Here is a 56,419-nt window from a genome sequence, read left to right as displayed (position 1 = left end):
ACCATTCAACGGAGGACCCACGTGAAATCCAGATTTATGGCCACTGCCGCAGCAGGCCTTGCGGCTGTTCTTGCACTTGCCGGATGCGGCGGCGGCCAAAATGCTGCCGATGGCAAGGTCACCCTGAAAATGGTGGAAAGCCTCACCAACCCCACCAGGACTGAGACCCTGAAGAAGCTGATCTCCGGGTTCGAGCAGGAGAACCCGGACATCAAGGTGGAGCTGATTTCGCCGCCCACGGATCAAGCCGACCAGAAGATCCAGCAGATGCTGCAGTCCGGCAAGGGGATCGACGTCGTGGAGGCCCGCGATATCACGGTGGGGTCCTTTGGAGCCAACAATTGGCTGTACGACATGACCAAGGACCTGGACGGCTGGGATGGCTGGAATAACCTGACAGAGAACGCCGTCACCTACTCCAAGCAAAACGGCAAGACCTACTACATTCCCTATGGTTTCTACGGCCTCTCCCTGTTCTACCGGTCGGATCTGGTCAAGGACGCCGGCTTTGACGGCCCGCCCAGCAGCTGGCCGGAGATGGCGAAGCAGGCCGAGGCCCTGAACAAGCCGTCAGAGAACAAGTTCGGCTACGCGTTCCGGGGTGGTACCAACGCCAACTCCAACGCCGTCGCCATCATCGAGGCCTATGTGGCCGATGAGATCGACCGGGAGAACGCCTTCAAGCTGACCAGCGGCAAGACGATCTTCTCCTCCCCCAAGGCCCAGGAAGCCATGGACCTCTACATCGACCTCTTCAAGAAGGGATCGCCGCCGTCGTCCGTGGCCTGGGGCTACCCGGAGATGGTCCAGGGCTTCAGCAATGGTTCCACGGCCTTCCTGCTGCAGGACCCCGAGGTCATCGCCACCGTCAAGGAGTCACAGGCCATCAAGCAGGACCAGTGGAATGTTGCGCCGTTGCTCGTAGGACCGGGCGGCAAGGCGATACAGCCAGTGGCTTCGGCCGGCTGGGGCATCGCACAGTCCTCCAACGCCAAACCGGAGGCAGTCAAGCTCATCAAGTACCTCGCCCAAGGTGACGCCGCCACCACATTCAGCAAGGACAACAGCCTTGTCCCCACGCTGAAGTCCGCCGCGCAGGACCCCTTCTACAGCACCGGCCCCTGGGCTGCCTACGTGAAAATGACGGAGAACCCCGACACCTACATCTCGGCCATCCAGCCACGCAGTGTTTCCTGGTGGACCGAGTGGATCAAGAAGTCCGACGGCGAACTTCAGCGGGTGCTCACCGGCCAGATGAGCACCGCCGACCTGCTGTCCAGCTGGGACACCTACTGGACAGAAAAGATGAAGGGCTAGCCGTTCATGAGCCTCGACGTCAAGCGGTCCACGTCGCCTCCCTCGGGGCGCAGGGACGTGCAGCGGGACCAGGGCAGTGGCGGCTCCAAGAGGCGGTTCAGCGGCCGGACAGCGCTGACCCTGCTGGCCTTCCTGGCACCGGCCGCCATATTCGTGGGGATCTTCACCTACTACCCCATGCTCGCCGGCAGCCAGATGGCCTTCCGGAACTGGAACCTGAACGACCTGTCCGATACGTCATGGGTTGGTTTCGGGAACTTCCAAAGCCTGTTCGACGCACCCGAGTTCGGAACAATCGTCCGCAACACCGTGGTGTGGGTTGTCGGCTCCCTGGTTCCCCAAGTGGTCATCGGCTTTGCCGTCGCCCTGTACCTGAAGCGGAAGTTCAGGATGCGCGGCGCCTACCAAGCCATGATCTTCTTTCCCTGGGCAGTTTCCGGTTTCCTCATCGGGATGCTGTTCCGCTGGATGTTCAACGCGGAATTCGGGGTGGTCAACGACCTCTTGATGAAATCCGGACTCATCAGCTCGCCCATCCCGTGGCTATCCGATCCGGGCTTTGCCATGGCGGCGATCATCATAGCCAACATTTGGTACGGTGTGACGTTCTTCGCCATCATGATCCTCGCTGCCCTGCAGTCGGTGTCCGACGAGATGTATGAGGCCGCCGCACTGGACGGCGCCGGCAAAGTACGGACGTTCTTCAGCATCACGCTGCCCAGCATCTCCACGACCCTCGCGCTGACCATCCTGCTGCGGGTGATTTGGATCTTCAACTTCCCGGACATCATCTTCGCGATGACCGGCGGCGGACCTGCGGACCAAACCCACATCATCACCACCTACATGATCAAAATTACCCAGGAAGGCGACTACGGCAAGGCTTCCGCCCTGGGATTGATCGTGATGGTCACCCTCATGCTGTTTGCAGCGTTCTACCTCATGGCTGTCCGGTTTCGAAAGGGAGCCCCATGATCAACAGTCCAACGCTCATAGGCCGCGTCTCAAAAGTTGTCTTCCTGGGCTTATGCCTGATCGTCACTGTCTTCCCGCTGTACTGGATCGTGGTGACCTCCCTCAAGGAGCCGGGAGCAATCTATGCGCTGCCGCTGGACTACTGGCCGCGGCAGTTGTCACTGGACAACTACATCGGGCTTTTCACGAAGTCGGACTTCGGCCAGTACATGCTCAACAGCCTGGTGGTGGCCCTGGTGGCCGCCTCGGTGGCCACGCTTATCTCGCTGCTCTCCGCCTACGTTCTGGCGCGATTCCAGTTTTCCGGGCGCGGTGCAGTGCTGGGTGCTTTCCTCATCACGCAGATGATCCCCGGCTTCATTGCCCTGGGCCCGCTTTACCTGATGATGACCGATTTCGGCCTGGTCGATTCCAAAACCGGGCTGATCCTGATCTACATCGCCATTTGCATCCCGTTCTGCACCATCATGCTGCGGGGCTTTTTCGAGAACGTCCCGGACGCCTTGGAAGAGGCGGCCATGATCGATGGCTGTTCCAGGATGGGGGCGCTCTTCAGGGTTATCGTCCCGGTCATGCTGCCCGGCATCGCAGCCAGCTTTGTCTTCAACTTCGTCAATTGCTGGAACGAACTGTTCCTCTCGGTGACCCTGATGAACAGCGACAGCAACAAGACAATTCCGACGGCGTTGGCCGGCTTTATCTCCAGCTTCAACATCGATTGGGGTTCCATGTCCGCCGCCGCGGTCCTGACTGTGGTTCCCACGCTGGTGATCTTTGCCTTCGCCAGCAAGTTCATCGTGCAAGGCCTGACCGCCGGATCCGTCAAAGGCTAATCCCCCCGATTCCACCCAATTAGGTCGCAGTTAAGCGCGTTTAGAGCCGTCTAAACGCGCTTAACTGCGACCCAGTTGGGTTTACGACGGCGGGTCACGCCTTTTTCTTGGCCCGCGTCTTGGGTTTGGCCGCACTTTTGGTGGCGGCAGCGTCGTCGTCGGCGGCTTTTTCCTTGCCGCGCTTCTTGTCGAGGCTGCGCTTGAGGGCCTCCATGAGGTCGATGACGTCCCCACCTTCCCCTTCGCCTTCCACCGCACCGAAGGTGGCCTCGGTGTCCAGAGCCTCGCCCTTCTCCAGCTTGGCTTCGATGAGTGTCTTCAACTGGACCTGGTAGTCATCGGTGTACTCATCGGGGTCGAAGTCGTGGGCCATGGACTCCACCAGGGCGGAGGACATCTCAAGCTCCTTGTCCGAGATCTTGATGTCCGTCTCAAGGGACGGAAACTTGGCTTCGCGGACTTCGTCGCCCCACAGCAAGGCCTGCAGGAGCAGCACGTCACCGCGGACACGCAGCGCGCCGAGCCGTGTCTTCTGGCGCAGCGCATACTGGACGATTGCGATCCTGTCCGTGTCCTCCAGTGTTTGCCTCAACAGCATGTAGGCCTTGGGCGACTTGGAGTCCGGCTCCAGGAAGTAGCTGCGTTCGTACATGATGGGGTCAAGCTGCTCGGCGGGGATAAACTCCACCACCTCGATCTCACGGCTGTTTTCCTCGGGAAGGGACTTCAGTTCGGCCGCTGTGAGGACCACAGTGCGGCCTTCTTCCTCGTAGGCCTTGTCGATGTCCTCGTAGGCAACAACCTCGCCGCAAATTTCACATTTCCGCTGGTAACGGATGCGCCCGCCGTCCTTATTGTGGACTTGATGGAGGCTGATGTCGTGGTCCTCCGTGGCGCTGTAGAGCTTCACTGGTACGTTGACCAGACCGAACGCGATAGATCCCTTCCATATGGCCCTCATGCACCCAGTCAACAGCACAAGCCAGCAGAGGAGAAGAGGTGGCAGTCAAGCAGAAGGAGCGTGTCGTCGTCGAGGGCCATGAACTGACCCTGACGAACCTGGGCAAGATCATCTACCCGGAGACAGGCACCACCAAGGCTGAAGTCCTTGCCTACTACGCAGCGGTTGCCGCGTTTCTCATCCCGGCGGCAGCCAACCGGCCCGTGACGCGCAAGCGGTGGGTCAACGGGGTAGGCACTGCAGAGAACCCCGGGCAGGTCTTCTTCCAGAAGAACCTGGAGGACTCGGCGCCCAAGTGGATTCCGCGCGCCACCATCCACCATTCGGACCACACCAATGACTATCCGATGGTCAACAACCTCGCCACGCTCACCTGGATGGCCCAGATCGCGTCGTTGGAAATCCATGTGCCGCAGTGGCAGGTGGATCCGGCCGGCAATCCGCTGCGCCCGGACCGTTTTGTGCTGGACCTTGACCCCGGCCCCGGCGCAGGCCTGCCCGAATGCGTGGAAGTGGCCAAACTCGCCCGGTCCATCCTGCAGGACATGGGCATGGACCCCGTTCCAGTGACCAGCGGCAGCAAGGGTATCCATCTCTACACGGGGCTGGAAGGCACGCTGAAATCAGAGCAGGTGTCCGCTTTCGCCCATGAGCTCGCCCGTGCCCTTGAGTCCGATCATCCGGACCTGGTGGTCAGCGACATGAAGAAGTCCCTCCGCCACGGCAAGGTCCTGGTGGACTGGAGCCAGAACAGCGGCAACAAGACCACGATCGTGCCCTACTCGCTCCGCGGCAAGGCGCACCCCACGGTAGCTGCACCCCGCACGTGGCGGGAACTGGCCTCCCCCACGCTGGACCACCTCGACTTCACCGAGGTCATGAAGCGCGTCAGCACGGGGAAGGACCACTTTGCGCCGATTTCCTCGCGTCATCTCCCGCCGCACGGGGAAGATGAGGACGACGGCGGCACCTCCACGGGCGGCAGCGGCGCCTCCCGGCGGGGTACTCCGGGCGGCCGCGAGCGGGTAGTGACCGTTGAGGACCGTCTTTCCAAATATGTGGGAATGCGCGACCCGGGGAAGACTCCTGAACCTTTTCCGGCGTCGTCCACCAACCGCGATGGCGGGCAGGCACCTGCCGCACGTTCATCAGAGCAGCCGAAACCCGGCGACCCGCCGCCTCCCGGAGGCATCTTCGTGATCCAGGAACATCACGCCCGCCGCTACCACCTGGACCTGCGGCTGGAGCGCGACGGCGTCCTGGCCTCGTGGGCACTGCCGCGCGGCGTGCCGGAAACGCCGGACCGGAACAACCTGGCCGTCCATACCGAAGACCACCCCATGGAATACGCAAACTTCGCGGGCGTCATCCCCAAGGGCGAATACGGGGCCGGGACCATGACCATTTGGGACCGGGGCGAGTACACCTGCGAGAAATGGCGTGAGGGGAAGGAAGTGATCGCCACCCTTACAGGCCAGCCCGGTGGCGGCCTGCAGGGCACCAAGCGCCTGGCCCTCATCAATACCGGCGACCGCTGGCTCATCCACCTGATGAAGGAACAACCCGGCGGCCGGAAGAAGCCCGCCGCGAAGGTGGCTCCGGAAACGAAGCCGCCACCCGCCGTCGGGCCTGAACCCATGCCGGCCTACACCCCTATGCTGGCAACCTCCGGAACCGTGGGGGAACTCCGCGGCGGCGGCTGGCTGTATGAACTGAAGTGGGACGGGATCCGGGCGATCATCACGGGCACCGGGAGCAGCATCCGCCTGACGAGCCGCAACGGAAACGACCTCACCGCGACCTACCCGGAGCTCACGGACCGGAAGTGCTGGCCGCCGGGCGACTTCGTGGCGGACGGGGAGATCGTGGCGCTCGGCAAGGGAGCCCGCCCGGACTTTGGCCGGCTGCAGTTGCGGATGAACCTGGTCAAGGCTGCGGACATTGAAAGGGTCCGCGGGTCAGTCCCGGTGAGCCTGATGTTGTTCGACCTGTTGTACGACGGCGGCACCGACCTCAGCCGCCTGCCGTTCCGCGAACGTCGGGACCATTTGGCGGGCTTCGCCGGGAAGCTGCCAGGTGGCTGCCCAATCCACCTCTCCGAGGTCCTGGACCATGACGTGGACGACCTCATGGCGAGCGCCGCCGAACTGGGCCTGGAAGGGGTGATGGCCAAGAAGGCGGACAGCCGGTACGTGGTCGGACGCCGGAGCCGGGCGTGGTTGAAGCTCAAGCTCGAACAGAGCCAGGAAGTGGTGGTTGGCGGCTGGCGTGTTGGTGCCGGCGCCCGCAGCGGCACGTTCGGTGCCTTGCTGCTGGGCGTGCCCGACGGCGACAAACTGCGCTACGTGGGCCGGGTAGGAACCGGGTTCAAGGACTGGCAGCTGCGGGACATTATGGACAAGCTCGAGCCGCGGGAGATCCCGGAATCACCGTTTGCGGACATCCCGCGGGAGGACTCAGCCAATGCCCGCTGGGTGAAGCCTGAGCTTGTGGCGGAAGTGGCTTTCGGCAACTGGACGGGTCCCGGCCGGCTTCGGCACCCCGTGTGGCGGGGTTGGCGCCCGGACAAGTCGCCTTCCGACGTCAGCCAGCCCAACTAAGTCGCATTTGTGCGCGTTTTGAGCCCTCAAAACGCGCACTGCTGCGACCCAGTTGGGCTGGCTTGGGTTGGTGGGTGTTCAGGAGGAGTGCGGCATCTGGGGCCGGCTGGTGCGGTGGACCGCTGTTACTGCGGCGCCCTGGCCCATGCGGCCATGCGCCTGTTCCCGGTCCTTCGGGTGGCGGCGCTTGCCGTTGCCATCGGGCCACTGGTTCCCCGGTGTGCCGCCCAAGGCGACAGCCAAAGTTGCCGGTTCCGGCATGGGAGCCATGTCCATGGACTCCACCAGATGGTTGGCAACCTCAGGATCAATGTTTTCGGCTTCATGCTTGGCAGCCATGGTTCTTCCTTTCCACGCTGAAAATGAAGGGACTTCAATATTAGGGTGGTGCCTCGTTGCTTGTCTGCAGGAATTTCCCCGACAGCTACCAACGCACCTTCTTGACCGTTTTCGCTTGCTTGCCGCTCGCTGACGTTGGCTTGTGGCCCTTGCCCGTGCTTTGCCAGCCGCCAGGCGCGCCACCACCGGACTTGCTGGCGAGCATTGCACGCTGGGCTTCGGTCAGTTTGGAGCGGATGCCTCCGCTGGCAGGGGCATCCTTGGGGCTTTTGCTTGCGGGTGTGGCAGTCATATGCGGACTCCTTAAAAATGGTGAGTCCTGGAGAGGCGGGGGAACCATGGCGTCACGAGCGCACGATCCTTAACGGAAAATCACGTGCGGGAAGGCGTCGACAACGGGAACGGCATGGAGGCATGGCCTCTACAGGCGTGGATTCTTGGTCGGATGTAAACGGGCGAAAAGGCCGGTTTACTCAAAAATCAGTGTTCCCATGCGTCATACCCTAACTACCCTCTGCGGTGTTTGTGAACCCCTCGGCTAGCATTCCAGCATGACCGGGTCCTCCGCTATCGTCGAAAGGCTGCGTACGGCAGGCTGCGTTTTTGCCGAGGATGAGGCGCGGCTGCTGCTGGAAGCTGCCAACGGACGGGACCACCTTGAGCATCTGGTTGAACAGCGGGTCCAAGGATTCCCCTTGGAACACATCCTGGGCTGGGTGGACTTTTGCGGCAGCAGGATGATCATCCGGCCAGGTGTTTTCGTTCCGCGCCGGCGCACTGAATACCTTGTCCGGAAGGCGGCGCACCTCGTTGCCGCGCTGGGCAAGCCCGAGGCCGTCGTCGTGGACTTGTGCTGTGGTTCCGGCGCCATCGGCGCAGCCGTCAGCGACCTGGTGGGCGGCTGCGAGCTGTATGCGGCCGACATCGATCCGAACGCCGTGGCCTGCGCACGGCTTAACGTCCAGCCTCGGAGCGGGCACGTCTTTGAAGGCGACCTCTATGACGCCCTTCCGTCCCGTCTTCGGGGCCGCGTGGAAGTGCTGGTGGTGAACGCACCGTATGTTCCCACGGACATGATCGCGCTGATGCCACCGGAGGCTCGCCTGCATGAGTCAGCGGCAGCGCTCGACGGCGGCACTGACGGTTTGGAGGTCCAGCGGCGGGTCGCCGGGGAGGCGGCTGAGTGGTTGGCACCGGGTGGCGCGCTGGTTCTGGAAACGTCATCCAGGCAGGCCGCCGGGACAGCCCGCGTGATGGCCGCCGCAGGGCTCGCGGCTGAGGTCTTCGTCGAAGACGAGGACGGTGCCACGGTGGTGGTCGCCTCCATCCCCTGACCATGGGGCGACCCGTCAGTTTTTGGCGCACGAAACGGCCGTTTCGGTGGGCTAAGCCAAACAATTTGGTAACAACGTGCTCCGGAGGGCAAAAACGGGCCAACATCCGCGTCTTTACAGGGCAAAACCGGGCAATGAGATGCAACACAACTGGGCAATTTGCGTCCAGAAACGGCCCAAAAATCGGATCTCAACTCGGGTTTTGAGCACAAACCCCGTAAAATTGAACACCTGCCCAGAGCGGGGCAGCAGAAGTCGCAAGCAAATGACCTCCCTAGGAGAAGCCCAAATGCCCATAGACCCAAGCAACACCGTCTCTCCGGATGGCGCAAGGAACGCCGCCGGACCACAGGTAACGGCAGGCCATGCAACGGCCGCCACGCATGCAGTCAAGAGCCCCAAGAAGGGCAAACTCCGCCCCAGGCGCCGGTTGAAGGAATCCGACGTCAATGTGGTGGACCAGCCGATGCTGAAGAAAGCCCTCGGCGGCACGATCGTCGGCAACACCATGGAATGGTATGACGTGGGTGTCTTCGGCTACCTCATCACTACCATGGGACCTGTCTTCCTTCCGGAAGCTGACAAGTCCGTCCAAACCCTCTTCCTCCTGGGTACGTTTGCTGCCACCTTCATCGCACGCCCCCTCGGCGGCGTAGTGTTCGGTTGGCTCGGCGACAAGATGGGCCGCCAGAAGGTGCTCGCAGCGACACTGATGCTGATGGCGGCAAGTACTTTCGCCGTCGGGCTCTTGCCTGGCTACGCGCAGATCGGCATCTGGGCCGCCGCGCTCCTGGTCATCCTTAAGCTCGTCCAGGGCTTCTCCACCGGTGGAGAGTACGCCGGTGCCACTACTTTCGTCAGCGAGTACGCTCCGGACAAGCGCCGAGGCTACTTTGCCAGCTTCCTCGACATGGGCAGCTACATCGGATTCGCCCTCGGCGCCGCCCTGGTTTCGGTCCTGCAGCTCACGCTCGGACAGGCCGCCATGGAGGAATGGGGCTGGAGGATTCCGTTCCTCATCGCAGGTCCGCTGGGCCTGATCGCCGTGTACTTCCGCAGCAAGATCGAGGAGTCACCCCAGTTCCAGGCCACCCTGGACGCCCAGGAGGCCTTCGCCAAGGACGCCGCATCAAAGGATGCGGACGCTGCCAAGGGTCCGGTGGGCATCATCAAGGCCTACTGGCGCCAGATCGTGCTGGCCATGATCCTCGCCGCGGCCGCCAACACGGTCGGTTACGCCCTGACCTCCTACATGCCCACTTACCTGACCGACTCCAAGGGCTACGATCCCGTTCACGGCACCCTGTTGACGATCCCCGTCCTGGTGGTCATGGCGATCTGCATCCCGCTGACGGGCAAGCTGTCAGACCGCATCGGCCGCCGCCCCGTGCTGTGGATCGGCGCAGGCAGCACCATCCTGTTCGCGGTTCCCGCGTTCCTGTTGATCGGCCTTGGCGAGATCTGGTCCACGCTGGCCGGCCTGGCCCTGGTTGCCTTCCCGGTGACGTTCTACGTGGCCAACCTTGCTTCGGCACTGCCGGCACTGTTCCCCACCTCCAGCCGCTACGGCGGAATGGGCATTGCCTACAACTTCTCCGTGGCGATCTTCGGCGGCACCACCCCGTTCATCGTGCAGGGCCTGATCGAGGGAACCGGCAGCGACATGATGCCGGCGTACTACCTGATGGCAACGTCCATTGTTGGTGCAATCGCGATCTACTTCCTGCGTGAATCCGCCCAGCGTCCCCTGCCCGGCTCCATGCCCAGCGTGGACACCCAGGCTGAAGCACGGGAACTGGTAGCCACGCAGGACACCAATCCCCTGATCAACCTGGATGAGATGCCGTTTGATGGCCAGCCCGTGGACAACGTGGCATTCGGCAACGACAAGAAGGATCTGGCTTCCGTCTAGGAGCCATCTGACTGCAACTTCTGCGCAGCGTTCAACACCCGCGGCAGGCAGCCGCCCACTGCAGCCACCGATCCCAAGGCGCTCTCCTTGGATTGGTGGCTGCGGGCGTTAAATGGCAGACGTGTTTCAGCATGGACTCTCCCCCTGAGTCGATCAATTCGTTTTATGAAACAGCTGTATCGTAGCGCAGATATCCCGCATGACAAGCCGCTTCGCTTGACTTGACTTACCGCAGAAAACCCGCAACGCTCATTCACGGTTGTCCGGTTCGGGAAATTTCTTCCCGCATTGGATAACCAGACTCATCACATTCATATCCCATGGGATAAATATTGAAAGGGCACTCTCATGTCAACTGCTGTTGATGGCGGTAAGCGCATTTTTGGTCGTACTCCGGCCCAGGTGGCGAAAATTGGAGGCGTCACCTTGGCCTTCTTCGCGACCCTGTCCGTGGCTTTCCAGGCTGTTGCAACGCTGGGCATTTCTTCCGGCCTGGCAACAAATCTCTACTTTGCCTTGAACGCCCTGTCATGGGCCGCTGCAGCTGCAGCAATCGTGGCATCGTTCGGCATTGGCACGGCGCTGGCCGGACTGATCTTCGGGCTGGCCAAGAAGTGGGCCCTGAAGCAGTTCGTCGCCTGGTAAACCGCTGATAGACGCCTGACCCAGAGAGGGCCACTTTGAATTCACCCATCGCCGCCCATCGGCATGACCGTGCCTTCAGTGTGGTCCTCTCCGGGTGCCGGGCAACCTTCACCAATGACTTCCGGCGGAGGTCCCACCGCTTCCAGGACGTCGCGGGAAGCCTCGGCTTTCGTGTTGGCGCCGGGACAGCCAACGGCTTCCTGCTGGCCGGGCAGTTCCTGACGCTGCTGCTGATTGTCGCCGGACTGGCATGGACTCCCCCGGAAGCAGGCCTGGAACCACTGGGGATTCCTGTCACCACCCCGGAACTGGCGGGCGTCGCGGGAGTCCTGCTCGCGGTAGCACTGCTTCAAGCCCGGCGCCGTTACAGGCGGAGCCATCGCCACTGGAACACCGTGTCGCAGGCACTGGATACCGGCATGCGTGCAGGGGTGGTCCTGCTCGATGCGGGCCTCGCCCTGATGCTCATTGTCCAGAACCTGCGGTGGGCCGGGGCGGGCAACATCCTGGCGGCACTCAGCCTGCTGGCAGCCTTGGCACTGGTCCTTTCCGCCGCGAAGCCCTGGTTGATACGGCCCCTCGCGATCGCGGCGGTTTCCGCAGGAGCCGGGAGCCTCGTGGCTGTTGCGGCGCAGGCGCCATGGCTCGCCGCAACAGCCGGCATCCTGGGTGGCGGCATAGCACCCACGGTGCTGTCGCTTTCCCTGGGGCTCGCCGTCACGGTCTTCGCCACACCCCTGCTGTACAAAGCGTCAGCCCATGTCCGCGCCCTGCAATCGAGGGGCCTGCTGATTGACCTCAGCGTGAAATCCGGAAGCCTGTTTATTTTTGCCGGCGCAGCACTGCCTCTTGCCGGGTCAACGCCGTGGCCATGGACTGCTCCCTTTATTTCGCTCGCGGCATTCTTCCTGGGCCTCGTCCTTTTCCGTTCTTCATTTGCACGGATATCTTCTCCTGAAACAGCAGGATATTCGCTATTCCTTTATCGGCTGGCACCCCATCACATAAGACCACTTATTATCAGAAGCCTGCTGATCTATCTGCTGCTGGTATTACCGGCCAGTATGGCACTGGCGATAACCCTGGTCGTCAGCGGCTACGCCCTTCAGGCCCTATTGCTGGCCGCACTTGTTATCCTTGAAACGAGCATTGACGCCTTGGTTATCCAACGGCGTACGGCCATATTGCCGGCCTCCCATATTTCGCAGTTGGCGCAGAAATCCAAGGCAGGCCTGGGGGCCGCCGTGTGCGCGGGCGTGGCAGTGGTCTTCTCCGGGATCCTCGGCGCGGTCAATCCGCAGGCCACGGAAAACCCTTGGCTGGCCATGGCTTCCGGAGCATTGGTCCTGGTAGCCGGGTTGCTGACCGGCGTGGTCCTGGCCGACGCCACATCCTGGCTGCGTGAACTCTCGGCAACAGAAACGGAAGATGCATGAAGTCCCTTGCCCGCGTTGACCATGCCTTTGGCGCCCATGTGATTTTTGATGCCACCGCGATCGAACTCCCGGAAACGGGCGTTGTAGCCCTGCGGGGCCCCAACGGTTCCGGCAAAACGACCCTGCTCAAGTTGTTGGGCGGCATTCTCGCCACCTCCTGCCAGGACATCAAAGCCTGGCGCAAGGAGTACTCGGCGGTCTATCTGGACACGGACTTCCTGACGCTCGACTACCTCCGTGCCGGCGAAGTCCTGGAAATGGTCAGGCCGCTCACCGGAGACATTCCCCGGGACGGGCTCCTGACCGAACAACTGCTGGCTGCCAAGGTGAGCGACCTCTCCCTGGGCCAGCGGCAGCGGCTGGTCCTGAGGATAGCCCTGTCCCTCAGGAACGTGGACGTGCTGCTGCTGGACGAACCCCTGAACGGCTTGGACCGCGAGGCCTCCGCCACGGCACGGCAGGCGATCCGGGAGGCAGGCCGGAACCAGCTGGTCATCGTTGCCACCCACGAGGACGATCACTGGACCGACTACGACCTCAGTATCGGGCCCGGCCACGGAGTGGAGCTGGAAACCACAGGAGCACGCAAGTGACAGTCCTTCCCGACAGGAGCCGAGCCACCGGGTTCCGGGCTTTCACCACCGGAATCCGGAACAGGTTCCCCCACCTGGGCAAGGACCTTGCCAAAATCCTCGTGGCCGTCGCCTGCGGTGCAGGCTTTGCGTCACTGTTCACCTGGGACACCGGGACTGACGCGCCAGCCATCACGGCGCACGGCATTTTCCTGCATAACACCGCCCTTGCCGTGCTGGCACTCTTCCTGACGCACTACGGTGCCACGCTGATGATGGTCCTGAACGGATTCTGGCTGGGCATGGGGATGGTGGGCAGCATGGCAGCCGCCGGGGTGGAGAAGACCCTGGCGCTGACCGTCGTCCACGTGCCCTTGGAGGTCATTGCGTGGGCACTGACCATCCAAGGCGCCCGCGTCCTGTCGCCGGTTCTGCTGGGCGCGGCCCGTAAAGTCCACAGCTGGCGCGACGCCGGCGCCACGCTCCGCGGCGTCCTGGCCGCTCCGTTCATCTTCTACATCCTCGCGGCCCTTGCCGAGTGGGCCGAGCATGCTCTTCTGGAAAGGTAAGCAATGACCCCCGCGTATCCCGCAACCTCCAACCAGCCGGCGCCCGCGGCGGTGAAGAAGGTCAACCCGGCCTGGATCATAGCCCTCCTGCTGGCCTACACCGCAGCTGCCCAGGTGGCGGTGGGAACCGGCATCGACCGGCTGGTGGCCGAGAACGCCGAGTACAACCAGTTCTCCAGCCAGGAGGTGCTGGTCACCTTCCTCCGGGTCGGTGTCATTGTATGGAGCGCCCTGGCATCATTCCTCCAAGCGCTGGTCCTGCGGCTGATCTACAAAGGCATCGTCCGGGGGCAGGCTCCCACGCTGCGCAGCAGTTGGTTCTGGGTGCTTTTGGGGCAGATCCCCTTCATGCTGACAGTCCTCGGCCTGTTTCTTGCCGCGGACGCGTTTACTGCTCCGGACGCACTGGGCGTGCTGGGCCAGGCCTGGCTGAGGATCCTCTTCGGGGCTGTGGGTGCCGCGATCTACGTAGTTTTGGCCCGCAAAACCCTGGGGGCGCCTGTGGGCCGACTCGCCGTGCTGTTCGCGATCGTCACGATCGTCAACTCCGTGCTGCTGGTGGCCGGGGGGCCCGCCTAGGTCATTGACCTTAAGGCACGCGGCCCAACTGCGCGCGCACTGCCTCACCCACAATCCGAGCCCCTTCCGGAAAAGCTGCAGGGTTGGGGCCGGCATAGTTGAGGCGGATGCAAGGCCCTTCGGGTTCGGCCGGGAACCATTCCGTTCCCGCCGCGATCAGTACACCGGCGGCCTCGCAGTCCCTGGTGAGCTGTTCGGCGTCGAACCCGTCCGGCAGACGCAACCACAGGTTCAAGCCGCCCTTGGGCAGGTGGCTGAGATGCGCCTGAGGCACGTGGTCGCGGAGGCTGGTGGCCAGGAGGTCGCGCCGCGACTTCAGTTGGTGGCTCAGACCCCGCAGGTGGGCCTTCCACCCGGGCTGGGTGACGACGTCGAGGGCTGCCGCCTGCAGCAGTCCGCTGACGTACATCGACTCGGCCGCCTGCGCGCCCATGATCCTTTCCCGGGCGGGTCCGCGGGCGATCAGGGCCGCCACCCGGATGGCAGGCGAGACGCTCTTGGTCAGCGAACGGATGTAGACCACGTGGCCGGAGTCGTCCTTGGCAGCCACCGGCGCTGACGGTGCGGTGATGCCAAAGTCGTGTGCCCAGTCGTCCTCCACAAGGAAGGCGCCGTACCGCTGCACGATCTGCAGCACCTCCTCTGCCCGTTGGGCGGACCACTGCGCGCCAGTAGGGTTGGCAAAATTCGGTTGGGCGTAGAACACCCGGGCACCTGACTCCTCGAACGCCCGCGCGAGTTCGTCGGGGTCCGGTCCCTCGGGACCGCTGGCCACCGGAATCACCCGGACACCGGCTTGCCCCGCGGCCAGCAGCGCACCCCAGTAGGTGGGCGACTCCACCAGCAGGGGTTGCCCGTGACCCACCAGTCCGCGGAATATCGAGCTGAGTCCGCTCTGGCTTCCCGGAAGTACGACGACGTCGCCCGGCTGAGGCGGTGTTACTCCCGTTGGTGTTGAGGTACTGAGTTCCTGCGCGAACCACGATTGCAGTTCCGGGAGCCCCTGCGCCGGCGGACGCGACAGTGCAGCCTCGCTCCGGGCGACCCTGCCCAGCGCCGAACGGACCAGTCGCTCAGGGAGGAGCTCGCGGTCCGGGTAGCCGGAATGGAAGGCGATGACATCGTTGGATGCGCTGCGCATGGCGGCGGCGTTCAAGGGACGGGCGGCCTGGGCTGGCCGCAATGCCGCAGTCTGCCATCCGTAGTCGGCGGGGCGGGCCATCCGGTAGGCCCGGACGAAGGTCCCCACACCCGGCCGGCTCTCCACCAGGCCCTGTGCTGTCAAGGTTCGCAAGGCCTTCTGCACGGTGACCGGACTTGCCTGGTGTTCAGTCACCAACTGGCGGGTCGAAGGCAGTTTCGCACCCGGGGCGGCGGAAGCGATCCACGCCTTCAGTTCCGCAGCAATCCGTGAACTGCTATCGTTGTTCATGAGTCACAATAGTAGCGCTACTACCTTTTCGCGGCCACTGATACCGAGCCGGACATCCACCGGAATCCTGTGGGGCCTCCTGGGCGTCCTTGCCTTCTCCCTCACCGTTCCGCTGACCAGGGTGGCCGTGGAAGGGCTGGCCCCGCTCTTCATCGGCGCCGGCCGCGCAGTGGTGGCAGCATCCTTGGCCGCCGTTGCCTTGGCCGTGACGCGCCAACGCTTCCCCCGCGGGCTTCAGTGGTTCCGGCTTGCCGTGGTCGCCGCCGGCATTGTAGCCGGGTTCCCGCTGTTGACCACGTTCGCCCTCACCAGCACCTCCGCCAGCCATGGAGCCGTGGTGATCGCCCTGCTTCCGGCGGCCACGGCCACAGTAGCGGTCCTCCGCAGCCGGGAACGTCCCCGGGCCCTGTTCTGGGTCCTGACCGTTGTTGGTGTCCTGGCGGCCCTGGCTTTCGCGTTCATCCAGTCCGGCGGCCTTGGCTCACTTCACTGGGCGGACCTGCTGCTGCTGGGCGCCGTGGTGGCTGCTGCCGTCGGGTACGCGGAAGGCGGCCTCCTGGCACGGGAGCTGGGTGCCTGGCAGACCATCTCCTGGGCCCTGGTCGTAGCGTCACCCGTCATGATCGTGCTCACGCTGGTTTCGCTGGAATCCGGAATGCCCCAGGCCACCCCTGGACAATGGTGGTCCTTCGCCTACCTCGGCGCAGTGAGCATGTTCCTCGGCTTCTTCGCCTGGTACCACGGCCTGGCCATCGGACCCATGGCGCAGGTCAGCCAGATCCAGTTGGTTCAGCCCGTCATGACCATTGCCTGGGCATGGTTGCTCCTGGGAGAGCCACTGACCTGGGCGACCGTGTTTGGCGGGCTCCTCGTCATTTTCTGCGCAGGTGCCGCCGTCCGCGTGAGGCTCGCGCCGCCGTCGGGCTCTTAGCTGCGCACCCAACTGAAAGGAAGAACCCATGTACACACCAGCCCACTTCGCTGCGTCGCCTGAAGCAGTCGATGCCTTGCTGCGCCAAACCGGCGCTGCCCACCTGGTGACTTCGTCATCCGACGGGCCGCTGGCCACACTCCTGCCCTTTGTCTACAACCCGGGCGTCGGGGAGCACGGAGCATTGCAGTCCCACATGGCCCGGAACAACAACCAGTGGTCGTCTCCTGCGATCGGGGAGGCCCTGATGATCGTCCAAGGCGCGGACGCCTACATTTCCCCGTCCTGGTACGCCTCCAAGGCCGAACACGGCAGGGTGGTTCCCACCTGGAACTACTCCACGGCCCACGTCTACGGGGAACTTGTTGTCCATGACGACGTCGAATGGCTGGCCCGGCACGTCCGCCAATTGTCCGATCAGCACGAGGCCGCGATGCCGTGCCCGTGGTCGGTGGATGAAGCACCCGAGCGCTTCATCGCCGGACAGCTGAGGGCGATCGTCGGCGTCGAACTGGTCATCCGGCGGGTGGAGGCGAAGACGAAACTAAGCCAGAACCGCACATCAGCTGACGTAGACGGAGTGATCGCCGGGCTCCGGTCGGCGGGGGACTCTGCAAGTGCCGCAGATGTGGAACGGGCGCGGACCTCGTAGACTCCCCCCATGGGCGAGGTTCAGGTGGGGTCCATCCACCACATCGAGATCTGGGTACCGCATCTTGAGCGTGCCAGGGAGGAATGGGGCTGGCTCCTGGCGGAACTCGGATACGAGCCGTTCCAGGAGTGGCCCACAGGCTGCAGTTGGCGGCTCGGCGGGATGTACGTGGTCGTGGAATCTTCCGACGCCATCACGGCAACGGCCCACAGGAGGACGGATCCGGGGCTCAACCATCTCGCGTTCCACGCCGGAACACCGGCCAACGTGGACCGGATCCGCGAACTTGGTGCAGACGCCGGATGGTATGAGATGTTCGAATCGAAGTACCCACACGCAGGTGGGCCCAGTCATTACGCGGCGTACTTGGTGAACACCGACAGTTACGAAGTGGAGCTTGTTGCAGACTAGTGGCCAGGGGGCGCGGTAGGCCGCCACATGGCCACGCGGGGCCAGCGGGTCAGGCCTAGCTCCGCCTCGTGTTCCATGAGGCGGGTTAGCTGCGGACCCCAGGTTCCGGCGTCGAGCTCCTCAAAACCCAGGCGGCGGTAATAGGGCGCGTTCCACGGAACGTCGCGAAAGGTGCTGAGGGTCTGGCGCTGCATGCCATGGCCCCGGCCCCAGATGCGGGCTGCATGCAGCAGCTCGCGGCCCAGTCCCTGGTGGGCCGAGTCAGGGTGGACGGTGACCTGCTCCACGTGGGCGTTGCCATCCACCACGTCCACCAGCACGTAAGCAACCGGGAAATCCAGGCCGTCGGCGTAGACCCAGGCGCGTGACGCTGCTGCATACACCTGCAGTTCGTCCAGGGAAGCGGGGTCGTCATCCGCGACCGAATCCATGCCCAGCCCGCGGAATGCTTCACCGGCCGCCCGCTCGATATCCTGCAACAGCGGAAGGTCTTCCACCCGCGCGAGCCGGATCATGGTTCGCCCTCCACGGCGGCTGGCTGGCCCACCAGGAACCGGTTGCGTTCCCTGATCAGGTTCTCCATGTACCTTGCCAGCACCAGCTTCTCCACCAGCCGTCCCAGGATGCCGAAGGGCGCCGCGAATTCCACGGTGTCCACCATGAGGGTTCCGCTCCGTTCCGGCCTGAACTCATGCGTATGCCTGAGGTACTTGAACGGTCCGCGCACCTGTTCGTCGGAGAACGACGCCGGCGCCTCCATCCGTACGATCCTGCTGGTCATGCGGAACCTGGCTCCGAGATGCCACGCCTGCCAGGTGACTTCCTCCCCCTCGGAGATGAGCCCGGAAGTGACGCCGGCGATGGCGCGTTCCCGGCTCCTTTTCATGGAGCCGACGTGGAAATCGATGTCGCGGGACAGGTCGAAGAGCTGTTCCGGGGCAAGGGCAGAACGGGTGCGGCAGACGAAAACTACGGGCATACCTCGATTTTTCCAGACCTTTCGTGACTGGGGGGCTCTTAATAGTGGTCGGTCAGGGAACGCCCTTACGCAGCGGTCATTTCCAGCCCTCGGGATCGGGAACGCAGCGGCTTTGACCGGCGACCATGGTCCGGGTATCGGCTGTGTAGAGACCGATAGTCAGGCCGTCAGGACCGAACCCCGTAGTGATAAACAGACTGTTTGTGGTGGTTGATTGATCGAGGTTTTGCACGACGTACCCGCGCGACTTGTAAAGTTCCGTTACTTTTCGTCGCAGCTCCTCCCGTTCGGCGAGGCTAAGTGGGTCCATAGTCCGGGTACCGGCAAATCCTTTACCGTTCCCGGTTCCCTGGAAATTGCAGATCCCTCCGGCCGGGACATCCTCGTTGACCCATTCACCGGGTGCCATGGCTTGGATCTCATCCAGTAGACCGAAAAACTCTTCACGGGCCTCATTCGGGGTCATGGTCGCTCCTTTTCCGTCGCTGGGCAGCCGCCCGGGTTGGGTGGCATGCAGGGTTGAAGCGCCCGACAACCCCTCCCGGGGAGGAGGAGTCGATGCACAGCCAGCTAGCAGCAGACAGGCGGCCAAAAGAGCCACCGCCGGAAACATCAGTTTCAACAAGGGGTTTTTCGTCATTCGTGATGCACCACGGGCTTTCCGGAATTCGTCAGCTTGGCTGTGAGCCCAAGGGAAGCATAGGCCTGATTCACACTGGATTCGGTATTAAGCGAGGCGTAACCACGCTTCCCATCCGACTCAAGCCAACCGTGGTTCTCGGTCGGTAATCTTGCCATCTCGGTTTCCGTTGCTGCGGTCCCATCGGCGCCGAGCTGTGTCGCTCCAAAGCCTGGGACGGGGACCGTAAACGACGGACCTCCCAACGGGCTCTGGTTCGTCTGGACATGGGCAACCTGGATGTGGTGCCTGCCTAAGTTACCAAGCTCGGAAACCTGGTCCACTGTGAACTTGGTCTGATACACCTCGGCACCCGGGTTCAGGTGAAAGTCCTGCACGCCGCTGATGCCGGGAAGAACGCCGACATCGGCGTTTAGGTTGATACTGTCCACCGCCAAACCTTCCACGGCCGCTGCCTGGGCCGTCAAAGTACCGTAGGAAAGGGCTGAAACGTTGTTGCTTGCGAGGTTCCCGAGGCTGTCCTGCACCGCGGCGAGTGCCGTGATGTCCTTGCTCAGGACGTCCCCGCCTGTCCGGGCGTTGCCGTCGTCGTAGACTCCGGCGGCCGGAGGTGGCTCGAAAGCCACCCACGTCACCACAGCCAGCCGCGGTGGCGTGCCAGCTCTGGTTAAGTTCAGTAGCGCACCACCATTTTGCTCTCGATATTGGACATCAGCGGCGATCGTAAGATCGAACATGCTTTTCGACACCGTCGTATCGACCCCGGGGACCTGGTAGGTGGTGACCTTGGCGGCGTCTAGGTCACCCACGCTGATCGCGGCCCCTGGCTGGTCGAGGTTCAGGCTGATCAGCTGTTTCACGGCCCCGCTTGGGCCCGAAGTTAGTGCATTCCGGATGCTCTTGAGCCGCTCAAGGTGCCCCGGGCTCTTCAACCATGCCGGTGGAGCAGGCTGAGCTCCCATGGCTGACTGACGTACAAAAACATCAAACTCCTCCAGTTGCCGCGTCAACACCAGGCGGTTGGCCAAATCACGTGCTGTGTAAGCAACACCCTGCAAATTCCCGATGATCCCCGGGAAGGCTTCGATAAGGAGCCGCTGGGTCTCGCCCACGGTGACTTTCCCGGTGCCGGGATCTGCCGTTTGCCCCGGTCCCGACCACCACGCAGCAGTCAACGCAGGATCGTATCCTTGCGCACGGAGGAGTCCGCCCAGTCTGTCTCTTTTGGCAGGAACTGCGAGCCAGGCTCTCAACTCTGCCGAGCTCAGGGTGGCGATATCACTCAAACGGATCTGGCCAGGCTCCGCGTAGTGCAGAAACAACCCGTTAAGCGCTGCGTCGGCCAAGTAACCGCTCCCGGCTGCTTCGAAAGCGGCGGCTATCTTCTCCACCCAATCCGCATCACCGGCGTTTTCTGCTATCAGCCTCTCGAAACCGGACACCACTGTGGCCTGGTCTATCGACACCCAGGAACACGAATCGATGAAGGCATTCCACGCAGCACGTACCTTGCCAAACTCTGCGTTAAGGATGTTGTTGGCGGCACGGGACTGGCCCGCAAAAGCACGCAGCCTTCCGGGCTCAGCAGAGGTAGTCCCTCCTCCTGAGCCTCCGGCAAACCGAGGCCGATCCCGAACAGAAAACGTGGCTGAAATCGTCGGCGCCGCGATGGCTATGTCCGAAGGTTTCACGTCAAACAGCAAGCCGTCGAACTCCAACAGGACACCGAAAGGGTCAGCGCGTCGCTGCTGTTCCCTGGCCTCCTCACGACGCTGCCACGCCGCGAGTTCTTCCTGCCGGTCCATCTCTTCCCGGGCCTTCAGCTTGGCACTCCGGGCATCATCGGCGAGGGCCGCGAAGACGCCACCCAACCGGCCGCGGTCGTCCGACCTTGCTACGCACGCCGCAGCGAACAAGCGCGCGTAGCCGCCCGAGAAGTGTTCCATCGCCTGATCCAGGGCGCTGTCCAAAAACCCACCCTCTGAACGCAGAGAACGGTCCGCCGATTCGGCAGCACCGATCAAAGCGTCAGCAACGCCATCATCAAAAGCAATCCCCACGCCGTCCACTTCCGCCCAAATCCTGACGCTTGGGAGTGGTCCCGGACTTGGATTCATGACGGAGCTTCAGCAGGCAGGCGGCAGCATCGCCGCTCAGGGCCGGCCGTTACTACGGGGTGTGACCGGGCTTATGGCGGGGTCGCCAACGGCCCTGATAATTTCGACAGCAAACCCTTAGCGATTGGTGGTGTTCCCGTGCCCGCTTTCATGACGCTCGCCCGCGAACTCCACAGGATCGGGCCGGCGGACAACGACCGCCTGTCTGCCGTCCGTGTCGCGCTCAGCGTCGCTGTCCCGGCTGTGGCCCTCATCCTCATCGGCCGCCCCGACCTCATGATGTACGCGGTATTCGGGGCGTTGACCGGCATGTACGGGCGCAACGAAACCCACCAGCTCAGGCTCAAGCACCAGGCGCAGGCAGCACTCGTCCTGGTGGGCGGCCTTGCGGTCGGCACGTTCCTCTCCGTCAACCACATCCATTCCTGGTGGCTGGTCCTGGCGGCTACCCTTTTCGCCGGGGCAGGCTCGTTGTACGCCGATGCCGTGCGCCTTAAGCCCATCGGACCGTTCTTCGGGATTCTGGCACTGGGAGCCTGCGCGTCGGTCCCCACCAGTGTTCCGCTCACGACGGCGGTACTCATCGGTGCAGCGTCTGCCGCCTTCTCGATCCTGGTCGGTTTTGCCGGCTGGGTCCGGCACAGGACGTGGGCTGCCCGTGCCGCCCGCGACGTGCCGGTATTCCGCGGCCAATTGCGCCAGTCTGCCATGGTCCACGCAACCCGCTACGTGCTTGCCGTCAGCGCCGCCGGCACCGCAGGGGTTTTGAGCGGCAGCGGGCACCCGCATTGGGCCATGGCCGCAGCGGCCGTGCCCTTGGCAGGAGCGGACCTCCCAAGCCGCGTCAACCGGGGCATCCACAGGATCGTGGGGACGTTCCTCGGCTTGGTGGTGGTCGCCGTCGTCCTTTTCCCTGGACCGATGTCACCGCTGCAGTACTTTCCGGACCACCAGGCACTGGTACTGGCCGTGGTGGTGGTTCTGTGCCAGTTCCCCACCGAACTGTTCATGGCCCGGCACTACGGCTGGGCCATGGTGTTCTTCACTCCGGTGGTGCTTCTGATCGCCCAACTGGCGGCCCCAGTGGACCCGGGGGTGCTGGTGTTGGAGCGTGCCGTTGAGACGTTCGTGGGGGCCGTGATCGGTATCGCCGTGGCGGTGGTGGTCCGGGCTCCCGGCAGACTGCCGGTGGCCTGAGCTTACTGCGAGCGGGTGTCGAACCCTGCTGCCGACTCACGCAGCAGCCGCGCCACGGTGTCCACGGGAGTACTGGTTGGCCTCCGCCGGTCGAAGCGCCGCAGCACGATCCGACGGGTGCCCAATCCAGGCACGTCCAGGACGTCCACTCCATCCTGCACAACACCGGTCAGGGCCAACGTTGGGATAATCGCGGCGCCCTCGCCGGCTGCCACCAACGCCAGGGCCGTCAACGTGTCCTGGTACTGGTGGACGATCTCTATTGGAGCGCCGGTCGAGTGGTGAAGCCTGCCAAGCACCGAGGCGTTGGCCGCCGAGGGCTGCACGCCCAGCCAGGGAAGCTGGAGCCGGCTGAGGTCGATATTGTCCGTGGACAGCACAGCGCCGGAGGGGACCACCAGTTTCCAAGGTTCATCCAGGAGCGGTTCCTCGATCATTCCGGCGCCGCGGGGCTGTTGCTCCACGGTGGTGGAGTCCAGTTCCACGACCACCGCATCCAGTTGCCGCTGGCGCAGCAGGCGCATGAGGGCCGGGAAGTCTTCCTCCACAATCCTGACCTGCAACTGGGGGTAATGGCTGCGCCATTCGGGCAGGCGCGGAATCACCACGGTGCGCATGAAACTCGTGAAGCCACCTACCCGCACAACGCCTGCGACCTTGGCGCCGCCCTCCATCCGGGAGCGTGCCATGTTGAGCGCCCGCTCGATCTCCTCCCCCGCTTCAGCCATCGCAAGGCCGGCAGGTGTGAGCACCGACCCCTTGGGGGTCCTGAGAACAAGGTCATGGCCGGTCTCGTTCTCAAGTTTGCTGAGCTGCTGCGACACTGCGGAGGGCGTGATTCCCAGCTCATCAGCCGCCGCCAGGATGCCGCCTGTGCGGGCCACGGCAAGGAGAACTAGCAACCGCCGGGGGTCCATTTCCATGTTAAGCAACACTAAATGGCACCTTCAGGCGAATGCAATTGATCTAAAGCGAAAACGGCTCAATAATTTACTGAAAGCTCCGTTCTGGAGCCGGACAAAACCACACTTGCGCCTTACCCCTGCCTTGCCATGGGGAGCGCCGGACTTGTGAAAGGACACCCTGTGGAACTGCTGTGGGAAATCACCGGCTGGGCCGGCGCCGCTGCGATGCTTAGCGCCTACATGGCTGTGTCCATGGGGTGGTTGAAAGCCGGCAAGACCTTCCAGACGGTCAACCTTTTTGGCTCCTGCGCCTTCATCATCAACGGCACGCTGCATGGGGCCTGGCCTTCCGTGGCTACCAACGTGGCCTGGTTCGCCATCTCGGCCATTGCGCTCCTTAGGATGCGCGCTGGCCAGCAACCACCGGTAGTCACGGCTGAAACCGGTCCCATTCCCATCCTGACGGTCCCGGATGCAGGCGAGCCATCACTGGCATTGGACCACCGCGGGCAGATCGCAGCCCACGATCAGCTGGCATCCCCCAGGGGCCGCCGCGGCGGCCCGGCGCTGAGCTTTGCCGGCAGGATGCGCGCAAAGAAGCTGACCACCTTGTAGCGCCGGGTCGGGATGGACACTGCCTTGCCCTTGGCATTGTCTTCCAGTCCTTCCCGCACCACCCGCTCAGCGGTCAGCCACAGGAAGCGCGGCGCCACGGACTTGTCCATGCCCATGCGGTCGTGGAACTCAGTGTGCGTGAAGCCGGGGCACACGGCGGTGACCTGGACGCCGGACTTCCCGTAGACAGTGTTGGCCCACCTGCTGAACGTCACCTGCCAGGCTTTGGCCGCCGAGTACGTTCCGCGGTTGGCGAAGGCCGCAACGCTGGCGACGTTAATGATCCTTCCCTTGCCGCGGGCGAGCATGACCTCCAGCGCGGCATGACACAGTTCCATGGGGGTCTGGACGTGGAGCCTCAAGTGGCGGCGTTCCTCCTCCAGCTCGTTGTCCTCGAAGGACTTCAGGAGCCCGATTCCGGCATTGTTGACCAGCACGTCAACGGGACTCCCCGGGTCGCGGAGCCGGTCGGCCACTGCTGAAACCCCGACGTCGGTGGTCAGGTCCGCGGGCAGGACCTCCGCCGAGATACTGAAGTCGCGTTCTAATTCCCCGGCTTTGGCCTTGAGCCGCTCCTCATCGCGGGCCACCAGGACAAGGTGGTGTCCCGCTTCAGCGAGCTGGCGCGCGAATTCCGCACCGAGCCCGGCCGTGGCTCCTGTGACCAAGGCAGTCAGTTCGTTGGCTCGAGTGATCATGGGCCCAGACTAGCCCCCACGGCCGGCCCGCACCCTATCTCCCCTCCCTTCCCGGCCGAGATGGCATTTGATCACAATGTCTGCGACCACGATTGTCATCAATTGCCATCTCGGCGGGGGTCCTAGGCGAACTTCGCCAGGGGGTTGGCCAGCCGGCCAGCCATTTGGAGACCGCCGGAGGGGTCCGAGATGTCCAGCATCTGCTGGTTGTTGCGCAACTGCAGCCTGTTGAGGCACGACAACTCGAAATCCGGCGCGAAGAGGTCGTGCATGGCGAACTGGTCGGCGAGCTCCGGGTGGCGTTGCTGGTACTCCCGAAGCACGGCCGCCGCAGTCCCCCAGAACTCGTCCTCGCGGAGCGTTCCGTCCTCTGCCAGGATGGCCGCCAGGAAGCGGAAAATGCAGTCGAAGACATCCGTGAAGATAGCCAGGACCATCTCCTCCGCGGGGATTTCCGCCTTGATGCGGGAAACCTCCTCCGGAAGCTCCAACCTGTCCCCCATCACGACGATTTCCTCGGCAAGGTCCTTCATGATGGCCCGGACCGGCACGCCGTCCTCCAGGATCAGGATGACGTTTTCACCGTGGGGCATGAACGCGAGCTCGTACTCGTACAGGCAGTGGACCAGCGGCACCAAATAGGCCTCCAAGTAGCGTCGCAGCCATTCGGTGGGCGCCAGGCCGGAACGCTTGATGAGCGCGGAAACCACGGATTCACCGGACGGGTCAACATGCAGCAGGGACGCCATGGTTGCCAACTGCTGGCCGTCCCCGAGCAGGGGCAGCGGACTTTCCCTCCACAGGGCAGAGAGCATTTTCCGGTAGGGGGAACCCTTGGCGGAAGCGGCCTCGTAGTAGTGGTTGTGGTAGCCGATCGCGGCGCTTTCCTTGATCATGGCCAGGCCCCGGTCCTGGAGCTCCTGGTCATTGTCGATCAGCTCCTGCAGCCAGTCGTTGATGGCCGGCGTAGCCTTCATGTATTGCGGCGAAAGCCCACGCATGAAGCCCATGTTGATCACCGACATCGCCGTCTTGACGTACGCCTTCTCCGGTGAGGTGGTGTTGAAGAACGTACGGATGGACTGCTGTGCCTGGTAGTCGTCCCCGCCGGCACCAAGGTGCACAATGTGCCGCTGGGCAATCTCCGCAGCGAAAGTCACGGTCAGCTTGTTGTCCCACTGCCACGGGTGGACCGGCATGAGGAGGTAGTCCTCGGGATCCAGCCCGGAAGCGGACAACTCCGCGTTGAACCACGCAAGAGTTGCCGGACCAAGTTCAGCTTCGAAGTGCGTCCGGTAGTCCAGGCCGGCACTGGATGTGAACACGGCCTTCGAGCGGTGCACCGCGATCCACTGAAGCTTCACCGTTGCTCCGGTCTCCGGAGCAAACGCGTGATAGTCGGCAATCCCGAAGCCCAGGCGCCCGTTATTGGCCACGAAGCAGGGGTGGCCCTCCGTCATGCTGTGCTCGATCGCCTGGAAGTCCGCAGCCCGGTCAGCTCCGCCGGTGACCCCGGCGGCCAATTCGGCCGAGCCGAAAGGCTTGCCCTGCTTGTAGGCGTGGCCCGCCAACGTGCTGCTGATTTCTTCCAGGTACACGGGAAGCATATCCATCCTGATGCCCAGGGCCTCGTGGAATTCGGCGATGAGCTCCAGTGCATCCAGCGGCAGCTCTCTACCGTCGCGGAACCGGGCAATGGACTCCGGAAGCACGGACCAGTGCTCAAGTTCCAGGACCTTGGCCCGGAAGCGGTACTCAACGGCGTCGTCGTCGCTCACCACCTTGTAGAGGCCGACGCCCTCGCCCTCGTCGCGGATCAGGTCGGGAACCAGGATCCGCTCGTGCGAAAACTCTGCAATCGCCTTGCGGACCAGATGCCGGTTGGCTACGGCCCAGCGTTCCGGAGTCAGGTGGGAAACCGGGTCTGCTGCCTGCGGGGCAATGGCTTCAACAGTGCTGGTCATTGGTCTACTCCTCCGGTCGCCCCGGCAGGTGCGGCCAGGATCGGGGTCAGGGTTGCAAGGAAGTCCTCGCGGGTGCAGAAGCATAGCAGCCCCTGTTTGTGCTCTTCGGAAGGGTCGACGGCGGGAAGGGTCACCACGCCGTGCGGGCGGAAGCCCACCTTTTCATTGAGTGCGTGGATCTTGTGGTTGCGGGCGTCAGGCTCGACGACGACCCGGCGGGTTGAGGGGTCAGCGAAGAGTTCCGCCATCACGGCCCGCATCACGGCAGTGGTGTACCCGGGCTGCGGGTCGCCGTCCGGCGGGGACACGAGCAGGTGCATGCCGATATCCCCAGGCTGGACCTCATAGACGTCCGCAAGGGGCGACGCTTCAGGAAGGTACCGCTCCATCAGAAAGGAGGGAACGCCGTCGTCGAGTCCCAGGAACGCCTGGTGGTGACCGGTGGCGGCAACCTTCTTGTACTCCTCCACAACATCCTGCTCGACACAGCCCACCATGCCCCAAAAACGTGCATACTCTTGGCTGACCCAGCTGTGGAGGACGGGTGCATCTTTCACAGGATCAACCGCGCGGAACGTGAAACTCATACTGCTGCCACCGCTTCTTCCGGGGCCTCCACAGCAACCGGCGCGGGGGCACCAAACTGCTGGAAGGCGATGCTGCGTTCCACCGGGTAGACCTCGCGCCCCGTGATTTCACGCAGGATGACGGAGTTCCGGTAGGCAGCCATGCCCAGGTCCGGCGTGACGAATCCATGGGTGTGCAGCTCAGCGTTCTGTACGAAGATCTCGCCGGGTTCGACGCCGGTCCCATAGTTACGCTCCACATCGAAGCGGCCCTTGTGGTCACGGCGGATGCGGTCCTTGATACCGGACAGGAAGGCCGGTTCCTTGTAGGAGTACCCGGTAGCCAGCACCACCGCTTCGGACTCCAGCGTGTAGTCGCGGCCGTGCTCCTCGTGCCGCAACTGCAAGGTATGCGTCCCGGTCGCAGGATTCCACGCAGCGGCGGTCAGGGACGAGTGCGTGTGCAGCTGGGTATCCACCATGCCGGAGAGGCTCTTGGTGTAGAGGAGGTCGTAGATGTCGTCGATCAGGTCTGAGTTGATGCCCTTGTACAGGTTCTTCTGGCTCTTGATCAGGGAGTCCCGCTGATCGCCCGGAAGCGAGTGGAAGTAATCCACGTACTCCGGCGACGTCATTTCGAGCGTGAGCTTGGTGTACTCGAGTGGGAAAAAACGGCCGGAGCGGGTCACCCAGTTGAGCTGGTAGCCATAGACGTCGATTTCCGAAAGGAGTTCGTAGTACAGCTCGGCGGCGCTCTGGCCGCTGCCCACGATCGTGATGCTGCGCTTGGACTGCAGCTCAGTCTTCCTCGACAGGTACTCGGCGTTGTGGAGGACCAGTCCCCCGCCGTCCACTATGCCTGCACAGGACACCGGAATGTACGGTGAGGTTCCCGTCCCCAGAACAAGCCGGCGGGCGCGAAGCACCTCAGCGCCTTCAGGACCCTGCACCGCAAGCCGGTACACGCCGTCGTCGTAGCTCACATCCAGCACATCCGTGCTAAATCGGACCGATTCCAGCTGCCCGGCAACCCACTGGCAGTACTGGTTGTACTCGGCACGCAGCGGGTAGAAGTTCTCACGGATATAGAAGCGGTACAGCCGTCCTGTCTGCTTTAGGAAGTTCAGGAACGAGTACGGCGACGTCGGGTCGGCCAGGGTCACCAGGTCCGCCATGAACGGCACCTGCAGGTGGGCCGGTTCAAGCATCATGCCCGGGTGCCAGTCGAAGGACTCACGGCGTTCCAGGAACACGCAGTCCAGGTTCTCCACCGGCTCGCTCAGCGCGGCAAGGCCAAGGTTGAAAGGTCCGACGCCGATACCGGCGACGTCGTAAATCCTGCTGTTGTCCGGGGTGCTCACGCGGCGGCCTCCGTGGTGTTTGCGAGCAGGCTGGCGCCCGTGCGGCGGATGAGTTCGATGATTTCCTGAATGTCCCTCAGGGAGGCCTCGGCGTTGAGGAGGGTGAATTTGAGGTAATGGCGACCAGCGACCTTGGTACCGGCCACAACTGCTTCGCCGGAGGCAAAGACAGCCGCCCGGATGGCGGGGTTGAGGGAATCGGCGGCGTCCTCGTCAATGCGGACTCCGTTGATTTCCGGTCGGTAGCGGAAGACAAGGGTGCTCAGTTGGGGAGCGGCAGCGAGTTCGAATTCGGCGTCGTCCGCCAACAGGGTCCCAACGCGGCCGGCAAGGTCGATCGCCTCGTCGAACAGCGCACCAATGGCGTCGGCGCCCATGATGCGCAGGGTGAGCCACAGCTTCAAGGCGTCAAAGCGGCGCGTAGTCTGGATGCTCTTGTCCACCTGATTGGGGATTTCGGCCTTGGCGGCGCTCTCCGGGTTAAGGTAATCGGCGTAGTAGGTGACGTGGCGCAGCATGGCACCGTTGCGGACCAGGACTGCACTGGAGCTGACGGGCTGGAAGAACGTCTTGTGGAAGTCGACCGTGACCGAGTCCGCCAGGTGAATACCGTCCAGGAGGTGGCGGTAGCGGCCGGAGACCAGCAGCCCTCCTCCATACGCAGCATCCACGTGCAGCCAGGAATCGTAGGCACGCACCAGGGCCGAGAGCTCGGCGAGCGGGTCCACCGACCCAAAGTCGGTGGTCCCGGCGGTGGCCACGACCGCCATAGGCACCAGCCCGGCGTCGTGCGCTTCCGCCAAAGCAGCCGCGAGGGCGGCGGGGTCCATGCGGTGGTCTTCCGCGGTGGGGACTGCGATCACAGCGTCGAAACCGAGACCCAGCATGGAGGCAGACTTCTGGATGCTGAAGTGGCTGTCCACTGAGGTGAAGATGCGGAGCCGATCCAGCAGGTGCGGGAGGCGGGCTTCGGGCTGGTCGGCGCGGAGGTTGGCAACGGCGTGGTTCCGGGCAATCAGCAGCGCCTGGAAGTTCGACTGGCTGCCGCCGGACGTGAAGACGCCGTCAGCCTCGGCGGAGAAGCCAATGCGTTCCGCGGTCCAATCGATAAGGCGGCGTTCGATCATGGTGGCACCTGCACTCTGGTCCCAGGTATCCATGGACGAGTTCACCGCTGACAGCACGGCCTCACCCACCAGGGCGGGGATGACCACGGGGCAGTTCAGGTGGGCGGCGTAGCGGGAGTCGTGGAAGTAGATGGCGTCCTTGAGGTACAGCTCATCCAGTTCCTCCAGGGCAGCAGCCGTGTCCGGCAGCGGCCGGCCCAGGTCCACGGCACCCACTTTCGCCTTAAGTTCGGAATGCGCGACGCCGGTAAATGGCTGGGTGGTCCGCTGGACTTTGGTGGAGACGGCGTTGACTCCCTGAAGGACCTGCGCCACGTAGCTGGGCGAATTTCGCGCGTTGAAGAGCTGGTTGGTGGCAGCAAGTGCCAACTCCACTTTGGAGCCGAAGTCCTGCTCCTGGGCTATCTGCTCTTCGACACTGGGTGACGTCACGACAGCTTCCTTCCGTTGCGTTGGGGTCGCTAGTTAGCAAAGGCAAGCCTTACTTAGGATTGCCTTTCCGTCAAACTTTCGTGACCTAATTCGCTCAGAAGGCGGTTTCTCGCTGTTCTACTTGCCGGTAGCGCGTCATTGACTTTCCAGGATCCGGTTTTAGGTGCAAAATATCCCCTCCCTTCGCAAGCCCGAACGCCGCCGTCGCTGCTGTTCCCACGGCAGGTCATGTGGGTTCCCGGAGGACCACTATCGGGGTAGGGTCAGTGCCACAGGCCATAACGGTGGGGGGAGTCCATGACTGACCATACGCACGAGCGGCTCGGTTTCCGCGAAATCGATGACCAGGGCAAGGCGGTGCGTGCAGTGAGCCCCCATGCACCGGATCCTCTCGATGCTCCGAAGAAGCGCTTGTCCGTGAACCCGTTCATCGTGGCGCTGTGGGCGCTCGATGGCGCGATGCTTTACTTCAGCGTCTGGGCCTTCACCGAGACCTTGCGCCCCATGGTTTCCGCTCCCTCTTCGGACGGAATGCCCATGAACTTCGTGGTCCTCTCGATGCTCCCCTACCTCGTGCCGGCGTCTCTGCTGATCACCGGCGCGTTGCTGTTCTGGCACGCGTTTCAGTGGCAACGTCGGCACGGCCCACAGGGCCAGTCAGGGAGTTGATGAATGCAGCAAAGTGGCCGGCCAGGGATGCCCTGGCCGGCCACTTTTCTGTGTGCCGCTTGCGCCCTGCCGCCCGGACCCCGCTGCTGGAGTCCCGACTTTCCGGCCGCCTACTGGAGCACAGCCGCTCCCAGCACACACTTGGCCTCGGTCCCCTTTTGGGGGACTTCGGCGGTGATGGCCCAATCAAGGGCTTTTCCTGCCTGCGGGTCTTTGAAAGTCTGCTCGCCGCGGGCCAGCACCGATGACGATTGGGGATCAACCCAGCTCACCGAGATCTTCACGGTTCCCTTGGTACCCTCAGGCGGGGTGACGGTACCCTTGGCGGCAACCTTTCCCGCTGCGGTATCACACGAGGTCATCTTGGTGGCCTCGATGATGCCGGTTCCAGGGTTGGCCGCTTTCGCCTCGCCCGTCGTCGCGGCCTGGGTGGTGGTGGACGAGGGCGATGAGCCCGCCCCGTTCCCTGAACAGCCCGCGAGGGCTGCTGCGGCAACCAGCACGCCGGCAACGCACGTGACTGACTTCTTCATGGGTTTACTACCTGACTCTTGGGTAACTGGGATGTGGAACGTGCGCGGCAACCGGCTTGGGGTCCGATTGCCGCGCACTTTTGCCCTACGCTTCAGAACGCTTGCGGCGTCCCATGAGCAGCAGGAACAGGCCCGCACCAACCACCAGGAGGGCAATCGGCAGCACGGTGAGGACAACTCCCGTGTTTGCCAAGGAGCCGCCCGGCTGGCCCGGATCAACCGGCGGGAAGGTCACGACTGCGCTTGCAGGCGGCGTGGTGACCTGGGGTCCCGTCGGAGGTGTACCCGTCGCGGTCGCATTGTTGGCGACCTTGCCGGCGTTGATGTCGGCCTGGGTGATGGCGTACGTTGCCGTGGCAGTCACCGACTGGCCCGGCAGCAACTCGCCGGGGGTACCCGGCCAGGTGTAATCCAGGGCAGACAGGCCGGGCATTTCATCCACGATGGCCACGTCAGTCAGCGTGACATTGCCCGTGTTCGTGGCCGTGAAGTTGTAGGTGACAATGTCGCCTACCTTCGCGGGATCACCAACGGCGGAGGCATCCGCAGTCTTGGAGAACTGCAGGGCTGCATCCGGCGACAGCGGGGTGTCCGTACCGGCAGGAGGCGGGGTGACCGCCGGGCCGCTGGGAGGAGTACCCGTAGTGGTCGCCAGGTTCTCCACGTGACCGGCGTCGAGGTCCGCCTGCGTGACGGCATACTCCGCCGTCGCCGTGACGGTCTGGCCCGGCAGCAACTCACCGGGGGTACCCGGCCAGGTGTAGACCAGGTCCGAGAGGCCAGCCATGGGGTCATCGATGGACACCTTGGTCAGCTTCACGTTGCCGGTGTTTTTGGCCGTGAACTGGTACTCAATCTTGTCCCCCACCTTGGACGGTCCCGAGTTTGCCTGAACCACTGCCTGCTTGCTGAATTCCATCGCAGGAGTCGGGGTCAACGGGGTGTCCGTGGTGCCCGGAGGAGGCGTTACAGCAGGACCAGTGGGCGGATTGCCCGTTGCCGTAGCCGAGTTGACCACGTGCCCGGCGTCGATATCAGCCTGCGTTACCGCATACTTTGCCGTAGCAGTTACGGTCTCCCCCGGCTGCAACTCGCCGGGCGTACCGGGCCAGCTGTAGTTGAGGGCGGACAGGCCTGCCAGGGGGTCGTTGATCGACACGTTGGTCAGCTTCACGTTGCCGGTGTTCTTCGCCGTGAAGGTGTAGGTGATGACATCAGCAACCTTCGTGGGGTCCTGAAGAGCACTCGAGTCGGCCGACTTGGTGAACTCCATCGCCGGAGCCGGGGTCAACGGGGTGTCCGTGGTTCCCGGAGGAGGCGTCACCGGAGTGCCGGTGGGAGGAGTACCGGTGGACGTTGCCACGTTGGTGACATGGCCGGCGTCGATATCAGCCTGGGTGATCGCGTACGTTGCCGTAGCCGTCACGGACTCGCCCGGCAACAACTCGCCAGGGGTTCCCGGCCAGGTGTACGCGAGCTCCGACAACCCCGCGAGCGGATCGTTGATGCTGACACCGGTCAACTTCACATTGCCCGTGTTCTTTGCCGTCATCGTGTACGTGATCACGTCCCCCGCCGTGGCCGGGTCCTGCACGGCCGAAGCGTCCGCGGACTTGGTGAACTCCATGGCCGGTGCCGGGGTCAACGGGGTATCCGTGGTTCCCGGAGGCGGCGTCACAGCCGGACCCGACGGCGGAGTGCCGGTGGTGGTCGCCGCGTTGGCGACATGGCCGGCGTCGATATCAGCCTGGGTGATCGCGTACGTTGCCGTAGCGGTCACTGTCTGACCCGGCAGCAGTTCACCGGGCGTGCCCGGCCACGTGTAGTCCAGGGCGGACAGGCCCGCCAGCGGGTCCGTGATGGATACGTTGGTCAACTTCACGTTGCCGGTGTTCCTGGCAGTGAAGGTGTAGGTGATGACATCATCCACTTGCGCAGGGCTCTGCACAGCGGAGTCGTCTGCCGTCTTGGTGAACTGCATCGCCGGAGCCGGGGTCAGCGGGGTATCCGTGGTTCCCGGAGGCGGCGTCACAGCAGGACCCGACGGCGGAGTGCCCGTCGTCGTGGCGGTATTCACCACGTGACCTGCATCGATATCCGCTTGGGTGATCGCATACGTTGCCGTAGCGGTCACGGTCTCACCCGGGAGCAGCTCACCCGGCGCACCCGGCCACGTGTACGTGAGCGCGGACAGACCGGCCAGCGGGTCCGTGATGGACACGTTGGTCAACTTCACGTTGCCGGTGTTCTTGGCGGTGAAGGTGTAGGTCAGCAGGTCGCCTATGACAGCAGGATCCTGGATAGCGGAAGCGTCCGAAGACTTGCTGAACTCCATGGCCGGTGCCGGGGTCAACGGGGTATCCGTGGTTCCCGGAGGCGGCGTCACAGCCGGACCCGACGGCGGCGTACCAGTGGTGGTCGCCGTGTTGGCGACATGACCGGCGTCGATATCGGCCTGGGTGACCGCATACGTTGCCGAAGCGGTCACTGTCTGGCCCGGAAGGAGGATTCCTTCTACGCCGGGCCAGGAGTAGACCAGCGGCGACAGCCCCGCGAGCGGGTCATTGATGACCACATCCGTGAGCGTGACGTTGCCGGTGTTCTTGGCCGTGAAGGCGTAGTTGATGCGGTCGCCCACCACGCTCGGGTCCTGCACGCCGGAAGCGTCGGCCGACTTGGTGAACTCCATGGCCGGTGCCGGGGTCAACGGGGTATCCGTGGTTCCCGGAGGCGGCGTCACTGCCGGACCCGACGGCGGCGTACCAGTGGTGGTGGCCGTGTTGGCCACGTGACCGGCGTCGATATCGGCCTGGGTGACCGCATACGTTGCCGTAGCCGTCACCGACTGGCCAGGCTCCAGCTCGCCGGGAGCACCTGGCCAGGTGTACGTGAGCGCCGACAGGCCCGCCAGCGGATCGTTGATTACAACGCCCGTCAACTTCACGTTGCCGGTGTTCCTGGCCTCGAACGAGTAGGTGATGATGTCCCCCACCCGGGCGGGGTCCTGAACAGCCGACGCATCAGCGGACTTGGTGAACTCCAACCCAGGGCCGGGAGTCAGCGGCGTATCCGTGCCGGCCGGAGGCGGCGTCACAGCAGGACCCGACGGCGGAGTGCCGGTCGTGGTTGCCGTGTTGACCACATGGCCTGCTTCTATATCCGCCTGGGTGATCGCATACGTTGCCGTAGCGGTCACCGTTTGGCCCGGCAGCAACTCGCCGGCAGTGCCCGGCCAGGTGTACGTGAGCGCAGACAACCCCGCGAGCGGGTCATTGATGCTCACACCGGTCAACTTCACGTTGCCCGTGTTTTTCGCCGTGAAGGTGTAAGTGATCTGGTCACCCACAACAGCAGGGTTCTGGATGGCGCTCTTGTCAGCTGACTTGCGGAACTCCATGGCCGGTGCCGGGGTCAACGGGGTATCCGTGGTTCCCGGAGGAGGCGTCACCGGAGTACCGGTGGGAGGAACACCCGTTGCGGTGGCGCTGTTGGCGACATGGCCGGCGTCGATATCCGCTTGGGTGACCGCGTACGTTGCCGTAGCTGTCACCGTCTGGCCCGGCAGCAACTCGCCGGCAGTGCCCGGCCAGCTGTACGTGAGCGCAGACAGGCCCGCGAGCGGATCGTTGATGCTCACACCGGTCAGCTTCACGTTGCCCGTGTTCTTCGCCGTGAAGGTGTAGGTGATCTGGTCACCGACCTGCGACGGGTCCTGGACAGCTGACGCGTCAGCGGACTTGGTGAACTCCAGGGCAGGGCCGGGAGTCAGCGGCGTATCCGTGCCGGCCGGAGGCGGCGTCACAGCAGGACCCGACGGCGGAGTGCCCGTGGTGGTCGCCGTGTTTGCCACGTGACCGGCGTCGAGGTCAGCCTGCGTGAGCGCATACGTTGCCGTAGCCGTCACCGACTGGCCCGGCAGCAGTTCGCCGGCAGCGCCCGGCCAGGTGTACGCCAGTGCCGACAGGCCAGGCAGCGGATCGTTGATCACAACGCCCGTCAGCTTGACGTTGCCCGTGTTCTTCGCCTCGAACGAGTAGGTGATGACATCCCCCACCTGTGCCGGGCTCTGAACGGCCGTTGCGTCCGCCGTTTTGGTCAGCGAGAGGTCGGCACCGGGTGTCAACGGCGTGTCCGTGCTGGCCGGCGGAGGCGTCACGGCAGGACCCGTGGGCGGCGTGCCCGTGGTGGTCGCCGTGTTGGCCACATGACCGGCGTCGATGTCAGCCTGCGTGAGCGCGTACGTTGCCGTAGCCGTCATCGACTGGCCCGGCAGCAGTTCGCCGGGGGCACCAGGCCACGTATACGTCAGGGCGGAAAGTCCGGCCAGCGGATCATTGATCACAACGCCCGTCAGCTTGACGTTGCCCGTGTTCTTTGCCTCGAACGTGTAGGTGATGATGTCCCCCACCTGCGACGGGTTCTGGATTGCCGAAGCATCCGCCGCCTTGGTCAGGGTGAGGGCAGGACCAGGAACCAACGGAGTGTCAGTGGTTCCGGGAGGAGGGGTAACCGGTGGGCCGGTGGGAGGATTACCCGAGACCGTTGCCGAGTTGGCAACGTGTCCGGCATCGATGTCAGCCTGGGTGATGGCATAGGTGGCCATCGCGGTCACTGTTTCACCCGGAAGCAGGGTTCCGGGCGTGTCCGGCCACGTGTAGCTCAGAGCGGACAGACCGGCCAGGGGATCGTTGATGACGACGCCAGTGAGGACCGTATTGCCGGTGTTCTTTGCAGTGAACGTGTAGGTGATCACGTCACCTGCCTGCGACGGTGACTGGAGGTCCGAGGTATCAGCTGACTTGGTGAACTCCAGGGCAGGTGCAGGAACGGCAGTGTTGGTCAGGACACAGTTGATATCCGCGCCGGCCACCGGCACCAGGGCCAGGGAGCCTTCGAATGCAGCGCCGGACGGCAGCCCCTGCTGGAGACCGTTGGCATCAGTGCAAGTGATGGCTTGATCGTACCCGGAAACGTTGGAGCCGGACTCAGTCAGGTAATAGGTGCTGCCGGCGTCCGCAACGTAGGTGCCAGTGACACCCGTTCCGGCGGTGACAGCTGAGCCGGTTCCCGAGGTGGTGGAGTTGGCCGTGCTGTTGACCACTGCACCGGTCGCGGAACCCGAACGGATTTCCATGGTGAACTGGTCGCCATCGGTCAGGCGGGGAGCATCCAGTGCCTTGGAGAGGACCAGGCGCGGAGCCTTGACCACCAAGGTGGCGTCGGCAGGCGGGTTCAGGTTGGTCTCGATGTTCGCAGGACCGTTGACGTAGGAACCCTCGGTGTCCGAGGTGACATCAACGGTAATGGTGCAGGACTCTTCGCCCTTGGCCAAGTCGCCGCCGGTCACGGAGATGACGTTGCCGCCGGCCACCGCGGTGGTGGTCAATGGGGCACCGGCGGACTGAACGCACGTGCCGCCGATATTCGGTGCTGCGGCAACTACCAGGCCGGCCGGAAGGGTGTCCGTGATGGACCAGTCGTTCTTGGCGTTGAGCTCGCTGGTGTTCGTGACGGTCAGCGTCAGCGTGGAAGCCTGGCCCGGACCGATCAACGTCGGAGAAAACGACTTGTCCAACTGCGGGGTGACGTCCACCAAACGCACATTGTCAAAGGCGCCGTCGTTGCCATTGGACCGGCCATTGTTGTTCCACATTTCAAGACCCAGCGATCCGCCCGTGGACTGGAAGGCTTCGTTGGTGAGCATCGAATTGATGTTCACGGTCTTGGTGATCGTGCCGAAGGAACCACCGACATCGCTGGTGACATTCTGCTGGTATGCCTGGACATTCGGATCGGACGACGCCTGGCAGCCGTTGAGCGGGTCACCTATGGGCGTGACCGTGCCGTCGGCGTCGATCCTGGCAAACTGGTAGGACGGATCAGACGTGCCGCCGAAGCAGTTCATGTACGCCGTGTCAACGCCGAAGGTGTAGTAGTGGCCGGCGGTAGTGGCCAACGGGTTGGCCGTCTTGAACATCACGCCGTCCGTAGGACCCGCAGGAAGAGTGGCGCAGAAGCCCCCGGCGGTGTTGGTGGACAGGCATTCGGTGAAGGAGCTCGTCACATGGTTGGTGCTGGGCGAACCGGGCGTGAACTGCTGGCCCATGGCCTGCGCGAGCATCCGCAGGTGCTGGTAGCTGCGGCGGGTATCGACGTCGGCGCAGCGGTTCTCCGTACCCGATCCGGCTGCGCCGGACACTGCCCAGGGGGGTGTCTCGGAGTTGTCATAGCTGAGGATGACGCCGTTGCAGCGGATACCGTTGATCCAGTTGATCGAACCGGTGTAGGTCTGCCCGGTTGCACCCACGTAGGTGGTGGATCCGGGCGCGGAGTACGACTGCGCACCCAACGGGGTGTTGTCGGTACCGTTCTCGAAATCTTCGGTGAAGACAACGGTGCCGGGCTGGGTAACACCCGGCGTGCCCGGCACCGTGGCCAAGGCCGGCGGCGCCAAGGCGCCACCAGCCCCCAGGGACAGGATCGCTGCAGCGAGTACGCCCGCCAACAGCTTTCGTGGACGTGAATGTTTCATGGACTCTCTTGTTTTCTCTAGGTCACGCCGAAGCCAGGTCAGAGGTGACCGGCCCGGCTCGGCTACTCGCCACTGACCCAGTAGGCGCAGCGGGCGTTTCGTGTCGTCGAAGCCCGGACAGACTTCAGCGGGCGCACCGACATAGGGCGGCCCAAAGCTGTAGTGCGGGCAACACGTGAAACGTGACGCTGGTAATGAGAGAAACTTTGAGAAAAGTTGTCCAGGCCCTAGTGGAAGGTGCTGGCGAATGTTTTGGTGACGATGTCCTGGCCGCTGAATCCATAGTCCAGGGTTTCCAGCTCCGACGTCGCAGGCATGGTGACCCCGAAAGCAAAGTTCAGCTGGGCGGGATCCATCGCACGGCTGGTGCACGTCACCTGACGGGCACCGGTGGCACTGCATTCCCACCCGGCGGGAGCGAGCGTCCTGCCGGAAATGAACGTGGCCTGATCCGGCAGGGTGAAGACGGCTTCACCGGCGGTGGGTGAACCGTCACCCACCAAGGAAAACTGCACCTCAAGGTTCCGCTCCACGGCGTTGGCCGCAGTGGTGGAAGCAAAGACAGCCTCGACCGTCTGGAGCGCGGACGTCGGCGAAGAAGGTTGCGGCACCGGAACCGAAGTGACCACGGCAGAGTCAACGACCGTCGCCTTCCGCTGCAGCGCAGGCTCCTGCGCAACCACGACGGCGGGTTGTTCCGGAGCCGCTGGAGGTGCCGGGACTGCCGGAACTTCCGCAGGAGGGGCAGAAGGAGATGGCTGCGGAACGGTAGGGACCGGGACCGGTGTGGCAACCGGCGTCGGGGTCTCACCGGCGGGCGCGGCGGGAGGCGGCTCCGCGACGACCGACTGGGAGGCAGGCTGCAGGATCCACCCCAGCGCTCCTGCCGCGACCACTGCGGCAAGCACGACGGCGGCGGCTGGCTTCCAGAGGTGGCCGGCACCTTTCGACCCGCCCGGTCCCGACAGGACAGGAACAGCCGTCGAGCCGGACATTGACCCAACTGAACCCACGGCCCCCGCCCCGGCCCCCGATCCGGAGAGGACAGCCGCAGCGACGCCCGGCGTGAAGGTGATGCCCGCGAACAACGGGAACAGGATGGCCCGCATCCCACCCTGGACATCATTGAGTTCGATCAGGAGCGCCGTGCATCGTGCACAGCCTTCCAGGTGGGCATTGACCTTGTCCCGGGAGGTGCGCTTCAGGGCATTGCGGGCGTATTTGCCCATCTGGCCCGCAAACTCAGCGCACGCCTCATCAGCCACGGTAGTAATGTGATGCTGCAGGTAGGCCTGCCGGAGGCCTTCCCGGGCGCGGATCGCCAAGGATGACACCCCGTTGGGAGTGAGGCCGACCAAGGGAGCAACCGCAGCGGGTTTCAGTCCCTCGATGTCCATGTGCCACAGCACCGCCTGCCAGCGTTCGGGCAAGGACTTGAAGGCTTTGGCCATGATGGTGGACTCCAGGTCCTTCATGACCGTGTCGTCATCCAGCACCGCGGTGTCCAGCAGGGCGTCCTCGGTGGTCTGCGTACGGCGGGCTTTCCGGTTGCGGTCGTGGGCGGTCCGCCTGACCACCGTCAGCAGGTAGGGACGGAAGAACTCTTTGGGCCCTTTGCCGTCCTTGAGGGACTGGAAGACGGAGGCAAACGCCTCGGCCACAACGTCGTCGGCGTCGCTCTGGTTGTCGGTCTGCTGCCGGGCAACGTACAGGGCGATCTGCAGGTGGCGCTTGTAGAGGGTGTCGAAGGCATCGGCGTCGCCCTGTCGCACAAGGTCAAGCAGGCAGGGATCACTGTCTGCGGGCCCCTTCAGGACGGAAGTTCCCTTGGCTCCGGCCGCTGTTCCATGATCCATAAGCAATAGTGTGACATCACATTGCAATCTGACTTGAATCTCAGGGTACTTACGACTATAAGGGGACAATTTTTGTGGTCAAAGCCGCGACATGTTCCGGTAGTTGCTGCCACTACCCAAACATGAGGCTGCACAGCATTGAGTCCCCTTCCCCAAGAGAACAGGCAGACCGCCGTCCGCCGGTGGCCAAGATTGCGCGTTCGTGGCGGAAAAGCCGCTCCACGTGGCCTGATGCTGCTGTGAGACCCGGCCTGCGGGCTCCCCGTGGAGGACGTTTTGCGCGGGGAAAAACGGCGGCGACCATCAGCTTGGTCTACGGCTCCGACCGCTCCGTGGCCGTCCCGGGCGACACCGTCATCTTTACTGCCTGGATCACCAACGACTCCCGGAGCCACCTGCGTAACATTCGACTTATTCCGCGTTCATTCACCAACGAGGCCATGGAACCGTTGGCTTATTCCTCGGCGCCGGCACGGGAAGACCTCGCTATCCCATCCCTGGCGCCGGGCGAAGCTGTCATGCGGAGCTTCTCCTACCAGGTCACGGCAACGGACCATATCCACGGCGGCAGCCTGGTCAGCGCCATGCAGGTCAAGGCACTATGCCTGGGCCGCCACGTTTCAGACGAGCACGACGCCATCGTGTCCCTGACGGGCGCACGGATGAGCTGGCCCTTCCGGTCCGCCAAACCCGGCCTTGGCTATTGGAACATCACCAGGATTGCGTCGGTGTCGCCACGGCGACGGCCCCGCACACTGGTCAGCGCAGCTAACTGACGTCAGTCGTTGTTCGGATTTCCCACGGGCTTTTCTGCCGGCCAGTCCACATCCTGCTCATAGCCTTCGTGCTTCTGCAGGTATGCGGCGATGTACGGGCAATGTGGAATGATGCGCTTGCCTGATGCCACAACATCGTCCAGTGCGAAATGTGCCAGGACCTTGGCCAAGCCCTGACCCTTGAACTGGGGCTTGGTTTCGGTGTGCGTGAAGTCGATGTGACCGGGCCTGTTGATGAAGTGTGCGATGACCGCCAGTTCACCATCCACGTGGAGTTCGTAGCGGTGGAATTTATCGTTGCGGGCAGTCGTGACGCCCGCACGGAAAGAGTCGGCCAATGAATCAGTATGCTCGGTCATGCTTCGAGATTGGCACGTAAACCTGGCTCTGGCAATCCGGAGCCCATCGCGTTCTCCACCTTTCCCGACGGGTGCCGGGACGGCGGCGGTACCGGCGTCGGGACCCTGCCCAGCAGCAGGACGGCGAGCGCGAAGCAGGCCGCTCCGCCGCCCAGCAGCGCCAGCGTCAGGCCGTTCAGTGCTGCATCCACCACCGGGACAAAAACCACGACGGCGGCAGGCACCACAGCGGCCCGGGATGGACCCAGCGCATGGCTGGCCGCCGTCGGACGGTCTTCCAGGCGCCCCAGGAACACGGCCACGGGAACGAGCAACGCAGCCACGGCGAGGAAAACGGGAATGCGGCCCCACCACCACTCGGCGGTTTCCGGGGAGGGCTTCGGGAAATCCGTCAGCAGCAGGATTGCCGACATGCCCACCAGCAACGGCAGGTGCCACAGGTAAACGGTCATGGAACGGCGGCCCGCTACCGCAATGCAGGTGCGGACCCACGCGACTCCCCCAAGCCATGTGACGGCTCCGCGCAGAAGCTGGATCGTGGCTGTTTGCGATACGCCAAGGAGCAGCAAGCAGAGGTTGGGTGGGTTGATGTTGACCACCATGTTGCCCGGATAGAGGCCAACGCCGGTCAAAAGGCCGAGCAGCAGGTTGCTGGAGATCATCACGCCCATCAACCAGGTCCGGGTGCGGTGCTGGAAGCCCCCGTCGGCGATGAAGAAACCCAGCTGCTGCACAGCGCACCAGACAAAGGCCAGGTTAAGGTAGGCGATCACCGGCAAAGCGCCGCGGAGCGAATCGACCGTGATAATCAGTGCCACCAGAGCCGTGAACGTCAAGCGCGGCGCTGCCCCATGGCACCGTGCCAGCAAGGGGATGCTCAACTGCGCTGTAAGGTACGCGGCGAGGAACCAGAGCGGCATGGCGGCGCCGGCAGTCATGAGCTGGATGACCTGCGGGTGGACCCCCAGGAGCAAGGCCGCCCAGAGGGCCGCCCACATGATGGCCAGCAGTGCCATGGCCGGGCGGACCAGCCGCAGCAACCGCAGCTGGGCGAATCCGTAAGCGGTCCCGCCCCGGGCCTGCAGGCGTCGCCACGATTGCAGCCCTGTCACCCCTCCCATGACGAAGAAGAGGGGAACGATCATCAACACCCACACCACGGGCGTAAACCAGCCTTGCTCCATCAGGGTGTTGTGGGTGGTGACTGTTCCATCCGAGTGGAGGACAGGGCTGACCATCATGCAGTGGGCGGCCACCACCAGGAACAGGCAGGCAAAGCGCACAAGGTCGATCGCCGGGTCCCGTCCGGGGGCTACCGCCTGCCCGACGGGAGTATCCACATGCCGTGGCCGCTCCATGGCTCCTCCCCGCCCGATGCTGCCTCTATTGTCCGCCGGGTTCGGGATCCGGGCCAGAGGACCGGGCTTGTCCACATAGAGCGGGGATACTCTGGACGGGGCCGCCAAACAACGGCAGGATCAGACCCATGACAACCTCTATTTTTGTGAATCTGCCTGTCCGCGACCTTGAGGCGTCCAAGTCCTTCTACACGGCGCTGGGCTACACGATCAACCCGAACTTCACGGATGACACGGCGGCCTGCGTCGTCTTCAGCGACACGATTTACACCATGCTGTTGACGCACGCCAAGTTCAGCGAGTTCACCAAGCAGCCGATCGCAGATACGCAGGCATCCACCGCTGCCATCCTTGCCCTGTCTGCGGACAGCCGGGAAGCCGTGGACGAGCTGGCCACCAAGGCGTTGGAAGCCGGCGGCTCGGAAACCTATGACGCGCAGGATCTTGGCTTCATGTACAGCCGGGCGTTCCGGGATCTGGACGGCCACCACTGGGAAGTCCTCTGGATGGACGAAACCGCCGCCCAGGACGGTCCGCCGGCTTCCTAGTACACGCGTGCTTTACGGACTGCCGTGGGCTACCCCAGCGTTATGGCCAGGATTCCCAGCACGACGGCGAGCAACGGCGTAGTTCCCTGCAGCACCGCTGCGCGGAGGTACTTCCGTCCGCTGGCCGCGAGAACCAGCGCGGCCAGCAACATGGAGCCACAAGAACTGAAGACCAGCGTCCATCCCACCTGCGGTGAGCCGGCCCAGACGGCCACGATGCCTGCCAGCGCACCGATGGCCAGGAACAGGTTGTAGAAGCCCTGGTTGTAAGCCAGCGGTTTGGTGGTTTCGGCGTCTGCCTGGGACGTAAGGCTGAAGCGCTTCCACGTTGCCGGCTTGGTCCAGGTAATGGATTCCATGGTGAAGATGTACACATGCAGGAGGGCTGCCACCAGGGCAAAAATCAGGGAGGCCAGGATCATGTGTTGATCCTAGCCTCCCGTGATTTGGCGCTTCAGCGTCAGGCGCTCAGCATGTCCAGCGTGGAGCCCGCGAAGGCCGCTGCCGATGCGTTCCAGCGGCCCAGCAGGCCTTGGAGGTTCTCCCCGTCGGCGCGGTGCGGAGCAGTTTCAGTCTCAAGCGTCTGCAGGATGCCCGTGCGGAGTTCGGTGTTGAAATTCACCTTGCCCACGTGCAGGGAAGGAGCCTTGGCAAGTTCGGCCGCGGGGATCCCGGAGGCCCCATGGAGCACCAGCGGCACGTCCGTGCGTGAGGCGACATCCTGCAGCACATCCCACCGGATGTTGGGTTCGCCCTTGTACTTTCCGTGCACATTTCCCACGGCAACGGCGAGCAATTGCGCACCGGTGCGTTCCACGAAGTCGGCCACCTGGCCAGGGTCCGTGAGGCCCGCAACGGGAGTGCCGGCGTCGGGCGTTTCCGCACCGAATGCCTTGTCCTCGTCACCGGCCAGGCCGCCGAGTTCGGCTTCGATCACGATGCCGTTGTGGCCGGCGCCGTCCAGGGCCGCGCGGACGCGACGAACCAGCGCGATGTTGTCCTCGTAGGCCAGGGACGAACCGTCCGCCAGCACCGCATCGGCGCCGGCTGCCACGGAGTCGAGGATCACCGGCAGGTCAGAAGCGTGGTCGAGTTGCACTGAAACCGGGACGGAGGCGCTGTCCGCCAGGCCTCGGAGAGCGGTAATGAGCCGCTGCCCGTTGGGGGTGGCTGCTGTCTTCGGTGCGACCAGCAGGATCACACCGAGGCGGGCCTCTTCCGCTGCGGACACCACGGCCAGTGCAGTGGTGAAGTCGTAGCAGGTGAAGGCGGGGACCGCTGAGCCGGAGGCAAGGGCGGACGAAACCAGCTGGTCGAGTGTGGTGCGCATCAGTGGGCCAGGCCTCCCACCAGGATCCAGGCGACGTAGGTCAGCACGAAGCCGGCCAGGCCAAGGATGGTGGTGAGGACGGTCCAGGTCTTGAGACCGTCGGACACGGTGAGGCCGTAGTAGCGGATGACGGTCCAGAAACCGGCGTCGGTCACGTGCGAAAGGCCCAGCGAACCGAAGCCGATGGCGATCACGATCACGGCGATCTGGGCGGGCGAGTAGCCGCCTTCCATGACGGCGGAGGTGAGCAGGCCCGTGGTCGTCACGATGGCGACGGTGGCGGAACCCTGGGCCGCACGGAGTGCCAAGGAGATGATGAAGCCGAGCACGATCACCGGAAGGCCCAGGCTGTCCAGCGTGTGGGACAACGCGGCGCCGATGCCGGAGGTGCGGAGGACTTCACCGAATACGCCACCGGCTGCAACCACCATGAGGATCGAGGCGATGGGAGGCAACGCCCCTTCGAAGATCTCGCCCGTTTCCTTGAGCGACCAGTGACGGCGCACTGCCAGCAGGAAGAAGGACAGGGCCACGGCCACCAGGAGGGCAAAGAACGGGTTGCCGATGAAAGCCGCAACGCCGTACCAGTAGTTGTCCTTGGGCAGGGTGAGCGTACCCACGGTGCCGAGGAGGATCTGCACGATCGGAGCGGCGATGAGGAACATGATGAGGCCTGGACGCGGCGGAGCGATGGCGCGGGCACCGGGGCCGTCGTGGCCAACGTGGACCAGGGAATCGGAGCCGAACTCGTCCACCTGCTCCTTCACACCGGGAAGGAGCTCGTAGTCCTTGCGGTTCATGATGCTGGCAACCCAGTAGGACAGGAAACCCAGCGGTACACAGATAATCAGGGAGATCAGGGTGATGAGTCCGATGTCCGCGCCGAAAACACCGGCGCCGGCAACAATACCGGGGTGCGGCGGGACGGCGACGTGGATGGACAGCATGATGCCGGCCATCGGGAGGCCGAACTTGATCGGGTGGACCTTGGCGATCTTGGCGAAGGCATAGACGATCGGCACGAGCACGATCACGCCGACCTCGAAGAAGACGGGGATGGCGACCAGGAAGCCCACCGCGGTCAATGCCACCGCGACCCGCTTGGCACCGAGTTTCTCCGTGAAGTGCGTCGCGAGCGACTGCACGCCGCCGGAAACTTCGATCATGCGGCCGAGGATCGCGCCTAGGGCGATCAACAGCGCCACCTTGCCCATGGTGCTGCCGACACCCGTGGTCACCACGGTGAAGATGTCCTTGAGCGGAATCTGCGCGGCAATACCCACCAGGATGCTGACGGCGAGCAGGGCCACGAAGGCCTGGATCTTGAAGCGGATGATCAGCACCAGCAGCAGTGCGATGCCCACGGCGGCGATGGTCAGCAGCAGCGGAGTGCCCAGCTCCACGGCCGGCTTGATAGGCGGCGCATCGGCGGCGCGAACCATCAGCGAATTGATGAGGGGATTCATTTGGGGAGTGTCTCCTTTGACATACCAGTCTAGAAGACCGGCGAAAAGGGGCGACGACGGCGAAGGGGGGACCGCCGTCGTCGCGGGTTTTACAGGGGTGCTTAGGCGGTGCGCTTCTCGGGCGCGACAACCTTGATGACGGCGGAGTCGTCAGCAGCGGCGAGGCCTTGGGCCTGGCCGAGGAGGTAAAGCTGTTCGGCAGCGGCGGCGACGGGCGCAGCCAGACCGGCAGCACGGGTCGCCTTGCCCACGATGCCCATGTCCTTGACGAAGATGTCGAGACGGCTGAGAACTTCTGCGCCTTCTTCGGTGTACGCCTCCAGGATGCGGGGGCCGCGGTTGGAGAGCATGAACGAACCTGCCGCGCCGGCCTCGAGGGCGGCGAGGGTCTTCGCCTGGTCCAGGCCAAGGGCGTCCGCCAGGGCCATGGCCTCTGCTGCGGCGGCGATGTGCACACCGCAAAGCAACTGGTTGACGGTCTTGAGGGCCTGGCCGTCACCGGGCTTGTCGCCCACGATGCTCAGGGTGGAGGCCAGCAGTTCGAGCGCCGGGCGGGCCTTTTCGAGGGCTTCCGGCTCGGCGCCGACGACAATCAGGAGGTCGCCTTCGCCGGCACGCTTCGGGCCACCGGACAGCGGAGCATCAACCAGGGCAACGCCGTACTCAGCCAACTTAGCGACCGTGACCGGGATGGCTTCGGTGCCCACAGTGCTGCCGAGGATCACGACCGCGCCCGGCTTCAGGACGGACGCCACGCCGTTCTCTCCGAAGAGGACATCGTTGAGCTGTTCGCCGTTGCGGACGGCAAGGAGCAGTGCGTCGGCGTCCTCGGAGGCTTCACGGGCCGAGGCGAACGTCTTGATGCCGGCTTCTGCTGCCAGTTCCAGGCGGGCTTGGGCGATGTCGAAGCCGTGGACGGTCAGCTGCGAGGCGAGGCGGGTCGCCATCGGCAGGCCCATGGCCCCGAGGCCGAGGACGGTAACGGTGTAGTTGCTGGTCATGGTGTTCTCCATTGAATTTCCTGGTGGGGACGTGCAGTTAGAAAGTGGCGCTGAGCTTGCGCGTGACCTGGGCGAGGGACTGGTCGTCGCCCACGTTGCCGGCGAAGACGATGTAGGGGATGCCCTTGGCCGGGCCGTCCACCGGTTCCCAGAGCGAGACAATGCCCGGGAGCATGGGTCCGCGGACGATCGCATGCCGGATTTCCAGACCGTGCGCGGCGACGTCGGAGGAGGTGATGCCACCCTTGGCGATGACGAACCGCGGTGGGAACGTCTTCAGGGTCCGGTTCACCACGGATACGACGGCGGCGGAGACCTTGCGGGCGATCTCCAGGCTGGCCGCGGGGTCGTCGGTCTTGATGAGCAGGCGGCTGGTGTGCACGATCACGTCGCCTTCGCGGAGGGCAGCAACGACGTCGGACACGACGGTTCCGATGAAGGCATCGGCTGCCGCTTCGGTCCCGGCGGCGAGCAATTTCTCGACATCGATCTCGATGATTTTTGCCGAGCCGTGTTCCGCGGTGAGGACGTTGAGCTGGCGGGTGGTCAGGCCCACGTGGGAACCGACTACGATCAGGCCACCGGCGGTGGAGGGGCTGTTTCCGGCGTAGGCTTCCTCGCCGGTGAGGGCTTCACGGATGTCCTGGCCGATGCGGCCACGGACGAACGGCGGGCCCACGCGGTACAGGAGCTTCTTGCCACGTCGTTCGGCCTCCTCGAGGCCAAGGGCCAGGGCCCGGAAGTCGTTTTCGGTGACAATGTCGGCCACGATCGGGGTGGAGTCCGTGGCCGGTTCGATGGCGTCGGCAATGGCCTTCGCGGAGATTGCGGGGTCGTTGGCGGCTGCACCTGCGCGGATGATGTTCAGGTCCAGGACAATGACGTTCTCTGCGGCGAAGCGTCCCTTTGACTTCTCTTCCACGTACTTGGCCATCTCGGAGTTGGCGAACCCGAACGTAGCGTCCTTGGCGAATTCGGTCCCGGCCACCGGGGTGAGGGCGCCGGCATCTTCTCCGGAGGCGCGCATGTAGTGCACACCGCCGATGGTGACGCGGCCGGCGTCGGGAAATGCCGGGACGATGACGACACCATCGGTGGCTTCGCCGGTTTCGGCGGCGACGGTCGCCGCGATGACGTCCGGCTCCAGTGGGTAGTGGCCGCGGAGGGTGGAGTCGCTGCGGCTGACAAAACCGAGGCTCAGTCCGGCAGCAGCGGCTGCGGCGAGGGCGTTGCGGACGATCTCCTCGTTGCGGGCGGCGGCTTCGGCCGGGTCCAGGCTGCGCGTGTTGGTCAGGACGTAGACGGCGGGCTTGGTCTGGTTCCCGCTGATATGCGAGAACGCCCAGGAGAAGTCCTCCACGTCCCAGCGCGTCAGCACGGCAAGGTCCGCAACGGACTGGGTGCCCGTGGGGTCGTCATCCAGGACGACCAGGACGCGGGGGCTGCTTGCCGAAGACTCTGCAACGGCGTCGGCCACGAGCTGAGCGGGGATCTGGACTTCAGCCGGGAAGGCGGCCAGGACGTCGGCTTCTAGGATCACGGGACACTCCATCGTGGGAAATCTGTGGGGCAGTTTTGTGAATGTAAGATGTCAGACATCTAACATTTGAATGCCAGTGTGACATACGGCTCTTCCCGGCGCAAGATGGCCGTGCTCACTAGGCTGGATCCATGGCTGACACCGGCGTGCCGCACTGCTTTGTTGACAGACGCGAGCCCTCAGGGACTTCGGCCGTCCAGCCCCCGGCAGTGCTCATCCACGGCTGGGCTTCGGGCTCCTCCTACTGGGAGCCACTGACTGCCTTCCTCCTCGCCGCCGGACAAACAGTGTGGATCCTGGACCTGCCCGGCTACCACCGTGGCCAGGACCTTCCTGCCGGATTCGAATGGACCCTGGACTCGGCAGCAGCATCGGTTGCAGCGACCCTGGAATCCCTGGGAGCCGATGGGGTGCATCTGGTGGGCCACTCCATGGGCGGCAGCGTTGCGTTGACCCTCGCTGCGGCGTGGCCGGAAAAAGTCGCCTCCATAGCTTTGGTGGGCATGGTTCCGGCGCCCCCAAACGCTGGCTTCAGGAACCTGATCCGGCAGCAGGTGGAGCAGGGATATTTTGATGCCGCCACCATCCGGAAGTGCATGGAGGCCTGGTACGGGGAGCTCTCCGCGGAGGACAGCGAGCGGCTTGGCAGAGGGTTTGATGCGCCCTTCCCTGTTCTTGCCGCCAGCGCGAAGGCGGCCATGACCGGCGTCGAACCTTCAGTACCCGGGCGCGTCCACGCGCCGCTGCTGGTGATCGCCGGAACCGGGGACCGGGTGCGGCCGATCGAACAGATGGAGTCCTTCGTGGCGGAAGCCCCGGGGCGGCGTTTGCGCGCGATACCCAATGCCGGCCACAGCGTCCACTGGGAACAACCCGGCGAATGCGCGGCGACATTGAACGAATTCTGGAGAACAAGCCTGCCATCGCCAGCGTAAGATGTCTGACATCCATCCCGCCCACGGGGAACCCTGGGGTGCGCGGCCTGAAGTACAGAAATGGGGACACATGGCACGCAAGTCGCTGGTCGGCGTCGTTGCTGATGAGCTGCTGGACAGGATCGTCGCGGGGGAATTTCCCCCGGGCACCGTGGTCCCCGGTGAGCTGGAGCTCAGCGCCCGGCACGAGGTAAGCCGCATGACCGTGCGCGAAGCCATGAAGACCCTTGAGGCCCAGCGGATCCTCAGTGTTGAGCGGGGCCGCGGGACATTCGTCAACCCCCTCAATCAGTGGGCGTCGCTGGAGGCTGTACTGCGGGCCGCCTCCGAAGGAACCAAGGACGCGGAAGCAGCCATCCAGCTGATTGAGCTGCGCCGGATGTTGGAAACCGGCGCCTGCGAACTTGCGGCTGAGCGAATCTCCGATGAGGACCTCGCGGTTCTCGCGGACCATGTGGAGAAGATGCAGGCGGCGCACGAGGTCAACGATCTTGCAGCTTTCGTAGAGGCCGATCTCGCTTTCCACGATGTCATCCTCCACGCCTCCGGCAACATCTTCGTGGCGGTCCTGTTTGAGCCGCTGCACCGAGTCCTGGAAGCCCGGCGGGCCCAGACATCGGCAGTGCCGGAGATCCAAGCGCATGCAATCGGACACCACCGGAAAATTGCGGCAGCCCTGTCATCCCGGAACCCCCACGACGCCCGGCTCGCCATGGACGCCCACATGCAACAGACACTGGACGACCTGAAGACGTACGTGCTGGAGGCCTAGCACCCAACTGGGTCGCATTAGTGCGCGTTTTGAGCGCTCAAAACGCGCACAAATGCGACCTAGTTGGGTCAGCGGCGGAGGCTCTCCGACGGCAGTTCCCCGAAAGTCTGCAGGTAGAGCGCCGAGAAGCGGCCCTGATGCGTGAAGCCGCACAACTCGGCAACAGCGGTGACGGACTGTTCGCGGGGGTTGGCGTCCAGGAGCATCTCGCGGGCGCGGTCAAGCCGGATTGAACGCAGCAACTCCGACGGCGTTGCACCCGTTTCGGCCCGGAGCGCGGTCTGCAGGGTCCGGACGGAAACACCCAGGCACTCGGCGATGTCCGGCACCGTCAATTCCTCGAAGGCGTGCCGTTCCAGCAACTCCCGGCACTGGCGGACAATCCGGCTTTCTGATTCACCATCGCGCACCTCCAGCGCCGGTGGTTCCATCGCCATGAGCAGCCGGGACATCATGCTGTCCGCCAACAGCCCCTGCACGAAGACGGGCGCGGCAGCCGCCGGCCTGCTGATCAGGTCGTCGTGAAGTTCGACGACGGACCTCAGGAAGGCGCGGCCGCTTCCACTCGTGAGGTCCATGCCGTAGCCCAGCCCGCCGACTTCCCGGCCGTACAGTTCCAGCGCTACCCGCTCCAACGCAGTGCGGCGCACGTAGACGATGAGGTGCGGACTTCCACTGTCCCAGGACATCGAAAACGGCCTGTCGATCGGTGGCACCGTGGCCATGCGCGGCGTGGAGTCAACCGTCTGCGCCCCTACCTGCATCGACGCATGGCCCGCCAACGGGATCTGGACCAGATGAAAATCCTGCAGCCCCTCCGGATCAATGCGGACATCTGACCCATAATCCAGGAACTCGATGCCCACATCCCCACGGTGCATCGAGCGCAGCTTCATCTCCACGGCGGACGTCCTCGTCCGCGGTGCCAACTCATGGCTGCAGAACAGCGCGGCAATTCTGGCGTGAGCCTCGTCGACGTCGTTGGTAGCCGTCGTCGGCTGCCCGCGAAGTACGTCGCGGGGAAGCATCTTCACCATCCAACACCTGCCCTACGAGGTCATTTCACGGGATTTTCGCTTTTCGGATGATCTCCTCGCCCAGCGGATATCCCCGGCTGCAGCCGCTGCCTAGAGTCGCTTTCAGGACAAGTATGACCCAGCTCACAACACCATCACAACGTTGAAAGGAAGGTGGGAACAGTGAAGAACATCAAGCTCGTCCACGATCGCCGCGAAGAGTGGGACAGGAGCCACTTCGCCTTGTGGGCGGCTGAACTCCGGCGGAAGGACACCCCGCTTACTTCAGCGCCGTGGGAAGGGTGGCACCAGGAGGACGAAGACTCTGCGCAGATCGGATAGCCGCTGCGCCAAGTGGATATTCCGTGCATGGTCCGGCGCCTAGAGTCACTTTCAGAGCAAATATGACGCACGTCATATTTGCGTAACACGACCATCGACCAAGAAAGGTTTGCCATGCCGGAACTGAACGGCAGAACTGCGATTGTCACCGGAGGTGCCACCAAGGTAGGACAAGGGGTTGTCACCGCCCTGCGGGATGCCGGCGCAACCGTGGTGGTCGCCGATATAAACCCCGACGGCGGAACCCGCACCAAAGCCCTCGGAGAAGGAATTCACTACGCCCACACAGACATCACCGACGATGCCGCCCTGGGAGAACTCATCGAAGAAACCGTGGCACGGCACGGAAGCCTGGACATCCTCGTCAATCTGGCGTGCACCTACAAAGACGAAGGAGCCGCATCAGGCCGGGCGGACTGGCTGGAAGCCCTCAACGTCAACCTCATCAGCGCGGTGATGGCGGGCAACGCAGCCCGGCCACACCTGGCAAAGTCGGGACACGGCGTGATTATCAACTTCACCTCGATCTCCAGCTCCGTCGCCCAGACGGGCCGCTGGCTTTACCCCGCCAGCAAAGCGGCACTGGTCCAGGTCACCCGCAGCATGGCCGTGGACTTTGCCCCGGATGGCATCCGGGTCAACTCGGTCAGCCCCGGCTGGGTGTGGAGCAACATCATGGACACGCTCAGCAACGGGGACCTGGACAAAACGGACGCGGTAGCTGCACCTTTCCACGCACTCAAGCGGGTAGGCCGCCCGCACGAGGTGGGTGACGTCGTCGCCTTCCTCGCCGGCGACCAGGCAAGTTTCGTCACCGGCGCCGATTGGGCCGTCGACGGCGGCTACTCCGCCTTGGGTCCCGAGCGGGCCGAGGAAACCATCCCGCTCCTCGCCGCAGAATGAACCACTCAAACGAGAAGAAAGAGCCAACACCATGACGCAACGCCACATCACGATCGTCGGTGCAGGCCAGTCGGGCCTCCAACTGGGCATCGGCCTGTTGGATGCCGGCTTCCAGGTCACCACCATCTCCAACCGAACGCCGGAGGAGATCCGCAACGGCAAGGTCGCTTCCAGCCAATGCATCTTCCATGACGCCTTGGAACACGAGCGGGCCCTGGGGCTGGATTTCTGGCCCGACGCACCCACGGTGGACGGCATTTCCTTCACCATTCCCCACCCGGAATTGCCCGGCGAAAAGGCCATCAGCTGGGCCTCCAGGCTGGATAACCACGCCAAGTCCATCGACCAGCGCGTCAAGTTCCCACGGTTCATGGAGGAATTCACCCAGCGCGGCGGGGAGCTGGTGTTCGAGGACGCCGGCGTCGAGGACCTGGAACGGTACACGCAGAACTCGGACCTGGTGATCGTGGCAGCGGGCAAGGGCGAGATCGCGCAACTGTTCACCCGCGACGCCCAACGCAGCACCTATGAGACCCCGCAGCGGGCCCTCGCCCTGACCTACGTCAAGGGCCTCACGCCCCGCGAGGACTACTCTGCGGTCTCCTTCAACCTCATCCCGGGCGTGGGCGAATACTTCGTCTTTCCGGCACTCACCACCACAGGGCCCTGCGAGATCATGGTGTTCGAAGGTGTTCCCGGCGGCCCCATGGATGTCTGGAAGGGCCTCACTCCCGAGGAGCATCTGGAAACGTCCAAGAACATCCTCAAGACCTTCCTTCCTTGGGAAGCCGAGCGGGCCAACGACGTGGAACTGACCGACCCGAACGGCATCCTCCAAGGCCGCTTCGCACCCACCGTCCGCCACCCGATCGCTACGCTGCCCAGCGGCCGGCAGGTACTGGGCCTGGCCGACGTCGTGGTTTTGAACGATCCCATCACCGGGCAGGGCTCCAACAACGCGAGCAAGTGCGCGGCGTCCTATCTGGACAGCATCGTCCGCCACAGCGGGCAGTTTGACGCAGGTTTCATGCAGGCCACTTTCGAGCGCTATTGGGACTATGCACAGCATGTTGCCCAATGGACCAACGCGCTGCTGGCCCCGCCCCCGCCGCACGTCCTGGAACTCCTGGGCGCAGCCAACTCCGCCCCGGAGATCGCCCACCGCTTCGCCAACGGGTTCAACCACCCGCCGGAGTTCCAGGAATGGTTCATGTACCCGGACAGGGCTGCCGACTACCTGGCCAGCCTTGAGGCCGCCGAAGTTTGATAGCACACCCCTGCTACTAAGGATTCACCATGCGCAGCATTGCAATCATCGGAGCCGGCGAATCCGGCGCCCAATTGGCCCTGGGCCTCCAACGGGAGGGCTACGCCGTGACGCTGTTCTCCGACCGCTCCGCCGCCCAGATCCGCGCCGGAAAAGTCATGTCCAGCCAGTGCATGTTCTCCACGGCCCTCGACGCAGAGGCCCAAATGGGAACAACACCGCAGGTCACCGGAGCGGCCTCTCCCATCACGTCCATCCGGGTCCACGTAGCCCGCGAAGGCGAGGCCATCGAATGGGAAGCTTCATTGGACGGCCCGGCCAGGTCGATCGACCAGCGCATCAAGAGCGCGCATTGGATCGATCGCTTCATCGCCGCGGGCGGGGACTTCCGGATCGAGAAAGTCACGCCCCGGATGCTCGAGGAACTGTCCCGCGGCTACGAACTCGTCATCGTCAGTACCGGCAAGGGTGAGATCGGCCAGGTCTTCCCCCGGGACAAGGCAAAGTCACCTTTCGACCGTCCCCAGCGGGTCCTGGCACTGAACTACGTGACACCCGGCGAAGAGGACGACGGCGGGGCTGCCGCCGCCGTCCGGATGTCGATGGCACCCGGGGTGGGCGAGTTCTTTACCTTCCCGGGCCTCACAGTCTCCGGCCCCTGCCGCATGATGGTGTTCGAAGGCGTGGTGGGTGGCCCCCTGGACTGCTGGACCGGCGTCGTAAGTCCTGAAGCGCAACTGGCCAAGTCGCTCGAGGTTCTCCGGGAGCATTTCCCGCATGAGGCAGACGCGTTCCGGGACGCAAAGCTGACCGACGACGGCGCCACGCTCCTGGGCCGCATCACCCCCACGGTGCGTTCCGCCGTGGCTGAACTGGGGAACGGCAGGCTGGTCTTCGGGCTGGGCGATGCCGTGGTCCTCAACGATCCGCTGACGGGGCAAGGCTCCAACAATGCCACGTTGGCGGCAAAGTACTACCTCGACTCGATCGTCCGGCGCGGCCGGCAACCCTTCGACCGGGAATGGATGGAGCGGACTTTCGACGAGTTCTGGCGCGGCTGGGGTCAGTGGTCGGTCGCATGGACCAACGACATGCTCAAGCCTCGACGCGACCACCAGGTCACCTTGCTGAAGGAAGCCGCGGAGCACCCGGCCTTGGCGGCATGCATCGCTGCCGGTTTCGACGACCCGCGGACGTCCTACCCCTGGTGGTTCGATCCAACGGCGGCCGCTGACTTCATGCAGGCACGGAAAGAAGAGGACTCCGCCGCTTTCGATGTCCGCGATTTCCGCAACGCACTGGGACAGTTTGCCACCGGCGTCACGGTGGTCACCACAGTCTCGCCGGATGGCCGCAAGGTCGGCATGACGGCGAACTCCTTCACCTCCGTCTCCATGGAACCGCCGTTGGTGCTGTGGTGCCCCAGCAAACGCGCTCCCAGCCTCGCTGACTTTGAAGAAGCCTCACACTTTGCCATCAACATCCTGGCCAGCGACCAGCACGTCCTGTCCAGGCAGTTCGCCACCCCGTCCCCGGACAAGTTCGACGGCGCGGAGACCACCGAGGGCATCGCCGGGGTGCCCTTGCTGGACGGCGCGGTTGCAACATTCCAGTGCCGCACGGTGTCGCGCCACGACGCGGGCGACCATGTGATCTACGTTGGCGAAGTGGAGGAATACACCAGCGACGGCGGTTCTCCCCTTGTCTTCCACAGCGGTAAGTACCACGCGACGGCCAGCCACCCGGACTTCTGAGAGGACCATCCATGAACGATGTTGCCGTCATAGGCTCCGGTATCAACTCGCTGGTGGCCGCCGCGGAACTGGCGATCGCCGGGCAGCAGGTTTGCCTGATAGAGCAATCGGACCGCCTGGGTGGCTTCATCCACTCCGGCGAAAGGACGCTGCCCGGGTTTATCCATGACTCGTTCTCTTCATGGCATCCGCTCTTCGTATCCGGCGGAGCTTATGCCGCTTTGGGGAGTGAACTGCACGCACGGGGTCTGGAGTACTGCAACGCCTCCACGGCGGTGACGGCCTCGGTTGCCGCCGATCCAACGGGCGGGCACCGGGTTGTGATCGCACACCGTGATCCGGCCGTGACTGCTGCGGCGTTCAAGGAGCCAGGGGACCAAAAAGCCTACCTCGCGATGCTCGATGACCTTGGGCATCATTCCGGAACCGTGTTCGGGGCCTTCGGAGCGGAGTTGCGTTCCCTGAAGGAGCTCGTGAAACTGGGATTCGGTGCCCTCCGCACAGGTGGTGTCAAGGCAAATGAGCTGTTCATCCGGGATTCGCTGATGAGCGGCCGCAACTACCTCCGCAGCCGCTTTGACGGCTGGGAAGTGGACCAGCTGTGGTCTCCTTGGCTCCTGCATGCCGGGCTTGGTCCGGACCAGGCAACGGGCGGGGTGATGTTGCCCGTCATGGCGATGACCATGCACGGCTTCGGCCTTCCCGTGGTGAAAGGCGGGGCCTCACGGTTCGTAGAAGCCTTTGAGTCGCTGCTGCGTGATCATGGCGTCCGGATCATGCTGGGCGCCGAGGCCCGGGAGATCCTTTCCGTTTCCGGCTCGGTGACCGGCGTGCGGACGTCCCAGGGGATTGTTCCGGCGGCTACTGTGCTGGCCAACGTGTCGCCGCAGGCCCTCTACACGCGGCTGCTGCCCGGCGCCCCGGCCGGGCTCGCCGCGGGTGCCCGCAGGTACCGGAACGGCCGTGGTGCCATGCAGATCCACCTTGCCTTGGATAAGCCGGTGGAGTGGCTCGACCCCCGGCTCAACACGGTCCCCCTGATCCATATCAGCAACGGAGCCGACAGCACGGGCGTCGCCTGCGCACAAGCGGAGGCGGGGTTGTTGCCCGCCGAACCCACCATCGTGGTGGGCCAGCAGTACGTGCTCGACCCGTCCCGGGCTCCCGAGGGCAAGGCCACGCTTTGGCTGCAACTTCAGGAGGTACCGTTCTCGCCCGTAGGGGACGGGGCGGGCGGGCTCTCCGTGGCCGAAGGCTGGACTCCGGAGCTCAAGGAGGCGTACCTGGAACGCGTCCTTGACCGCTTGGAACAGTTCGCCCCCGGAACCCGGGCAAGCGTGCTCGCTTCGGACATCATCGCCCC

General features: G+C 64.0%; 51 protein-coding genes (1 of these 51 cut by a window edge). 26 read left to right on the top strand and 25 right to left on the bottom strand.

What is annotated here, in order from left to right:
- Positions 1-21: 21 nt before the first annotated feature.
- The 3 genes from ACUYMZ_RS02725 to ACUYMZ_RS02715 are packed head-to-tail and all read left to right on the top strand — an operon-like array spanning position 22 to position 3,125.
- On the top strand, positions 22-1,317 hold the full coding sequence (locus ACUYMZ_RS02725) for an ABC transporter substrate-binding protein (protein WP_426005463.1): 1,296 nt from the start codon (positions 22-24) through the stop codon (positions 1,315-1,317).
- A 6-nt stretch (positions 1,318-1,323) separates the two neighbouring features.
- Positions 1,324-2,292 carry a carbohydrate ABC transporter permease gene (locus ACUYMZ_RS02720; RefSeq protein WP_481602018.1) on the top strand — a complete coding sequence of 323 codons (969 nt, stop codon included), beginning with the start codon at positions 1,324-1,326 and terminating at the stop codon, positions 2,290-2,292.
- Positions 2,289-3,125: a carbohydrate ABC transporter permease gene (locus ACUYMZ_RS02715; protein ID WP_481602017.1), complete on the top strand. Its 837-nt coding sequence runs from the start codon at positions 2,289-2,291 to the stop codon at positions 3,123-3,125. The genes ACUYMZ_RS02720 and ACUYMZ_RS02715 overlap by 4 nt, the downstream gene beginning before the upstream one ends.
- 94 nt (positions 3,126-3,219) lie before the next feature.
- Here the strand turns inward: ACUYMZ_RS02715 and ku are convergent, their stop codons facing one another.
- Complete coding sequence (gene ku / locus ACUYMZ_RS02710; protein ID WP_481602016.1) at positions 3,220-4,086, bottom strand: non-homologous end joining protein Ku; 867 nt, start codon at positions 4,084-4,086, stop codon at positions 3,220-3,222.
- A gap of 38 nt (positions 4,087-4,124) precedes the next feature.
- Between ku and ACUYMZ_RS02705 the strand changes: the two genes are divergently transcribed.
- A complete protein-coding gene (locus ACUYMZ_RS02705; RefSeq protein ID WP_481602015.1) occupies positions 4,125-6,686 on the top strand; it encodes an ATP-dependent DNA ligase in 2,562 nt (853 codons plus the stop codon).
- A 78-nt stretch (positions 6,687-6,764) separates the two neighbouring features.
- On the opposite strand, the gene ACUYMZ_RS02700 is transcribed toward ACUYMZ_RS02705, so the two are convergent.
- Complete coding sequence (locus ACUYMZ_RS02700) at positions 6,765-7,025, bottom strand: hypothetical protein (protein ID WP_426005458.1); 261 nt, start codon at positions 7,023-7,025, stop codon at positions 6,765-6,767.
- Positions 7,026-7,110: 85 nt separating this feature from the next.
- On the bottom strand, positions 7,111-7,317 hold the full coding sequence (locus ACUYMZ_RS02695; protein WP_426005457.1) for a hypothetical protein: 207 nt from the start codon (positions 7,315-7,317) through the stop codon (positions 7,111-7,113).
- 259 nt (positions 7,318-7,576) lie between these two features.
- On the opposite strand from ACUYMZ_RS02695, the gene ACUYMZ_RS02690 reads away from it, so the two are divergent.
- The 7 genes from ACUYMZ_RS02690 (at position 7,577) to ACUYMZ_RS02660 (ending at position 14,072) form a co-directional block, all read left to right on the top strand.
- Positions 7,577-8,359, top strand: a complete 783-nt coding sequence (locus ACUYMZ_RS02690; RefSeq protein WP_481602014.1) for a putative protein N(5)-glutamine methyltransferase — start codon at positions 7,577-7,579, stop codon at positions 8,357-8,359.
- Between the two features lie 289 nt (positions 8,360-8,648).
- Positions 8,649-10,271, top strand: coding sequence for an MFS transporter (locus ACUYMZ_RS02685; protein ID WP_442424540.1), 1,623 nt, complete (start codon positions 8,649-8,651; stop codon positions 10,269-10,271).
- 348 nt (positions 10,272-10,619) lie between these two features.
- Positions 10,620-10,916, top strand: coding sequence for a hypothetical protein (locus ACUYMZ_RS02680; protein WP_426005452.1), 297 nt, complete (start codon positions 10,620-10,622; stop codon positions 10,914-10,916).
- Between the two features lie 35 nt (positions 10,917-10,951).
- Entirely contained in the window at positions 10,952-12,352 is a 1,401-nt protein-coding gene (locus ACUYMZ_RS02675; protein WP_481602013.1) for a hypothetical protein, read from the top strand.
- Entirely contained in the window at positions 12,349-12,945 is a 597-nt protein-coding gene (locus tag ACUYMZ_RS02670; RefSeq protein WP_426005449.1) for an ABC transporter ATP-binding protein, read from the top strand. The genes ACUYMZ_RS02675 and ACUYMZ_RS02670 overlap by 4 nt, the downstream gene beginning before the upstream one ends.
- Positions 12,942-13,493, top strand: coding sequence for a hypothetical protein (locus ACUYMZ_RS02665; protein ID WP_481602012.1), 552 nt, complete (start codon positions 12,942-12,944; stop codon positions 13,491-13,493). Before ACUYMZ_RS02670 ends, ACUYMZ_RS02665 begins: the two co-directional genes overlap by 4 nt.
- 3 nt (positions 13,494-13,496) lie before the next feature.
- The gene (locus ACUYMZ_RS02660) at positions 13,497-14,072 is read left to right on the top strand and encodes a hypothetical protein (protein WP_442424536.1); all 576 of its coding nucleotides are present in this window, start codon (positions 13,497-13,499) and stop codon (positions 14,070-14,072) included.
- A 10-nt stretch (positions 14,073-14,082) separates the two neighbouring features.
- Here the strand turns inward: ACUYMZ_RS02660 and ACUYMZ_RS02655 are convergent, their stop codons facing one another.
- Positions 14,083-15,504 (bottom strand): aminotransferase-like domain-containing protein, encoded by a 1,422-nt coding sequence (locus ACUYMZ_RS02655; RefSeq protein ID WP_481602011.1) that lies wholly within the window; start codon positions 15,502-15,504, stop codon positions 14,083-14,085.
- Between ACUYMZ_RS02655 and ACUYMZ_RS02650 the strand changes: the two genes are divergently transcribed.
- The 3 genes from ACUYMZ_RS02650 to ACUYMZ_RS02640 are packed head-to-tail and all read left to right on the top strand — an operon-like array spanning position 15,503 to position 17,498.
- Positions 15,503-16,435: a DMT family transporter gene (locus ACUYMZ_RS02650; protein ID WP_481602010.1), complete on the top strand. Its 933-nt coding sequence runs from the start codon at positions 15,503-15,505 to the stop codon at positions 16,433-16,435. The two genes, ACUYMZ_RS02655 and ACUYMZ_RS02650, sit on opposite strands and share 2 nt — an antisense overlap.
- A gap of 28 nt (positions 16,436-16,463) precedes the next feature.
- Positions 16,464-17,087 (top strand): FMN-binding negative transcriptional regulator, encoded by a 624-nt coding sequence (locus tag ACUYMZ_RS02645; protein WP_481602009.1) that lies wholly within the window; start codon positions 16,464-16,466, stop codon positions 17,085-17,087.
- A gap of 9 nt (positions 17,088-17,096) precedes the next feature.
- Positions 17,097-17,498, top strand: a complete 402-nt coding sequence (locus ACUYMZ_RS02640; RefSeq protein ID WP_426005440.1) for a VOC family protein — start codon at positions 17,097-17,099, stop codon at positions 17,496-17,498.
- Here ACUYMZ_RS02640 and ACUYMZ_RS02635 read toward each other — a convergent pair.
- The 4 genes from ACUYMZ_RS02635 to ACUYMZ_RS02620 form a co-directional block, all read right to left on the bottom strand.
- On the bottom strand, positions 17,495-18,013 hold the full coding sequence (locus ACUYMZ_RS02635) for a GNAT family N-acetyltransferase (RefSeq protein ID WP_481602008.1): 519 nt from the start codon (positions 18,011-18,013) through the stop codon (positions 17,495-17,497). The two genes, ACUYMZ_RS02640 and ACUYMZ_RS02635, sit on opposite strands and share 4 nt — an antisense overlap.
- On the bottom strand, positions 18,010-18,477 hold the full coding sequence (locus tag ACUYMZ_RS02630; protein ID WP_481602007.1) for an SRPBCC family protein: 468 nt from the start codon (positions 18,475-18,477) through the stop codon (positions 18,010-18,012). The genes ACUYMZ_RS02635 and ACUYMZ_RS02630 overlap by 4 nt, the downstream gene beginning before the upstream one ends.
- 76 nt (positions 18,478-18,553) lie before the next feature.
- Positions 18,554-18,943 carry a hypothetical protein gene (locus ACUYMZ_RS02625; RefSeq protein WP_481602006.1) on the bottom strand — a complete coding sequence of 130 codons (390 nt, stop codon included), beginning with the start codon at positions 18,941-18,943 and terminating at the stop codon, positions 18,554-18,556.
- Between the two features lie 170 nt (positions 18,944-19,113).
- Entirely contained in the window at positions 19,114-20,835 is a 1,722-nt protein-coding gene (locus ACUYMZ_RS02620; RefSeq protein WP_481602005.1) for an alpha/beta hydrolase, read from the bottom strand.
- Between the two features lie 549 nt (positions 20,836-21,384).
- On the opposite strand from ACUYMZ_RS02620, the gene ACUYMZ_RS02615 reads away from it, so the two are divergent.
- Entirely contained in the window at positions 21,385-22,431 is a 1,047-nt protein-coding gene (locus ACUYMZ_RS02615; RefSeq protein WP_481605798.1) for an FUSC family protein, read from the top strand.
- A 2-nt stretch (positions 22,432-22,433) separates the two neighbouring features.
- Here the strand turns inward: ACUYMZ_RS02615 and ACUYMZ_RS02610 are convergent, their stop codons facing one another.
- Positions 22,434-23,354: a LysR family transcriptional regulator gene (locus tag ACUYMZ_RS02610; RefSeq protein WP_426005432.1), complete on the bottom strand. Its 921-nt coding sequence runs from the start codon at positions 23,352-23,354 to the stop codon at positions 22,434-22,436.
- Positions 23,355-23,516: 162 nt separating this feature from the next.
- On the opposite strand from ACUYMZ_RS02610, the gene ACUYMZ_RS02605 reads away from it, so the two are divergent.
- A complete protein-coding gene (locus ACUYMZ_RS02605) occupies positions 23,517-23,951 on the top strand; it encodes a CBU_0592 family membrane protein (RefSeq protein WP_481605796.1) in 435 nt (144 codons plus the stop codon).
- Here the strand turns inward: ACUYMZ_RS02605 and ACUYMZ_RS02600 are convergent.
- From ACUYMZ_RS02600 to ACUYMZ_RS02580, 5 genes are all read right to left on the bottom strand, one after another.
- Positions 23,864-24,649 carry an SDR family NAD(P)-dependent oxidoreductase gene (locus tag ACUYMZ_RS02600; protein ID WP_442424528.1) on the bottom strand — a complete coding sequence of 262 codons (786 nt, stop codon included), beginning with the start codon at positions 24,647-24,649 and terminating at the stop codon, positions 23,864-23,866. The genes ACUYMZ_RS02605 and ACUYMZ_RS02600 overlap by 88 nt on opposite strands.
- Positions 24,650-24,771: 122 nt before the next feature.
- A complete protein-coding gene (locus tag ACUYMZ_RS02595) occupies positions 24,772-26,613 on the bottom strand; it encodes an IucA/IucC family protein (protein WP_481602004.1) in 1,842 nt (613 codons plus the stop codon).
- Positions 26,610-27,200 (bottom strand): GNAT family N-acetyltransferase, encoded by a 591-nt coding sequence (locus ACUYMZ_RS02590; protein ID WP_481602003.1) that lies wholly within the window; start codon positions 27,198-27,200, stop codon positions 26,610-26,612. Before ACUYMZ_RS02590 ends, ACUYMZ_RS02595 begins: the two co-directional genes overlap by 4 nt.
- On the bottom strand, positions 27,197-28,540 hold the full coding sequence (locus tag ACUYMZ_RS02585; protein ID WP_481602002.1) for a lysine N(6)-hydroxylase/L-ornithine N(5)-oxygenase family protein: 1,344 nt from the start codon (positions 28,538-28,540) through the stop codon (positions 27,197-27,199). Before ACUYMZ_RS02585 ends, ACUYMZ_RS02590 begins: the two co-directional genes overlap by 4 nt.
- Positions 28,537-30,099, bottom strand: a complete 1,563-nt coding sequence (locus ACUYMZ_RS02580) for a pyridoxal phosphate-dependent decarboxylase family protein (RefSeq protein WP_481602001.1) — start codon at positions 30,097-30,099, stop codon at positions 28,537-28,539. Before ACUYMZ_RS02580 ends, ACUYMZ_RS02585 begins: the two co-directional genes overlap by 4 nt.
- Positions 30,100-30,396: 297 nt before the next feature.
- Between ACUYMZ_RS02580 and ACUYMZ_RS02575 the strand changes: the two genes are divergently transcribed.
- A complete protein-coding gene (locus ACUYMZ_RS02575) occupies positions 30,397-30,768 on the top strand; it encodes a hypothetical protein (protein ID WP_442424524.1) in 372 nt (123 codons plus the stop codon).
- Between the two features lie 110 nt (positions 30,769-30,878).
- Here the strand turns inward: ACUYMZ_RS02575 and ACUYMZ_RS02570 are convergent, their stop codons facing one another.
- From ACUYMZ_RS02570 to ACUYMZ_RS02560, 3 genes are all read right to left on the bottom strand, one after another.
- Positions 30,879-31,301: a hypothetical protein gene (locus ACUYMZ_RS02570; RefSeq protein ID WP_481602000.1), complete on the bottom strand. Its 423-nt coding sequence runs from the start codon at positions 31,299-31,301 to the stop codon at positions 30,879-30,881.
- Between the two features lie 85 nt (positions 31,302-31,386).
- Positions 31,387-37,833 (bottom strand): DUF7507 domain-containing protein, encoded by a 6,447-nt coding sequence (locus tag ACUYMZ_RS02565; RefSeq protein ID WP_481601999.1) that lies wholly within the window; start codon positions 37,831-37,833, stop codon positions 31,387-31,389.
- A gap of 227 nt (positions 37,834-38,060) precedes the next feature.
- A complete protein-coding gene (locus ACUYMZ_RS02560) occupies positions 38,061-39,689 on the bottom strand; it encodes a sigma-70 family RNA polymerase sigma factor (RefSeq protein ID WP_481601998.1) in 1,629 nt (542 codons plus the stop codon).
- Positions 39,690-39,928: 239 nt separating this feature from the next.
- Here ACUYMZ_RS02560 and ACUYMZ_RS02555 point away from each other — a divergent pair, with 239 nt between their 5' ends.
- Entirely contained in the window at positions 39,929-40,465 is a 537-nt protein-coding gene (locus tag ACUYMZ_RS02555; RefSeq protein WP_481601997.1) for a hypothetical protein, read from the top strand.
- A gap of 2 nt (positions 40,466-40,467) precedes the next feature.
- Here the strand turns inward: ACUYMZ_RS02555 and ACUYMZ_RS02550 are convergent, their stop codons facing one another.
- A complete protein-coding gene (locus ACUYMZ_RS02550; protein ID WP_426005419.1) occupies positions 40,468-40,824 on the bottom strand; it encodes a GNAT family N-acetyltransferase in 357 nt (118 codons plus the stop codon).
- Positions 40,821-42,182 carry an acyltransferase family protein gene (locus ACUYMZ_RS02545; RefSeq protein WP_481601996.1) on the bottom strand — a complete coding sequence of 454 codons (1,362 nt, stop codon included), beginning with the start codon at positions 42,180-42,182 and terminating at the stop codon, positions 40,821-40,823. The genes ACUYMZ_RS02550 and ACUYMZ_RS02545 overlap by 4 nt, the downstream gene beginning before the upstream one ends.
- 128 nt (positions 42,183-42,310) lie before the next feature.
- Here ACUYMZ_RS02545 and ACUYMZ_RS02540 point away from each other — a divergent pair, with 128 nt between their 5' ends.
- Positions 42,311-42,730 carry a VOC family protein gene (locus tag ACUYMZ_RS02540; RefSeq protein WP_426005416.1) on the top strand — a complete coding sequence of 140 codons (420 nt, stop codon included), beginning with the start codon at positions 42,311-42,313 and terminating at the stop codon, positions 42,728-42,730.
- Between the two features lie 29 nt (positions 42,731-42,759).
- On the opposite strand, the gene ACUYMZ_RS02535 is transcribed toward ACUYMZ_RS02540, so the two are convergent.
- The 5 genes from ACUYMZ_RS02535 to ACUYMZ_RS02515 form a co-directional block, all read right to left on the bottom strand.
- Positions 42,760-43,152: a DUF1304 domain-containing protein gene (locus ACUYMZ_RS02535; RefSeq protein WP_426005415.1), complete on the bottom strand. Its 393-nt coding sequence runs from the start codon at positions 43,150-43,152 to the stop codon at positions 42,760-42,762.
- A gap of 38 nt (positions 43,153-43,190) precedes the next feature.
- Positions 43,191-44,060, bottom strand: a complete 870-nt coding sequence (locus ACUYMZ_RS02530; protein WP_481601995.1) for a class II fructose-bisphosphate aldolase — start codon at positions 44,058-44,060, stop codon at positions 43,191-43,193.
- The gene (locus ACUYMZ_RS02525) at positions 44,060-45,526 is read right to left on the bottom strand and encodes a GntP family transporter (RefSeq protein WP_481601994.1); all 1,467 of its coding nucleotides are present in this window, start codon (positions 45,524-45,526) and stop codon (positions 44,060-44,062) included. The genes ACUYMZ_RS02530 and ACUYMZ_RS02525 overlap by 1 nt, the downstream gene beginning before the upstream one ends.
- A 101-nt stretch (positions 45,527-45,627) precedes the next feature.
- Entirely contained in the window at positions 45,628-46,527 is a 900-nt protein-coding gene (locus ACUYMZ_RS02520; protein WP_481601993.1) for an NAD(P)-dependent oxidoreductase, read from the bottom strand.
- Positions 46,528-46,564: 37 nt separating this feature from the next.
- Entirely contained in the window at positions 46,565-48,067 is a 1,503-nt protein-coding gene (locus tag ACUYMZ_RS02515; protein ID WP_426005410.1) for a four-carbon acid sugar kinase family protein, read from the bottom strand.
- Positions 48,068-48,198: 131 nt separating this feature from the next.
- On the opposite strand from ACUYMZ_RS02515, the gene ACUYMZ_RS02510 reads away from it, so the two are divergent.
- On the top strand, positions 48,199-49,002 hold the full coding sequence (locus ACUYMZ_RS02510) for an alpha/beta fold hydrolase (protein ID WP_481601992.1): 804 nt from the start codon (positions 48,199-48,201) through the stop codon (positions 49,000-49,002).
- A gap of 70 nt (positions 49,003-49,072) precedes the next feature.
- Positions 49,073-49,774 carry a FadR/GntR family transcriptional regulator gene (locus tag ACUYMZ_RS02505; protein ID WP_426005408.1) on the top strand — a complete coding sequence of 234 codons (702 nt, stop codon included), beginning with the start codon at positions 49,073-49,075 and terminating at the stop codon, positions 49,772-49,774.
- 68 nt (positions 49,775-49,842) lie between these two features.
- Here the strand turns inward: ACUYMZ_RS02505 and ACUYMZ_RS02500 are convergent, their stop codons facing one another.
- Positions 49,843-50,811 (bottom strand): AraC family transcriptional regulator, encoded by a 969-nt coding sequence (locus ACUYMZ_RS02500; RefSeq protein ID WP_481601991.1) that lies wholly within the window; start codon positions 50,809-50,811, stop codon positions 49,843-49,845.
- A 162-nt stretch (positions 50,812-50,973) separates the two neighbouring features.
- Here ACUYMZ_RS02500 and ACUYMZ_RS02495 point away from each other — a divergent pair, with 162 nt between their 5' ends.
- The 5 genes from ACUYMZ_RS02495 to ACUYMZ_RS02475 form a co-directional block, all read left to right on the top strand.
- Positions 50,974-51,132, top strand: a complete 159-nt coding sequence (locus tag ACUYMZ_RS02495) for a hypothetical protein (RefSeq protein ID WP_481601990.1) — start codon at positions 50,974-50,976, stop codon at positions 51,130-51,132.
- Between the two features lie 114 nt (positions 51,133-51,246).
- Positions 51,247-52,035 (top strand): SDR family oxidoreductase, encoded by a 789-nt coding sequence (locus ACUYMZ_RS02490; protein ID WP_481601989.1) that lies wholly within the window; start codon positions 51,247-51,249, stop codon positions 52,033-52,035.
- Between the two features lie 31 nt (positions 52,036-52,066).
- Positions 52,067-53,302 carry a styrene monooxygenase/indole monooxygenase family protein gene (locus ACUYMZ_RS02485; RefSeq protein ID WP_481601988.1) on the top strand — a complete coding sequence of 412 codons (1,236 nt, stop codon included), beginning with the start codon at positions 52,067-52,069 and terminating at the stop codon, positions 53,300-53,302.
- 29 nt (positions 53,303-53,331) lie between these two features.
- Complete coding sequence (locus tag ACUYMZ_RS02480) at positions 53,332-55,056, top strand: flavin reductase (protein WP_481601987.1); 1,725 nt, start codon at positions 53,332-53,334, stop codon at positions 55,054-55,056.
- An 11-nt stretch (positions 55,057-55,067) separates the two neighbouring features.
- Positions 55,068-56,419, top strand: partial view of a phytoene desaturase family protein gene (locus ACUYMZ_RS02475; RefSeq protein WP_481601986.1) — the 5' portion only. It continues 241 nt past the right edge of the window; 1,352 of the gene's 1,593 nt are visible here — the first part of the coding sequence; it begins with the start codon at positions 55,068-55,070; its stop codon lies off the right edge, out of view.

Source organism: Arthrobacter sp. T572 (assembly GCF_056780115.1).
This window is presented reverse-complemented; position numbering and strand designations above follow the sequence as displayed.

What these genes read in the sequence shown, in the direction of transcription:
- ACUYMZ_RS02525 (WP_481601994.1), bottom strand. Translation starts at nt 45,526, where the DNA reads ATGAATCCCCTCATCAATTCGCTGATGGTTCGCGCCGCCGATGCGCCG.
- ACUYMZ_RS02695 (WP_426005457.1), bottom strand. Translation starts at nt 7,317, where the DNA reads ATGACTGCCACACCCGCAAGCAAAAGCCCCAAGGATGCCCCTGCCAGC.
- ACUYMZ_RS02535 (WP_426005415.1), bottom strand. Translation starts at nt 43,152, where the DNA reads ATGATCCTGGCCTCCCTGATTTTTGCCCTGGTGGCAGCCCTCCTGCAT.
- ACUYMZ_RS02600 (WP_442424528.1), bottom strand. Translation starts at nt 24,649, where the DNA reads ATGATCACTCGAGCCAACGAACTGACTGCCTTGGTCACAGGAGCCACG.
- ACUYMZ_RS02560 (WP_481601998.1), bottom strand. Translation starts at nt 39,689, where the DNA reads ATGGATCATGGAACAGCGGCCGGAGCCAAGGGAACTTCCGTCCTGAAG.
- ACUYMZ_RS02715 (WP_481602017.1), top strand. Translation starts at nt 2,289, where the DNA reads ATGATCAACAGTCCAACGCTCATAGGCCGCGTCTCAAAAGTTGTCTTC.
- ACUYMZ_RS02640 (WP_426005440.1), top strand. Translation starts at nt 17,097, where the DNA reads ATGGGCGAGGTTCAGGTGGGGTCCATCCACCACATCGAGATCTGGGTA.
- ACUYMZ_RS02510 (WP_481601992.1), top strand. Translation starts at nt 48,199, where the DNA reads ATGGCTGACACCGGCGTGCCGCACTGCTTTGTTGACAGACGCGAGCCC.
- ACUYMZ_RS02625 (WP_481602006.1), bottom strand. Translation starts at nt 18,943, where the DNA reads ATGACCCCGAATGAGGCCCGTGAAGAGTTTTTCGGTCTACTGGATGAG.
- ACUYMZ_RS02635 (WP_481602008.1), bottom strand. Translation starts at nt 18,013, where the DNA reads ATGATCCGGCTCGCGCGGGTGGAAGACCTTCCGCTGTTGCAGGATATC.
- ACUYMZ_RS02690 (WP_481602014.1), top strand. Translation starts at nt 7,577, where the DNA reads ATGACCGGGTCCTCCGCTATCGTCGAAAGGCTGCGTACGGCAGGCTGC.
- ACUYMZ_RS02660 (WP_442424536.1), top strand. Translation starts at nt 13,497, where the DNA reads ATGACCCCCGCGTATCCCGCAACCTCCAACCAGCCGGCGCCCGCGGCG.
- ACUYMZ_RS02610 (WP_426005432.1), bottom strand. Translation starts at nt 23,354, where the DNA reads ATGGAAATGGACCCCCGGCGGTTGCTAGTTCTCCTTGCCGTGGCCCGC.
- ACUYMZ_RS02615 (WP_481605798.1), top strand. Translation starts at nt 21,385, where the DNA reads ATGACGCTCGCCCGCGAACTCCACAGGATCGGGCCGGCGGACAACGAC.
- ACUYMZ_RS02575 (WP_442424524.1), top strand. Translation starts at nt 30,397, where the DNA reads ATGACTGACCATACGCACGAGCGGCTCGGTTTCCGCGAAATCGATGAC.
- ACUYMZ_RS02670 (WP_426005449.1), top strand. Translation starts at nt 12,349, where the DNA reads ATGAAGTCCCTTGCCCGCGTTGACCATGCCTTTGGCGCCCATGTGATT.
- ACUYMZ_RS02650 (WP_481602010.1), top strand. Translation starts at nt 15,503, where the DNA reads ATGAGTCACAATAGTAGCGCTACTACCTTTTCGCGGCCACTGATACCG.
- ACUYMZ_RS02590 (WP_481602003.1), bottom strand. Translation starts at nt 27,200, where the DNA reads ATGAGTTTCACGTTCCGCGCGGTTGATCCTGTGAAAGATGCACCCGTC.
- ACUYMZ_RS02545 (WP_481601996.1), bottom strand. Translation starts at nt 42,182, where the DNA reads ATGGAGCGGCCACGGCATGTGGATACTCCCGTCGGGCAGGCGGTAGCC.
- ACUYMZ_RS02565 (WP_481601999.1), bottom strand. Translation starts at nt 37,833, where the DNA reads ATGAAACATTCACGTCCACGAAAGCTGTTGGCGGGCGTACTCGCTGCA.
- ACUYMZ_RS02685 (WP_442424540.1), top strand. Translation starts at nt 8,649, where the DNA reads ATGCCCATAGACCCAAGCAACACCGTCTCTCCGGATGGCGCAAGGAAC.
- ACUYMZ_RS02530 (WP_481601995.1), bottom strand. Translation starts at nt 44,060, where the DNA reads ATGCGCACCACACTCGACCAGCTGGTTTCGTCCGCCCTTGCCTCCGGC.
- ACUYMZ_RS02540 (WP_426005416.1), top strand. Translation starts at nt 42,311, where the DNA reads ATGACAACCTCTATTTTTGTGAATCTGCCTGTCCGCGACCTTGAGGCG.
- ACUYMZ_RS02680 (WP_426005452.1), top strand. Translation starts at nt 10,620, where the DNA reads ATGTCAACTGCTGTTGATGGCGGTAAGCGCATTTTTGGTCGTACTCCG.
- ACUYMZ_RS02595 (WP_481602004.1), bottom strand. Translation starts at nt 26,613, where the DNA reads ATGACCAGCACTGTTGAAGCCATTGCCCCGCAGGCAGCAGACCCGGTT.
- ACUYMZ_RS02500 (WP_481601991.1), bottom strand. Translation starts at nt 50,811, where the DNA reads ATGGTGAAGATGCTTCCCCGCGACGTACTTCGCGGGCAGCCGACGACG.
- ACUYMZ_RS02550 (WP_426005419.1), bottom strand. Translation starts at nt 40,824, where the DNA reads ATGACCGAGCATACTGATTCATTGGCCGACTCTTTCCGTGCGGGCGTC.
- ACUYMZ_RS02645 (WP_481602009.1), top strand. Translation starts at nt 16,464, where the DNA reads ATGTACACACCAGCCCACTTCGCTGCGTCGCCTGAAGCAGTCGATGCC.
- ACUYMZ_RS02520 (WP_481601993.1), bottom strand. Translation starts at nt 46,527, where the DNA reads ATGACCAGCAACTACACCGTTACCGTCCTCGGCCTCGGGGCCATGGGC.
- ACUYMZ_RS02505 (WP_426005408.1), top strand. Translation starts at nt 49,073, where the DNA reads ATGGCACGCAAGTCGCTGGTCGGCGTCGTTGCTGATGAGCTGCTGGAC.
- ACUYMZ_RS02655 (WP_481602011.1), bottom strand. Translation starts at nt 15,504, where the DNA reads ATGAACAACGATAGCAGTTCACGGATTGCTGCGGAACTGAAGGCGTGG.
- ACUYMZ_RS02490 (WP_481601989.1), top strand. Translation starts at nt 51,247, where the DNA reads ATGCCGGAACTGAACGGCAGAACTGCGATTGTCACCGGAGGTGCCACC.
- ACUYMZ_RS02700 (WP_426005458.1), bottom strand. Translation starts at nt 7,025, where the DNA reads ATGGCTGCCAAGCATGAAGCCGAAAACATTGATCCTGAGGTTGCCAAC.
- ACUYMZ_RS02480 (WP_481601987.1), top strand. Translation starts at nt 53,332, where the DNA reads ATGCGCAGCATTGCAATCATCGGAGCCGGCGAATCCGGCGCCCAATTG.
- ACUYMZ_RS02630 (WP_481602007.1), bottom strand. Translation starts at nt 18,477, where the DNA reads ATGCCCGTAGTTTTCGTCTGCCGCACCCGTTCTGCCCTTGCCCCGGAA.
- ACUYMZ_RS02485 (WP_481601988.1), top strand. Translation starts at nt 52,067, where the DNA reads ATGACGCAACGCCACATCACGATCGTCGGTGCAGGCCAGTCGGGCCTC.
- ACUYMZ_RS02720 (WP_481602018.1), top strand. Translation starts at nt 1,324, where the DNA reads ATGAGCCTCGACGTCAAGCGGTCCACGTCGCCTCCCTCGGGGCGCAGG.
- ACUYMZ_RS02570 (WP_481602000.1), bottom strand. Translation starts at nt 31,301, where the DNA reads ATGAAGAAGTCAGTCACGTGCGTTGCCGGCGTGCTGGTTGCCGCAGCA.
- ku (WP_481602016.1), bottom strand. Translation starts at nt 4,086, where the DNA reads ATGAGGGCCATATGGAAGGGATCTATCGCGTTCGGTCTGGTCAACGTA.